The organism is Pseudomonas sp. LBUM1661 (assembly GCF_059695925.1).
The window spans coordinates 4,590,718-4,648,388 of sequence record NZ_CP166794.1 but is presented as its reverse complement, the minus strand read 5'-3'; the positions used below and the strand labels follow the sequence as shown (position 1 = coordinate 4,648,388).

Genomic DNA, 57,671 nt, shown 5'->3' with positions numbered 1-57,671 from the left:
AGCATTTCGGAAATCTTCGCCGAGCTCGGAATGTACTCCAGCACGTTACGCCCGACCGTATTTGGCCACGCCTTGAAGCCTGGCTCGACGTCGGTTTCGCTGCCGCCCTGAATCCGGTTGAACATCAGGAAGCCGTGCAGGCCGAAGGTCGACGAGGCCATCGACTGGAACACCAGTTTGTCCTTGAAGCGCGGGTCGGCCATGTCCATCCACGAGGTCGGCGCGCTCCAGCCTTTTTCCTTGAACAGCCGCGTGTTGTACGCCAGGCCGGTGACGCCGAGGCTGACTGCCACGGCTTGTTCCTTGATGCGTCCCTTGGCCGGAATCTGCGCCAGCGGTGCGCTGTCTTCGAGTTTGTCGCACAGGCCCATGGCGATGGCGCGGTACATGATGCCGTCGTCGAGGAACATCACGTGCATCTGCGGGTTGCCTTTGCTGGCCTGGACCTTGGCCAGAATATCGGCCGAGGTGCCGGGCACGATCACCACTTTGACGTTGTTGGCCTTTTCGAACACCGGCAGCACCTTGTCGGCGTAAAGCCGTTCCATGGTGCCGCCGTTCATGCCCAGGTAAAGCGTCGGTTCAGCGTGGGCCTGGCTGACGGTGAACAGGGCGCTCAGGCAGGAGAAACCCAGCAGTGCAGTGCGTTTGACGTTATTCATTGGCGCGACCTTCCTCTATCAAGCAACGGAGATGGAGTGAAACCGGGTGATGGAAAACGCATCCAGCGGCGTGGTTGAGGTGCCGCTGCAGATTATTTCGGTGAGCGCCTGGCCCACCGCCGGGCCGATCTGGAAACCGGCGCCGGCAAAGCCGAACGCATGCAACAGACCGGGTTGCGTGCTGCTGTGGCCGATCACCGGTTGGCGATCGGGCAGGTAGCCTTCGGTGCCGCTCCAGGTGCGAATGGCCTGGGCGCCTTCAAGGAACGGGTAGAGTTCGACGGCCTGACGCAGGATCTCGATCACTGCGTGCTGACCGGGACGGGCGCGAGCGTCGTCGAGGGCGAAACCCTGGCCGCCGCCCAACACGCAATTGCCGCGCGCGACCTGACGGGCATAGATACCGCCGCCCTCGACGCCGGTGCTGGCGTTCATCACCAACGGCAACGGTTCGGTGACCAGCATCGCTGGGTGCCCGGCGTGCATCGGCACCGCTTCGCCGAATTGCGCAGCGAGGTTTCCGGCCCAGGCGCCGGCACAATTCAGCAGCCAGGGCGCTTGCAGTTCGAGACCACTCTGAGTGCTGACACGAAAGCGCTGGCCGTCGTGTTCCACCGCACTCACCGCGCACTGTTCATGCAGTTGCGCGCCATGCCGACGTGCGGCCTGGGCAAACGCCGGGGATACCAGGCGCGGGTTGGCGTGACCGTCGTCCGGGCAGAACGAGGCGCCGACCGCCACCTCACCGACCCACGGAAAACGGGCGCGCAGTTCGTTGCGGTCGAGCACCTGCAGATCGAGGCCGAAGCCCTGACTGCTGGCGGCATAGTCCTGCAAGGCGTGCAGATCGTTGAGGCTACGGGCCAATTTCAAGTGACCGCTGCGTTGATATTCGCCGTTGATGCCGATCAGTTGCGGCAGTCGACTCCAGATGTCATGCGCCCGTTGTGACAAGGGCAATTGCGACAGCGGTCGGCCCTGACGACGCACGCCGCCGTAGTTCACGCCGCTGGAATGCGAGCCGCAAAAGTCCCGCTCCAGCAACGCAACACGGCGCCCGGCTTTGCTCAGGAACAGGGCGGCGGAGGCGCCGACGATGCCGCCGCCAATGATCACTGCATCGACTTCGATCATGCGTCCACCTCCAGACCAAACGGCAGGGGTTTGATCGGCGCCTGAGCCCGCAGTCGACCGATGTCGGACACGGCGCGCTGGCTTTCGCAGGCAATGATTTCCGCTGCGGCGGCGCCGCACATCCGGCCCTGGCAGCGGCCCATTCCAACGCGGCAGTGGGCTTTGACCCGGTTGATTTCCCAATGGCCTTCACGCACCACCTGACGGATGTCGCCGGCCGCCACTTCCTCGCAGCGGCAGATCATTAGGTCGTCCGCGACGTGAGTGGCCCAGTCTTCGGGAAAGGCGAAGGCCCGTTCCAGGCCCTGACGAAAATCGCCAATGCGCTTCAGGGAGTGTTCCAAGTGCGCGGGGCGATCTGACGGAATCAGGTAGCCGATGTCTTCGAGCAACGCCAGGGCCGCCCGTTCGCCGGCCATTTCGGCGGCGTCGGCGCCCATGATGCCGGCGCCATCGCCGGCCAGATAAACCTCGGCCACACTGCTGCGACCGGCGCTGTCACGTTGCGGCAGCCAGGCGCGGTTGAGCGGGTTCCAGGTGAATGCGCAGCCGAGCAAGTCGGCGAGCTGGGTTTCGCTGCGCAAGCCATGGGCGAAAGCGACAGCGTCGCAGTCGATGTGTTGTGAGCCTGTTGCGTTGCGCCAGTTCAGTGATTGCACGCGTTGTTGGCCGTTGATTTGGGTCAGGCGGGCGCCTTGATGCACCGGGATGCCATGGGCGGTCAGCCAGGCGCGGTAGTAGATGCCTTTGGCCAGTGTGGCCGGTTGTGACAGCAGGCCGGGGAGGGCGCGGGCCTGAGCGCTGAACGGTGAACTGTCGAGCACCGCAACCACCTTCGCGCCGGCCTTGGCGTACTGATACGCCACCAAATACAGCAACGGTCCGCTGCCGGCGAACACCACCCGCTCACCGATGGCGCAACCCTGGAACTTCAGGGCGATCTGCGCCGCGCCGAGGCTGTAGACCCCCGGCAGCGTCCAGCCGGGTACTGGGAGAATCCGGTCGGTGGCGCCTGTCGCAACAATCAGCCGGGAGAACGCCAAGCGTGCGGCGCGGCCGTCATGCAAGGTATCGAGCGCGCCGTCTTCGGCGCTCCACACCAGGGTCTCGGGGCGGTAATCGAGGTGCTCGCGCAACTCGTCGATTGTTTGATGCAACGCGTTGGCCTTGTTGGCTTCGAAGCCGTACAGCTTGCCCGGTGAACGCTTGAAATTGGCCGGCTGACGCCGATAAATCTGCCCGCCACCGCGCGCCGCTTCATCCAGCAAAACAGGCCGCACACCATGGGCAACCAGGGTTTGCGCGGCACGGATCCCGGCGGGACCGGCGCCGACGATGACAACGGCGTTCATACCCACCTCGGCTGTGTGTACTGGCGGGCCCCATCGCGAGCAGGCTCGCTCCCACATTGGATTGAGGTTGCCCACAGTTTTTGGGCCCGGCGCTGAACCCCTGTGGGAGCGGGCTTGCTCGCGAAGACGGTGGTCCATTCAACAGAGATGTTGGCCGGCAGACCGCTTTCGCGAGCAAGCCCGCTCCCATATTGAATCCTGGGTGGGCAGGTGTGTTGAGTGTTCATAGGCAACGCCCCGGTTCGCGATTGATCTGCTGCCCGGGTTCGAGCAATGTCGAACAGGCCCGCACGCGGCGGCCATCGCCCAGGCGTACCCAGCAATCCTGACACGCCCCCATCAGGCAAAACCCGGCGCGGGGTTCGGCGCTGAAGTCGCTGCCGCGCAGGTGTTCGCTGCAGGTCAGCACCGCCGTCAACACGGTGTCGCCGAGCAGGCCGCTGGCCGGTTGGCCGTCGAGGGTAAAGTCCAGGGCCGGGCGGTCGCCTTCGGCCAGTCGTTTCAGCAGAGCCATGGCGCCCTCATTGTTTACCCACCAGAACCCGATCCAGGCCATACACCCGATCAAGCAAAATCATCGTCAACGCCGTCAGGCCGATCACCAGGGCCGACACCGCCGCCATCATCGGATCGATGGATTCGGTGGCGTACACGTACATCCGCACGGGCAGTGTCTGCGTGGCCGGCGAGGTGACGAAGATCGACAGCGTGACCTCGTCAAAGCTGTTGATAAACGCCAGCAACCAACCCCCAGCGACCCCCGGCAGAATCATCGGCAAGGTGATCTGGCGGAACAGCGTAAAACGCCCGGCGCCTAACGATTGCGCCGCATGCTCGGCGCTGCGATCGAGGCCGATCGCCGACGCCAGCACCAGCCGCAACACGTACGGCGTGATCACCAGCACATGGGCAAAGATCAGCCAGCCGAAGCTGCCGTTCACACCCATCAGCGCAAACAAACGCAGCAACGCCACTCCCAGCACCAAGTGCGGAATGATGATCGGCGACAGAAACAGGCCATTGAAAAAATCCCGGCCAGGGAATTCGAAACGCGTAATGGCCAACGCCGCCGGCACCGCAATCAGCGTCGCCAACGTAGCGGCGCAGAACGCCAGGATCAGGCTGTTGTAGAACGCATCGACAAAGTCGGCACGCTCGAACACCGCGCGAAACCAGCGCAGGGAAAACTCCGTGGTCGGCAGGCTCAGGGTGTTTTCCGGAGTGAAGGCCACCAGGCACACCACCACCAGCGGCGCCAGCATGAACAGCACCACCAGGGCATGGAACAGCAGGGCGAAAGGACCGTTCTTGGACATGACGAGTTATCCCAATGACTTCTTGTAGCGGCCTTCGATCATCCGGTTCCACGACAGCATGATCAGCAGGTTGAGCAACAGCAGGGCCACGGCAATCGCGGCGCCCATCGGCCAGTTGAGCTCCGACAGGTACTGGTCGTAGATCAGCGTGGCGACCATTTTCAGTCGGCGTCCGCCGAGCAAGCCGGGGATCGCGAAGGAGCTGGCGGCGAGGCCGAACACGATCAAGGTGCCGGAGAGCACGCCGGGCATGATCTGCGGCAGTATCACTTGGCGCATCACCGTGAAGTGGCTGGCGCCCAGCGACAACGCAGCCTGTTCGGCGGCGGGGTCGAGTTTCTGCAACGAGGTCCAGACCGGAATGATCATGAACGGCAGCATCACGTGAACCAGCGCAATCACCACCGCGAACGGCGTGTAGAGCAGCTTCATTGGCGAGCCGCCCAACGCTTGCAAGGTCTGGTTGACCAGGCCGTCGGCGCCGAGCAACAGGCTCCAGCCGAAGGCGCGTACCACCACCGAAATCAGCAGCGGCGTGAGGATCAGAATCAGGAAAATCGAGCGCCACGGCGCGCCCATGCGGCTGAGGATGTAGGCCTCGGGCACACCGATCACCACGCAGAGCAGGGTGGTCAGGGCGCTGATCCACATCGTGCGCAGAAAGATCTCGTAGAAGTACGGATCTCCCAACAGGCTGCTGTAGTGATCAAGGGTGTAGGCGTCGCCGTTGATTCCCGAGCTGTAGTCGAAGACGTTGAATGACAGCAGCAGCGTCAGGCCCAGCGGAATCACCAGCAAGCCGAGGTACAAGGCCAGCGCCGGTGCCGACAGCCAATAACCCTGGCGACCCTGGCGAATGGAAACGAGCGTACTCATGCCGGCACCTCGTCGACACTCAGCACCCGCAACAGCGCCGCGTCCCAATCCAGGCCAACGGCCGTGCCTTCGCTCATCGGCGCCGAGCCGTCGTTGCGGCGCACCACGCTGAGTTCGCCCAAGGTCGTCGAGACGCCATACAACCATTGGCTGCCGAGAAAGAAGCGGCTGACGATGTGGCCTTGCAGACGGCCCTGGCCTTTTTCCCGCAGATCGATTTTTTCCGGGCGCAGGCTGAGGGTCAGTTCACCACCGCTGCGGACCTGGACTACCCCCGCGTTGTCACGCTCGCCGGGCAACAGATTGGCCTTGCCGACGAACCCGGAAATGAATTCGGTGCGCGGGTGTTCGTAAAGGGTATAGGGCGCGTCGATCTGCGTGATGCGCCCGGCCTGCATCACCACCACGCGGTCACTGATGGACAGCGCTTCGGACTGGTCGTGGGTGACCATCAGCGTGGTGATCCCGACTTCGCGCTGGATGCGGCGGATTTCGAACTGCATCTCTTCGCGCAGGTTGGCGTCGAGGTTCGACAGCGGTTCATCGAGCAGCAGCACCGGTGGTTCGATCACGAGCGCCCGGGCCAGCGCAACACGTTGGCGCTGGCCGCCGGACAATTCCCGTGGATAACGCTCGGCATGCTGGTCGAGCCGCACCAGTTTCAGCACCCGGTCGACCCGTTGCTGCAACTCGCCGTTGGGCACTTTGCGCATGCGCAGGCCGAAGGCGACGTTGTCCTTGACGGTCATGTGCGGGAACAGCGCGTAACTCTGGAACACCACCCCCAAACCGCGACTGGCGGGTTTGGCGTGGGTGATGTCGCGGCCGTCCAGCACGATGCGTCCGCTGCTGACTTCGACGAAGCCGGCGATCATTTGCAGGGTGGTGGTTTTACCGCATCCGGAGGGGCCGAGCAGCGAGACGAACTCGCCTTTTTCGACCGAGAGGTTGGTGGCGACGACGGCGTCGATCTCGCCATAACGTTTGCCAAGTCCTTCAAGTTGCACAAAAGCCATAACTGCGCTCCACCTGAGATTGTTATGCGCGGCCTGGGGGCGCGCTTTTTTGTATGGGCAGATACGAAAAGATGTTGCGGGGTGCGTTGGCGCTCGACGTGGGTCGGCTGCCGCTGTTGTTCGAATCGCCCCTGATGGACGCAGAGTAGGACGAAGACTAGGATGGGCTCAATGGCCTATTTCACTGAAGCGATGACTATTTTCAGTTTCATTCAGTGAGCAAATTAATCGTCGAGAAAACCCATGTCAGATTCCATTGAGCGGAATGAAAACAAAAATGAAGTCGGTGTCGGCGCGGTCTCAAGACTGTTTGCCGTGCTGCGCAGCCTGGGTGACACCGTCGAGGGCGGGGAGCGCGTGACGCAACTGGCCCAGCGCATCGGGTTGTCGCAACCGACCACCCACCGCCTGCTGCGCAGCCTGATGGACGAGGGGATGGTCGAGCAGGACGCGCGCAGCAAACGCTATCGCCTGAGCCTGGAGTTTTTTGCCCTGGCTGCCCGCGCCGGCAACAGCGGCAACTTGCGCGAACTGGTGCGGCCGGCGTTGCTGCGGTTGTCGGCGTCGTTGGGGGATTCATTGTTTTTGCTGGCGCGCAGTGGTTTCGATGCGATCTGCCTGGACCGCAGTGAAGGGCCGTTTCCGATTCGCACGTTTACCGGGGATATCGGTGGGCGCGTGGCGCTGGGCGTGGGGCAGGGCAGCCTGGCGATTCTGGCGTTTCTGCCGGAGGAGGAGCGCGACACGGTGATTCACTACAACTTGCCGCGGTTGAAGGATTTCCACCTGTACGACGAGGTGTTCCTGCGCTCGGAAGTCGAGAACGTGCGCAAGCTTGGCTATGCCGGACGCAACACCGGCGTGCTGCAGGGCATGGCCGGTGTGGCCGTGCCGATTCTGGACCGTGAAGGGCGTGCCGTGGCGGCGTTGAGTGTGGCGACCGTGAGTGATCGGCTGGGGCCGGATCGCTTGCCGACGGTGGTGGAAATGCTCAAGCGCGAAGCGGCGCTGATCGGACCGCGGATCAATCCGTTTGATCCGCTGTTGCGCAGGCCTTCGCAGGTGTTTGGGCAGGGTTGAACACGACTTGGAAACCTGCACAAATCCCTGTGGGAGCGGGCTTGCCCGCGATGACGGCGGCAAATCCAACATTGAGGGTGGCTGACAGTTTGCTATCGCGGGCAAGCCCGCTCCCACAGGATTGCGCTGTGATCAAAACCGCACGGTTTGCTTGAGCATCTGCGCCGCTGGCGTATCGCTCGGGCTGACCATCGCGTAGTTGTAGCCGCTCCCCGACCAGTACTCGGCTTGCAACTCGCCATCGCTGCGACTGCCCCTCGGCAACAGGAAGTTTTTCGGCCCCGGCGGGCGCACGTAGAAGCTGACCTTGTGCCCGCTTCGATCTTCGTAAACCACCATCGCCGCCGGCCCTTGCTCGGTGCTGAGCAGGCGCCCGCGGACCGGTTTGAAGCCCGCGCCAGAAAGGTCCGGCAAGCGATTGGCCTGAGTGAAATAGCGGTCCAGCCAGCCCTGCATATCGCCGTCGTCGCTGACCTTGTAATCGGCCGGCAACATCCCTTGCTGGGCAAACAGACGGTACGCCTGCATCGCGTCGGCCATCGGCAGCGCGGCACTGAGGAGGGTCATCTCCCGCGCTTGCCAGCCACTGACCCCGCCGACACTGATCGCGATCAGCAGCATGGCGGCGCTGGCCAAGTGACGGCGCGATTGGCGTTTCAGGCGGTGGCGAATCAGCGCCGGGTCGAGGTCCGGATTGGCCGGTTGCTGCAACGCACCACCGAGTGCCGCGCGCAGTTGCTGGGCGTCTTGCTGCCAGGCGCGAACCTGCGCGGCCACTTGCGCATTGCTTGCCAGAAAAGTTTCCACCAGACGTCGGTCGGCATCGCTGAGTTGATGGTCGACGTAGGCGTGCAGGTCACGCTCACTCGGGGGCATGCTGATCATTTGAGTCTCCGCAGGGAAGGGCGGGTGATTTCGCCGTCGCTGAGTTGGCGCAAGGCCTGACGGGCGCGGGACAAGCGGGACATCACGGTGCCGGTGGGGACGTCGAGAATCTCGGCGACCTCCTTGTAGCTCAAGCCTTCCACCGACACCCAGAGCAACAGGGCGCGCTGTTCGGTAGGGAGCTGATCGAAGGCCTGCAAGGTCGATTGAGCAATCACGGTGCGCTCCGCCGACGGCTGCGCATCGTCACGTCCGGTAAAGAATTCGAGCATCCGCGCATAACGTCGAGAACGCCGGTGGGCATCGAGAAACTGTCGATAAAGAATCGAAAACAACCAGGCGCGCAAATCGCCCTCGGGGCGTTTGTCACCCCAACTCGACAGCGCCCGCTCGAGGCTGGCCTGCACCAAATCGTCGGCGCTGCTGGGATTGCGCGTCAGCGATACGGCAAACCGGCGCAATCTGGGAATGATTTCTCTCAGCTGTTCGTCGATATCGTTCATGAACTTTTTTCTAGTCACTACGCTGGGACTAGGAAGACGCCCGGCACTTGAGGTTATTCCACGCCTGAAAAAATAAACACCGCACGAGGGAATAAACCCTCGTGGGGTTCGTCTGCTTGATTCTTCTCACTTGTGGCCGATGGCCCTGGAGTCATTCATGGTAGATCGTTCATCACCGCCCACCCGGCCGCCGCTGAGTACCGCAAGCTTGATAGTGCGTTTGGCCGGCATTGCCGTGGTCGTCGCCGTTGTGGCCGGGGCTTTTGCCTACGTCAACGGCACCTTTGACCCACAGCGTCTGACGCCGAAAAAGCTGATCAATGTGCTGGAAACCAACAACGGTGTGCACCCGGGGTTCCGGCGTAACCACTCCAAAGGCGTGTGCGTGATCGGGCATTTCGAGAGCAGCGGCGAGGCGCGCAGCTATTCCACTGCACAGGTATTCAACGATGCGCGGACGCCGGTGGTAGGACGTTTCGCTCTGCCGGCCGGCAATCCTTACGCGCCGGACAACAGCGTGCCGATCCGCAGCCTGGCGCTGCGTTTCACCCAGGCTAACGGCCAACAGTGGCGCACCGGGATGAACAGCATGCCGGTGTTCCCGGTGGGCACGCCCGAAGCGTTCTATCAATTGCAGCAAGCCCAATCGCCAGACCCGGCCACCGGCAAACCGAATCCGGCCGCCGTGCCCGCGTTCTTTGGTTCGCATCCGGAAGCCGCGCCGTTTCTGGCCTGGATCAAAACAGCCAAACCGTCGGCCAGTTACGTGACGGAAACCTACAACAGCGTCAATGCGTTTTACCTGGTGAACGCGTCCGGGCAGCGGCAGGCGGTGCGCTGGAGCATGGTGCCGGTGGCGCAGGATGCGGCCGGCGCAACGGCGCCTGAAGGCGGCGACTTCCTGGAGAAAGACCTGGTGCAGCGCATGTCCGCCGGACCGCTGCGTTGGCAGTTGAACATCACCCTGGCCAACCCCGGCGATCCGGTCAACGATGCGAGCAAGGCCTGGCCCGACGGACGCAAGGTCCTGAATGCCGGCACCCTGGTGCTCGAAAGCACCCAGCCGCAACTCAATGGCGAGTGCCGTGACATCAACTACGACCCACTGGTCTTGCCGGCCGGGATCGAAGGTTCCGACGACCCGTTGCTCGCGGCTCGTTCAGCCGGTTATGCCAAATCCTACTTGCGCCGCACCAGCGAAGTCAGTCAGTTGCCCGCCGCTAAACAGGAGGCTAAACAATGAGCACTCAACCGACTCATTTCGCACCACTGGCGCGGCTGCTGCACTGGCTGATGGCGCTGATGATCATTGCCATGCTGTTTATCGGCGCGGGCATGGCTGCCTCGGTGTCTGAACGCCATGAGTGGCTGATCCATCTGCACAAGCCCTTGGGCATCGCCATTCTGTTGCTGGTGATCGTGCGCCTGGGCGTGCGGTTTTCCACTCAACAACCACCGCTACCGGCGGACTTGCCGGGCTGGCAAGCGCTGGCGGCCAAGGCGTCGCATGTCTTGCTGTATGCGCTGATGTTGATTTTGCCGCTGCTGGGCTGGGCGATGATTTCGGCGGCCGGCGATCCGGTAATGCTCAGCAGCTCGCTGCAATTGCCCTCGATCGTACCGGCGAATGCGCAGGTGTTTGCATTTTTGCGCAAGGCCCATGGGTATTTGGCGTACCTGCTGTTTCTGACGGTGCTGCTGCATCTGGCGGCGGCGTTGTTTCATGGTTGGGTGCGGCGTGATGAGGTGCTGGATAGCATGTTGCGGGGGAAGGATCGCAACTGATCCCTCGCGAAAACGTGTAGCAGCTGTCGAGCCTGCGAGGCTGCGTCCGGCTGCGAAGCAGTCGTAAATCCTGCACCCAGGTTTTTCCTGACACACCGCGGTGTATGGTTTTACGACTGCTGCGCAGTCGAACGCAGGCTTCGCCAGCTGCTACATGGTCAGTGTGATGCTGCTTCCAACGGTTGGACTTTGGTGGCCAGCGTGCGCCACCAATAGAGCAATGCCACCGCGTTGATGCTCGCTCCCAGCAGGCATACGCCGATCCACCCGGCCCAGGCATACATCGCCGTTGAACCGATCGAGCCCAGGGCGCTGCCAAGCGAATAGAACAGCATGTAGCCGGCGGTGAGTCGACTTTGGGCTTCGGGGCGCACGCCATAGATCATGCTTTGGCTGGTGACGTGCACGGCCTGCAACCCCAGATCCAGCGTGATCACCCCCAGCAGCAAGGCCCACAGTGAGGACTGGGTGAGCGCGATAGGCAACCAGGAAACCAGCATCAACAACAGTGACAAACCGCTGGTCCATTGACCCCAGCCGCGATCGGCCAGATGCCCGGCGCGCGCGGCCGCCAATGCTCCGGCGGCGCCTGCCAGTCCGAATAATCCGATCTGTGTGTGGGACAACGACAACGGCGGTGCACTCAGCGGCAACACCATGGGCGTCCACAACACCATGGCGCTGGCGAAGGTCAGCAGCGCCAGGATGGCTCGCTGCCGCAATACCGATTCTTCCTTGAACAAGGTGAACACCGAGCCGATCAATGCGCTGTAACTGCTGCGGGTTTTGGCGACTTCATGCTTGGGCAGCACACGGAACAACAGCAGCGCCATCACCAGCGTCAAACCCGCCGACAAAAGATAAATCGAGCGCCAACCGGCCAGGTCAGCCATGCCGCCGGACACCGTCCGGGCCAGCAAAATGCCGACGACGATGCCACTGGTGATCACACCGACCACGCGCCCTCGTTGCGCCGGGATTGCCAACGTCGCGGCGTAGGCCACCAGCACCTGAGTCACCACCGCCAGCAACCCGGTCAACGTCATCCCGATCAGCAGCCAAGTGCTGTTCGAGGCGAACGCGATCATCAACAAGGCCAACGCTGACAGCAGGGTTTGCGTGACGATCAGACGTCGACGGTTCAGCAGATCGCCGAGCGGCACCAGCAGCAATAATCCGACGCCATAACCGACCTGAGTGAGCGTGACGACAATGCCGATGGTTGCCGGGTCCATGGCGAATGCGTCGGCCATCGCATCGAGCAAGGGCTGTGCGTAATACACGTTGCCGACGGCCAGTCCACAGGCGACAGCAAACAGCAGCACCACGCCAGTGCTGAGAATTGGATGATTGGGCTTCATTTCGAGCTCCTAATGTGGTTTCTAAATAAAACCAGTTGTACGGTAAGGAGTCCGGTTTTATATTGCAACCACATTTGTTTTCGAGGGCGTATTCATGGCCAAACGTACAAGCATGCAAGACGCCGAATGCCCGGTTGCCCGTTCACTGGATGCCATTGGCGATTGGTGGTCATTGCTGATCGTGCGCGATGCGTTTGACGGCATTCGCCGTTTTGGCGAGTTCCAACGCAGCTTGGGCATGGCGAAAAACATTCTCTCGGCGCGCCTGCGCACGCTGGTGGCCCACGGTATTTTCGATCTGGTGCCGGCCTCGGATGGCAGCGCTTATCAGGAATACGTGCTGACCGAAAAGGGCAAAGGTCTGTTCCCGTTGATCATCGGATTGCGGCAGTGGGGCGAGGCATTTTTCTACGAAGCAGGGGAGGCGCATTCACGGGTGGTTGACCGTGCTCACGGTCAGCCAGTGCGACCGTTGGAATTACGCGCCGAGGATGGGCGTTTGTTGGGCCCGGAGGACTGTGTGCGGGTTGTGGCTGAGTGAAACGTCAAAGGCCCCTTGTAGATGTAAAGGGCTCGCATACCTGTCAACTCTGACAGTTACGCATCCCGGAAAAACCACGTTCAATGCTCACAGACTGCAGTGGCTTCGGAGGAGGCCAGTCGAACAGCACTGATCGTGTCATTTCGGGAGACGAACCATGTTCGAGATTGCAGGTGTGCGAGCTGTATCCGCGCTGTTGACTGTGTCGTTGGCTGTGTTGCTGGGTGCATGTGTGCATCCAACGCCGCCTGATTCTGCTGGGCCGAAAAGTTGGGTTGTAGAGAATGTCGCGAGCAAGACAACGCAGGAGTTGTACGCAGACGTAATTGCGCCGGGAGTGTTTGAGCGGTCGAGTTCAAAGGTGATTGATGGTTATACCGTTGAAAGCGGTAACTTGCGGATGCCGGATAAGTCCGTGGGGTCATTGGTAACGGTCAGGTCGACGGATGGCAGCTTGCTCGCGGCCGTTGAAGAGCCCGGTAAAAATGGTTGGCTGGTAGTCAGCCGCACAGGGGAGAGCCGCTTTACACCTAATCCTGCTGAGGATTACTCTTTGCCGGATACACGTGTCGAAAAAACTAAACCTGTAGAGTCGAAATCATCGATAACAACAGCCCCGTATGTTATTGACATGCTGGTTGGCTTTTCTCGTTCCGCAGTCGTAGTGGGCGGTGGTGATGCGACCGCTAATGCGTTGGCATTGGTGGAAGGTATAAATCTGGCACTGCGCAATTCTCAAGTTAGTAATGTTTCGATAAAGCTGGTAGGGGTGCAAGTTATTGAGCAGAATTATCCAATCATCGGGGATACTTTAGATAAAGTGCCGGAATTATTTTCTACCGGCATTCGGGAGTTTGGACCTGATTTGGTCATTGGTGTTTTTGGAGGTCATCCCGACGACAATGCCGGAGGTTATGGCTGGATGCCGGGCAGGTTTGCTATTGGCCATAACTCTGTGGAAGTAATCCGTCACGAAGTGGGACATAACGCAGGAGGACTGCATTGTTCAGAGTGGGGTGGAGGCTTGGTTCCGTATGGTTATGGCTATGAGAACGGGAAAACCTTTACTGCACAGTGCTGGAATACAAGTCCTTATTACTCAACTCCCGCAGTTCGCGATGCTTACGGCTTACCTATAGGCGATGTAGCCACCGCCGATATGGCCCGAGTCTGGCGTGAAAATGCTGAACGGCTGTCTTCCTATTATTCAGTGGCAACGCCTACGAACTTCAAAAAAAATGGATCGACATTAACAAAAGTTACATTCGGCTGGAGTCCTTCGAGTGATGCTGTTCGGTATGACATGTACCGTACGGTACTCTCTGGTACGGAGGTAGTGAAAATAGCGGAGACCACGAACTTGACCCATACCGTGTCAGGTACCAGTGGTAGAACAATCTATTATGTTAAAGCAGTTAATGCGATAGGGAAGGAGTCTAACTTGAGTAATGGTGCTTCTCGATAATTTATTAGGTGGCATGACTTCATGAGAAGTCATGTCCCCCTTACAATTAGCGCAGCACTCCAGCCATCTTGGCAACAGTCGTCAACACATCCTTCCCCAACTGCTTCGACCGCTTCCCCGACCACCCAGTCAACGCATTCGGCGCATCATTATTGTCCTTGAACGGCATCTCCAGGGTCAGCGACAAGCAGTCGAATTTCTGCCCAACGCTGTTGCAAGCCAGCGTCATGTTGGCTTTGCCCGGCTCATCGCGGGTGTAGCCGTGCTTGGTCTGGAAATCCTTGGTCAGGTGTTTCAGGTGATCGCGAAAGTGGGTTTCGAGCTTCTCGATCCGCGGCGTATAGCCCGGGTTGCCTTCGCAACCGGCGGTGAAGACGTAGGGGATTTCTTCATCGCCGTGGATGTCGAGGAACAGGTCAACGCCGTACTTTTCCATTTGCTGCTGTACGAAAAACACTTCCGGGCTGACTTCCGGGCTGGCGCTCTGCCACGCGCGGTTCAGGTCCTGGCCCATGGCGTTGGTGCGCAGGTGACCGTGGAAGGCGCCGTCCGGGTTCATGTTCGGCACCAGGTACAGGTCGGCACTGGCCAGCAGCTTGTTCATGACTGGATCATCGTGATTTTCCAGGCGTTCGATCACGCCTTCCATGAACCACTCGGCCATGTGTTCGCCGGGGTGTTGCTGGGCAATCATCCAGACCTTGCGCTGGCCTTCCGCGCCAGTGCCTTTGCGCAGCAGCTGAACGTCACGCCCTTCAACGCTCTTGCCGGTGGCCAGCAGTTCGGTGCCGGCCTTGGTCAGCGCCTGTTCGATCAGCCAGTCGTGACGGCCACGGCTGTAGGGTTCGAAGTAGGCGAACCAGGCGTGGGTCGCCGTGGCTTCGAGGCTGAAACGCAGGCAGTCGCCTTCGAAGATGGTCGGCACCCGGAACCAGTTGACGTGGTCGTAGGACGCTACCGCCTGATAACCATCCCACGCCTTGTTGTACGAAGATTTGCTGGCATTGTTCAGACGAAACCAGTGCTCCTGACCGACATGCAGACCGCTAGCCTTGAAGTGGAACCACTGAAAGTGCGGGCTGCGCGTGTCTGGCTTGATGGCCAGCAGGGCTTGTAAAGGATTGCTGATGTCCAGCACTTCAATGTTGCCACTGTCGAAGTTGGCACTGATGTCGAAAGAGGATTTAGCCACGGTCATAGTCGATTCCTGATTATGATTTTATGGCTGCTACTTTACACGCTGGGAAGGGAAAAACCGGGGGAAATTGCGGGGTGAAAGGGGGGCGTCTTCCTTGACGCCGGCGCAGCTTAGAGGCTGTGCGATTGATTCTCAAGTGCTATTTTCCATTAGTTTGGCCCAATGATGCCGGGCATCTCTTGCCAACGGACATTCTTTTGATATCATCCGCGCCATTCGAATTTGCAGCACCTAAAGACTTCATTAGCCTGAAGGTAAAGCCAGAATAACTGGCAAAAAAAAGACCCGGCAAAAAGCCGGGTCAAAAACCGTGATTAGCCTGATGAGGAGAGAGTCCAGGAGACCGACCTAAGGTCCCTTGGACAATCGACTGATCTCGCGACCAGCTGCATGCAATAATAATCATTCTCGTTTACAAATCAAATGATTTTATCTGCGCGATTGGGAAATTCTTTCCCGTCCTCCTCGTAAATACCTCCGTTTCACCCGTTCTGATGGCCCTCCAGGGATCGATCCACCATCGCCTTGGCCATGTCGATCATGTGCACGGTCGAAAACGCCAGATCCCGAGGTGCGCCTTGCAGGTTGTTGGCTGACTCGAACGCTGTCGCGGCGGCACAACGCAGCAGATCCGACGCATGGACCAACGCTCTTCGCAGCTGATGTTGCGGTTCACATCAAAGAAACGCTCCTCGACCACCTCTTCTGAAACAGCTGGTTTCAAGTAATAGTCCAGCGCGCGCTGCGCGGCGGCAGAGCCTTGAGGGGAAGTGAGGCTGGTGTCGATTTGCAGGTCAGGCAGGTCATTGCTGGGGATATTCATGGCGAGGGCAAGCTCCGTGTTAGATTCAGATCCGTGAACCAATGCTAGTACGAAGTGTATTTGTGACGAGAATTTAAATACTACAAGTTGTGTTTTGATGGCCGGAGGCGCCCACGTATCGTGCCGCACATGGATAAATGGATTGAATTGGTCAAGGCCAAGATGAGTGAACTCAAAGTCACTCAAGAGATACTCGCTGACCGCCTCGGGATGTCCCAGGGCGGCGTCGGCCACTGGCTGAATAAACGTCGCGAGCCCGGCATCGACAACATGAATCGCGTGTTGAAAGCGCTCGGAATGGACTTTCTCGAAGTCGCGCTGGTGATCCGCGAGCCACTCGTCCCGGACGCTGACGAGATGCCGCTGGCGCACAAGTACAACCCGTACTTCCGCTACCCGGTCAGTGACTGGCGGGAACCGGCCCAGGCGCGCGAAGGTGAGCTGACGGTGTACCACAAGGAACGCTATGAGCTGACCGATTACCACGCCCAGGGCCCGGCCTTCTGGCTGAGTGTGGTGGGTGATGCGATGACCGCGCCCAGCGGCATCAGTATCGCCGAGGGCATGATGATCCTGGTGGACCCGGCCATTGTGCCGGAACCCGGAAAACTGGTGATCGCGCAGTGGCCGGACAGCGCCGAGGCGACCTTTCGCAAGCTGATCGAAGAGGGCGGGCAGCGTTACCTGGTCCCGCTCAATCCGACGTATCCGAAAGCCCTGTTCACCGAAGAGTGCCGAATCATCGGCGTGGTGGTTCAGGCGACAGCCAAGTTCTAATCAGATCGGTCCTCGCAAGGCGTAGGACCGATCTTCATTTCAGGCTTCTTCCAACTCGACCAGCGCGCTGCCTTCGCTGACCATCTCGCCTTCCTGGCAATACAACGCCTTGATCACGCCAGCGTGTGGCGCACGAATGCTGTGTTCCATTTTCATCGCTTCCAGCACCACCAACTGTGCACCGGCTTCGACCGTTTGCCCGGCCTCAACCAACACCCGCACGATGCTGCCGTTCATGGGCGCGGTAAGCCCGCCTTGATGGCTATGACTGGCTTCGACTGCACTGATCGGGTCATAAGACTCGATGCGGCGCAATTCGCCTTCCCATTGCAGGTACACGAAATCACCACGGCGGATTGCCCGATGCTGGCGGCGTACGCCGTCGTGCTCGGTCAGCAATTGTTCGCCCTTGAGCTGTGCCGTGTGCGCATCGGACGCGCCCAGGGTCAGCGCCCGGTCTTGCCCTTCGCAGCTCAAGTGCAGAGTGATTTCTGTCGGCAGGCCCGCGCGGAAACCGTTGCTGTTGGCCCAGGGCGAACTCAGGTCATCGGCGCGGGTTGAACGCGGCTGGCTCTGGGCAAACGCCTGTGCCGCCGCTTGCCAGAACTCATCGCTGAGGTCGGTTGGCGCTGGCAGCAGTTGCTCCTGATAACGCGGGATGAAGCCAGTATCCAGTTCGGCGGCGGCAAACGCCGGGTGGCCGATGATTCGGCGCAGGAAGTTGATGTTGGTCTTGAGCCCGCCAATCGCAAACTCGTCGAGCATGCTCAGCAGCCGCAAACGCGCCTGTTCACGGTCCTCGCCCCAGGCAATCAGCTTGCCGAGCATCGGATCGTAGAATGGCGAGATCTCATCGCCTTCCTCGACGCCACTGTCGACACGCCGCCCCGGACCTTCGGCGGATTCACGGTACAACTCCAGGCGCCCGGTGGCTGGCAGGAAATCATGGCTTGGGTCTTCGGCATACAACCGCACTTCAATCGCATGACCCACCAGCGGAACCTCGGCCTGGGTCATCGGCAGCGCTTCGCCACGGGCGACGCGAATCTGCCAGGCGACCAGGTCGAGGCCGGTGATGGCTTCGGTGACCGGGTGTTCGACTTGCAGGCGCGTGTTCATTTCCATGAAGAAGAACTCGCCGCGCGAGTCCAGCAAAAATTCCACGGTGCCGGCGCCGACGTAACCGATGGCTTGTGCCGAGCGCACGGCGGCTTCGCCCATGGCGCGACGCAGTTCCGGGCTCAGGCCGGGAGCCGGTGCTTCTTCGACGACTTTCTGGTGCCGACGCTGAATCGAGCAGTCGCGTTCGTTGAGGTACAGGCAGTTGCCGAGTTGATCGGCGAACACCTGGATTTCCACGTGGCGCGGCTTGAGCAGGTATTTCTCGACCAGCATTCGCGAATCGCCGAACGAGGATTGTGCTTCACGCTGGGCCGAGGCCAGCGCTTCGGCCAGTTGGCTGACGTCTTCGACCACTTTCATGCCTTTGCCGCCACCACCCGCCGTGGCTTTGAGCAGCACCGGATAACCGATGCGTTCGCAGGCATCGCGGAAGGTGTCGAGGTCTTGCGCTTCACCGTGATAGCCGGGCACCAGTGGCACGCCGGCGGTTTCCATCAAGGCTTTGGCGGCGGATTTGCTGCCCATGGCGTCGATGGCCGAGGCGGGCGGGCCGAGGAAAATCAGGCCCGCTTCTTCGATGGCGCGGGCGAACCCGGCGTTCTCGGAAAGAAAACCATACCCCGGATGAATCGCCTGGGCGCCGCTGGCCTTGGCGGCGGCGATCAGTTTGTCGATTTGCAGGTAGCTGTCGGCGGCTTTGCTGCCACCGAGGTCGACGCGGATATCCGCTTCGCGGCTGTGCCGGGCGTCACGGTCGGTGGCGCTGTGCACGGCCACGGTGGTCAGGCCCAGGGCCTTGGCGGTGCGCATCACGCGGCAAGCGATTTCGCCACGGTTGGCCACCAGCAGAGAGGTAATGACAGGTGCGCTCATCAACGCGGCTCCTTGGTGGTGGTTGCGGCTTGCCAGCTCGGCGGACGTTTTTGCAGAAAGGCCCGCAGACCTTCCTGGCCTTCTGGGCTGACGCGAATTCGGGCGATCGCGTTTTCGGTGTAGCGCCGCAGGGCCGGGGTCAGCGCACCGTTGCCGACTTCGCGCAGCAAGTCCTTGCTGACGCGCATGGCCGCCGGGCTGTTGAGCAGCAGGTTGTCGATCCACTGTTCGACGTTCTGTTCCAGTTCAGTGGCCGGATAACTCTCCGACAACAGGCCGATTTCCCGTGCCCGTTGCCCGCCGAAACGTTCGGCGGTCAGCGCATAACGACGTGCCGCACGCTCGCCGATGGCTTGCACCACGAACGGGCTGATCACCGCCGGGGCCAGGCCAATGCGCACTTCCGACAGGCAGAACTGCGCGTCATCGGCACCGATGGCCATGTCGCAGCAACTGATCAGGCCCAACGCGCCGCCGAATGCCGCACCTTGCACAACGGCCAGGGTCGGGACTTTCAGCTTGGCGAGGTTGTACATCAACTCCGCCAGTTCCCGCGCGTCGTCGAGGTTGGTGTGGTAATCGAGTTCGGCCGATTGCTGCATCCAGGCCAGATCGGCGCCGGCGCTGAAGTGCTTGCCGCGGCCACGCACTAACAGGAAACGCAGGCTGGCATCGCTCGACACCTTGTCCAGGGCGAGGATCAGTTCGCGGATCATTTCGGCGTTGAACGCGTTGTTCTTTTCTTCACGGCTGAGCCACAGGGTCGCAAAACCCCGTGGGTCTGTCAGCAGTTCGAGGGTGTTGAAGTCGCTCATATGTATCCGTCTCCACAACTCTTGTGGGAGCGGGCTTGCTCGCGAAGAACGATAACGCGGTGCATCAGATAAACCGCGGTGAACCCTTCGCGAGCAAGCCCGCTCCCACAGAAAATCACATCCGGAACACGCCGAAGCGGCTCGGTTCGATTGGCGCGTTCAGCGACGCCGACAAGGCCAGGGCCAATACATCGCGGGTCTGCGCCGGGTCGATGACACCGTCGTCCCACAAGCGAGCGCTGGAATAATACGGATGACCCTGTTCTTCGTACTGGTCGAGGATCGGTTGCTTGATCTCGGCTTCCTGCTCGGCGCTGAAACCCTGGCCACTGCGTTCGGCCTGTTCCCGCTTGACCTGCACCAGCACGCCGGCGGCTTGTTCGGCACCCATTACGCCGATCCGCGCGTTCGGCCACATCCACAGGAAGCGTGGATCGTAGGCCCGCCCACACATGCCGTAGTTACCGGCGCCGAAACTGCCGCCGATGATCACAGTGAATTTCGGCACCTTGGCGCAGGCCACGGCGGTCACCAGTTTCGCGCCGTGCTTGGCGATGCCACCGGCCTCGTATTTCTGGCCGACCATGAAGCCGGTGATGTTTTGCAGGAACAGCAACGGGATGCCACGCTGACAGGCCAGCTCGATGAAGTGCGCACCTTTCTGCGCGGCTTCGGCGAAGAGGATGCCGTTGTTGGCGAGGATCGCGATCGGGTAGCCGTGCAAGTAGGCAAAGCCACACACCAGCGTCGTCCCGAACAGCGCCTTGAACTCGTCGAACACCGAACCGTCAACCAATCGTGAAATCACTTCGCGCACGTCGAACGGCTGCTTGGCGTCTGCCGAGACAACGCCGTACAACTCGTCGCTGCTATAAAGCGGCGCGATCGGCGTGCGCTGCTGCACTTCGCCGAGCTTGCGCCAGTTGAGGTTGGCGATGCTGCGTCGGGCAATGGCCAAGGCGTGTTCGTCGCTCTCGGCATAATGGTCGGCGACCCCGGAAATCTTGCAGTGCACATCGGCACCGCCCAGGTCTTCGGCGCTGACCACTTCACCGGTGGCGGCTTTCACCAGCGGCGGGCCGGCGAGGAAAATCGTCGCTTGCTCGCGCACCATGATCGCTTCGTCGGCCATGGCCGGCACATAAGCACCGCCGGCCGTGCACGAACCCATGACCACCGCGATCTGCGGAATGCCCAGGGCGCTCATGTTGGCCTGGTTGAAGAAGATTCGGCCGAAGTGTTCGCGGTCCGGGAACACTTCATCCTGACGCGGCAGGTTGGCGCCGCCCGAGTCCACCAGATAGATGCACGGCAGGCGGTTTTGCTGGGCGATGGTCTGGGCGCGCAGGTGTTTTTTCACGGTCAGCGGGTAGTACGAGCCACCTTTCACGGTGGCATCGTTGGCGACGATCATGCATTCGACGCCTTCCACGCGGCCGATCCCGGCAATCACGCCCGCGGCCGGAACGTCTTCGCCGTACACCTCGTAGGCCGCCAGTTGGCTGATCTCAAGAAACGGTGAGCCCGGATCGAGCAGACGATTGATTCGCTCACGGGGCAGCAATTTGCCCCGGGAAGTGTGGCGTTCTTGAGCCTTCGGGCCGCCACCTTGCTGCACTTGGGCGAGCAGGGTGTGCAGGGCGTCGACCTGTTTGAGCATCGCCGCGCTGTTGGCGGCGAACTCCGCCGAACGGGGGTTGAGCTGGGTATGCAGGATAGCCATAGGCTTACTCCGTAAGCAGCTTTAAGCGGCAAGCTTCAAGCTGCAAGAAAACTGTTTTTACTTGTCGCTTGAAGCTTGCGGCTTGCAGCTGACGAAATTCATTTTGTCTCGTTGAACAGTTCGCGACCGATCAGCATGCGACGGATCTCGCTGGTACCGGCGCCGATTTCGTACAGCTTGGCGTCACGCAGCAGACGACCGGCCGGGAATTCGTTGATGTAGCCGTTGCCACCGAGAATCTGGATCGCGTCGAGGGCCATTTGCGTGGCACGTTCGGCGCTGTAGAGGATCACCCCGGCGGCGTCTTTGCGTGTGGTTTCGCCGCGTTCGCAGGCCTGGGCCACTGCATACAGGTAGGCGCGGCTGGCGTTGAGTTGGGTGTACATGTCGGCGACTTTGCCCTGGATCAGCTGGAATTCGCCGATGCTTTGGCCGAACTGCTTGCGGTCGTGAATGTAGGGAACGATCAGGTCCATGCACGACTGCATGATCCCGGTCGGGCCGCCGGACAGCACGACGCGTTCGTAATCGAGGCCGCTCATCAGCACTTTCACGCCGCCATTGAGCACGCCTAGGATGTTTTCTTCCGGCACTTCCACGTCGTCGAAAAACAACTCGCAAGTATTCGAGCCGCGCATGCCGAGCTTGTCGAATTTGTTGCTGCGGCTGAAGCCTTTGGAATCACGTTCAACGATGAACGCGGTAATGCCGTGAGGGCCTTTTTCCAGGTCGGTCTTGGCGTAGATTACGTAGGTGTTGGCGTCCGGGCCGTTGGTGATCCAGGTCTTGCTGCCATTAAGGACGTAGTGATCGCCGCGTTTGTCGGCGCGCAGCTTCATCGACACCACATCGGAACCGGCATTCGGTTCGCTCATGGCCAGGGCGCCGATGTGCTCGCCGCTGATCAGCTTCGGCAGGTATTTGGTTTTCTGTTCGTGATTGCCGTTGCGGTTGATCTGGTTGACGCAGAGGTTGGAGTGCGCGCCGTAGGACAGGGCGACCGACGCCGAGCCACGGCTGATTTCTTCCATGATTACCACGTGCGCCAGGTAACCCAGGCCAGCGCCGCCGTATTCTTCCGGCACGGTCACGCCGAGCAGGCCCATGTCGCCGAATTTGCGCCACAGGTCGGCGGGGAACAGGTTGTCGATGTCGATCTGAGCGGCGCGTGGGGCGATCTCTTTGGCGACGAAGGACTGAACCTGATCGCGCAGCATGTCGATGGTTTCACCGAGGGCGAAGTTCAGGGATGGGTAGCTCATGGGGCACCTTTTGGCTTTTTTGTAGGGCGGGGAGGGCAGTGATTTGTCTCTCACCTTTACGTTAACGTAAGCCTGTGACGAATGGCTGTCAATCACCCTTTACGTTAACGTCAACTTGAGCGAGAGTAGAGCCAGTTCATAAGGTGAGCCAACCCTGTGGGAGCGGGCTTGCTCGCGAAAGCGGTTTGTCATTCAGCATTGATGTCGACTGATCCGGCGCTTTCGCGAGCAAGCCCGCTCCCACAAGGGGTCGCCGTAATACCCACTAATAAAGACAATAGGGGTCGTCATGGATCAACCCAGTGCAAGCTCGCAGCGCAGCTATACCCGTGGTTCCCAGGAAAAATCGCTGCTGGCGATGACCATCGGTCAGGCATTCGATAACACCGTCGCGCAGTACCCGAACGGGGAGGCGCTGGTCGTGCGTCATCAACAGTTGCGCTATACGTGGCAGCAACTGTCCGCAGCCGTGGACTTGTACGCCCGGGCGCTGCTGGCGCTGGGTTTGCAGGCCGGTGATCGTCTGGGAATCTGGGCACCGAACTGTGCCCAATGGTGCATCAGCCAGTTCGCCAGCGCGAAAATCGGCGTGATTCTGGTCAACATCAACCCGGCCTATCGCAGCTCCGAACTTGAATACGTATTGAAGCAATCCGGCTGCCAATGGCTGGTCTGCGCCGGTGCCTTCAAGACGTCCGACTACCACGCCATGCTGCAAGGCCTGGTGCCCGAACTGGCAGAGCAATCCATCGGCAAGTTGCAGTGCGAGCGCCTGCCGGAGCTGCGCGGGGTTATCAGCCTGGATGCGCAACCACCTTCGGGTTTCCTGCCGTGGTCGCAACTGGCCGATCTGGCTAATGGCATCTCGGTTGAACGCTTGCACGAACGCCAGGACAGCCTGCATTTCGACCAGGCGGTGAACATCCAGTACACCTCGGGCACCACCGGTTTCCCCAAGGGCGCGACCCTCAGCCACTACAACATTCTCAACAACGGTTACATGGTCGGCGAAAGCCTTGGCCTGACCGCCGAAGATCGGTTGGTGATTCCGGTGCCGCTGTATCACTGCTTCGGCATGGTCATGGGCAACCTCGGTTGCATCACCCACGGCAGTACCATGATTTACCCCAATGATGCGTTCGATCCGCTGCTGACCCTGAGCACCGTCGCCGAAGAAAAAGCCACCGCGCTCTACGGCGTACCGACCATGTTCATCGCCCTGCTCGATCAGCCCAAGCGCGCCGAATTCGACCTGTCGAGCCTGCGCACCGGGATCATGGCCGGAGCGACCTGTCCGATCGAGGTCATGCGCCGGGTCATCAGTGAAATGCACATGAGCGAAGTGCAGATTGCCTACGGCATGACGGAAACAAGTCCGGTGTCGTTGCAGACCGGTCCGTCAGACGAGCTGGAATTGCGCGTCACCACCGTCGGCCGCACTCAGCCGCAACTGGAAAGCAAAATCATCGACGAAGCGGGCAATCTCGTGCCGCGCGGCACCATCGGTGAGCTGTGCACCCGTGGCTACAGCGTGATGCTCGGCTACTGGAACAATCCGCAAGGGACGGCGGAAGCCATCGACCAGGCGGGCTGGATGCACACCGGTGACCTGGCTAGCATGAATGACGAGGGCTACGTGTGCATTGCCGGACGGAACAAGGACATGATCATCCGCGGCGGTGAGAATATTTACCCGCGCGAGCTGGAAGAGTTCTTCTTTACCCACCCGGCGGTGGCGGACGTGCAGGTGATCGGCATTCCGTGTTCGCGTTATGGCGAAGAGATTGTCGCCTGGATCAAATTCCACCCGGGCCACAGCGCTACCGAGCAGGAACTGCAAGCCTGGTGCAAGGAGCGCATCGCGCACTTCAAGACACCGCGTCACTTCAAATTCGTCGAGGAATTCCCGATGACCGTGACCGGCAAGATCCAGAAGTTCCGGATGCGCGAGATCAGTATCGAGGAATTGCGCGCACTGCAAGGCTGACGAATAACCCTGTGGGAGCGGGCTTGCCCGCGATGATGGCAGCACAGCCGATACAGTTGTCGGCTGACCCACAGCCATCGCGGGCAAGCCCGATCCCACAGGGACAGTGCAAATCTCAAATGCCAGACAGCACAAAGGGGAGCCGAAGCTCCCCTTTAATTTTGTCGTTGCGCGTGCTCTTTTTTTATTATTGAGGGGCGGTCTGTTTTTGTTTTTAGCAACCGTGACCCTTTACCGCTGTTTTTATCGATCCCCATCCGGGATCAAGAGCAAACGTATTTTTTTGAGCGCTGATCTACTTTTTCGCTAAGCGATCCAACCAGTTCGGGAGCTACCTGAAGGTAGTTTTATTGTTCTCTGCCCGGTTGCGGGTTACTTCGAAAAGCACCCTGAAAAGCACATCCTCTCCAAAAAAATCTGTTAGCTGCGTCTCTGCCGTGTTGTTTTTGTTATGTCAGAGTCGTTACGTCTTATTTTTATTAGGTTTGCCGCTTTTTTTGTTCTTGTTATGCATTAGAGATAGCAGAAGCCGTGCCAACTTTTAAAAATCCTTTAAAATCAACGTCTTGAGTTTTATTGGGGTTTTTCGGTCGGCCAAACGCCGACAATTTGTTTCCGTGTTACTCGCTTTCGCCCACGTTCTTGTGGGGGCGGTAACACCCGGACACATCCGCGCGCTCACTGTGCGCTGCGAGCCTTGGCCACGCGCGAACCGGTAGGGCGTCCCAGCACGTTGCAAATCTGTTGGCCGGCCAAAATCAACGCGTCCAGGTCGGTTCCGGTGTGGATGCCCAGGCCATTGAGCAGGTAAACCACGTCTTCGGTGGCGACGTTACCGCTGGCGCCCTTGGCGTAGGGGCAGCCGCCGAGGCCGGCGATGGAACTGTCGAACACCGCGATGCCTTCGAGCAGGCTGGCGTAGATGTTGGCCATGGCCTGGCCGTAGGTGTCGTGGAAATGCCCGGCCAGTTTCTCCCGAGGCACCTCGGCGGAGACCACGTCGAACATCTTGCGGGTTGCGCCGGCGGTACCGGTACCGATGGTGTCGCCGAGGGACACTTCGTAGCAGCCCATGGCGTAGAGCTCGCGGGCGACCCGGGCGACTTGTTCCGGTGCGACGTTACCTTCGTAGGGGCAGCCGAGCACACACGAAACGTAGCCGCGCACGCTGACGCCATGCTGTTTGGCGGCATCCATGATCGGCACGAAACGCTCCAGGCTTTCGCTGATCGAGCAATTGATGTTGCGCTGGGAAAACGCTTCGGACGCCGCCGCAAACACCGCGACTTCCTTGACTCCGGCAGCGATCGCGTCTTCAAACCCGCGCAAGTTGGGGGCGAGTGCGCCATAGGTCACGCCCGGCTTGCGCTGGATCTGCGCGAAGACTTCGGCGGAACCGGCCATCTGCGGCACCCACTTGGGCGAAACGAAACTGCCGACTTCTATATAGCCCAGGCCGGCGGCGGTCAGTGCGTCGACCAGTTGCACCTTGTCCGCAACGCTGATGGGTTGGGCTTCGTTCTGCAGACCGTCGCGGGGACCGACTTCGACCAGGCGTACGTGAGTGGGTAGGGACATGGGAATCGACCTGTTGAAGTTGTATGAATGTCACAGAACCCCTGTAGGAGCCGAGCTTGCTCGCGAAAGCGGTAGTCTTTCAACATCGATGTCGGCTGACCCGACGCTTTCGCGAGCAAGCTCAGCTCCTACACGAGCTGCTGGCTTTTGATCGTCTGCTCCAACGCCTGGACGCAGCGCTCCTGCGCGGTGTCCAGCTCCAGCTTCATCTGCTCGATGTCGAGCATCTGTTGCTCCAGCTGTTCGCGACGTTCGGCGATTTTGGTCAGCATGGTTTGCAGCTGTTTCTGGTTGCCGCCGGTCGGGTCGTAGAGTTCGATCAGCTCGCGGCATTCGGCCAGCGAAAAGCCGATGCGCTTGCCCCGCAAAATCAGCTTCAGGCTGACCTTGTCGCGGGGTGTATAGATACGTTCCTGGCCACGGCGCTCGGGGCTGAGCAAGCCTTGCTCTTCATAAAAGCGGATGGCCCGGGTGGTGATGTCGAGTTCGCGGGCGAGGTCGGAAATGCTATAGGTCTGGCTGCTCATGGAAGCGCTCGAATAAGGTCATGGCGCTAAGCTAATGGCAGGTTGACGTTTACGTCAAGGGGCAGGGGTTTGTGGTGCCGCTGACGGCCCCTTCGCGGGCAAGCCTCGCTCCTACAGGTTTGTGTCGTTCACATCTTGTGTAGGAGCGAGGCTTGCCCGCGAAGAACGATAACTCGGTAACAAGCCCTACACCTTATCGAGCTTCTTCTCATGCGCCGTCACCTGCTGGCACAACTCGATCATCTGCTCGCGCATCCAGCGGTTGGCCGGGTCCTGGTCGGTGCTTTCGTGCCAGTAAAGGTGGGTTTCCACCGGCGGCACATCATTGACCGGCAGATTAAACGCGTGCAGCTCATGGCGACGGGCAAAGCGCTCCGGCACGGTCATGACCATGTCGGTCTGCTGCAACACTTGCGAGGCCATCAGGTAATGCTGGGAACGCAAGGCAATCTTGCGCTGAATCCCCATCTTGCCCAGCGCCAGATCGACATGCCCCAAACCACTGCGGCGGCTGGAAATGTGAATGTGCGTCAGCGACAAATAATCATCGAGGGTGAATTTTTCCTTGCCCGCCAGCGGATGGCCCTTGCGCATGGCACACACGTAACGGTCTTCCATCAACTTGACGTGGCGCACCTGCGGGTCGGTGTTGAGCGGCGCATCCACGGCGAAGTCGAGTCGCCCGGCCGCCAGTTCCTTGGTGGTCTCGCGGCGCTTCGACAGGAAGCTCTCAATAATCACCGTCGGCGCCAGGCGACGCAGGCGCTGGAACAACGGCGGCAGGATCACCGCTTCGGTGAGGTCGGTCATGCTGATGCGGTAGGTCTTGACCGCCTGCAACGGGTTGAAAATACGGCTTTCCTGCACCGACACCCGCAGCAGGGAGAGGGCGTTGCGCACCGGCCCGATAATATTCTGCGCCATCGGCGTGGGGACCATGCCCTGTGCCGTGCGCACGAACAACGGATCGTTGAAGGTCTCACGCAAACGGGCCAGAGCGTTCGAAACCGCCGGTTGAGTAATGCCGACAATCTGCCCGGCGCGAGTCAGGTTGGCTTCGGTGTAGATCGCGTCGAAGACGATGAAAAGGTTGAGGTCGACCTTGCTCAGATTCATTGCGCTGCACTCTTATTGTTGGGGCGTTTTGATAGGGCCGGGGGCCTTGGCAATCACCCGATCATATATCGGTGATGAATGTTAATACACGCCGAGAATAGGCTAGGTAAATTTTCGTAGCTGTTCTAGCATCGATTCCATGACCTGAACAACCCCTCTCAACCCCCGTTAAAAGGTAGAGCTGCCCATGGATTTCGCTTATTCGCCCAAGGTGCAAGAACTGCGTGAGCGCGTGACCGCGTTCATGGACACCTACGTCTATCCCGCCGAAGCCGTGTTCGAGCGCCAGGTCGCCGAGGGCGATCGCTGGCAGCCGACGGCCATCATGGAGGAGCTCAAACTCAAGGCCAAGGCGGAAGGCCTGTGGAATTTGTTTCTGCCTGAGTCGGAACTCGGCGCCGGCCTGACCAACCTCGAATACGCACCCCTGGCGGAAATCATGGGGCGTTCGCTGCTCGGCCCTGAGCCGTTCAACTGCTCCGCGCCAGACACCGGCAACATGGAAGTGTTGGTGCGTTACGCCAACGAAGAACAGAAACAACGCTGGCTCGAACCCTTGTTGCGCGGCGAGATCCGCTCGGCGTTCGCCATGACCGAACCGGACGTCGCGTCCTCCGACGCCACCAACATGGCCGCCCGCGCCGTACGCGATGGCGACGAGTGGGTGATCAATGGCAAAAAATGGTGGACCTCAGGCGCCTGCGATCCGCGCTGCAAAATCCTGATCTTCATGGGCCTGAGCAATCCCGACGCGCCGCGCCATGCCCAGCACTCGATGATTCTGGTGCCGGTGGATGCCCCGGGCGTGAAGATCGTGCGTCCGCTGCCGGTGTTCGGTTACGACGACGCGCCGCACGGTCACGCCGAAGTGCTGTTTGAAAATGTCCGGGTGCCGTACGAAAACGTCCTGTTGGGCGAAGGACGCGGCTTCGAAATCGCTCAAGGTCGCCTAGGCCCTGGCCGGATTCACCACTGCATGCGTTCGATCGGCATGGCGGAACGTGCGCTGGAGCTGATGTGCAAACGTGCGGTGAACCGTACGGCGTTCGGCAAACCGCTGGCTCGCCTGGGTGGCAACATCGACAAAATTGCCGACTCGCGGATGGAGATCGACATGGCGCGCCTGCTGACATTGAAAGCGGCCTACATGATGGACACCGTCGGTAACAAGATTGCCAAGAGCGAAATTGCGCAGATCAAGGTGGTCGCACCGAACGTCGCTTTGCGGGTGATCGACCGGGCGATCCAGATTCATGGCGGGGCCGGGGTGTCCAACGATTTCCCGCTGGCCTACATGTATGCCATGCAACGCACCCTGCGCCTGGCCGACGGCCCGGACGAAGTGCACCGCGCGGCGATCGGCAAGTTCGAGATCGGCAAGTACGTGCCTAAAGAGATGATGCGTAGCGGGCAGTAACAGACACCGCGTCATCGTTCATCGCGGGCAAGCCCGGCTCCCACAGGTTCAGTGTGATCCTTGTGGGAGCGGGCTTGCCCGCGATGGCGTCAGCCGATTCAACACAGCAACATCCGACTCAATACACCCAAACCTCAACCCGTCGATTCTTGATCCGCCCCTCATCCGCGCTATTGGCCGCCACCGGCATCTCGGCGCCAAAGCCGCGAATCTCGCGAAACACCACGCCGCTTTTCACCAGTTCCCGCCGCACCGCCATGGCCCGCAACTTCGACAACAGATCGGCGCGCGCCGGGTCGCTCTTGGCATCGCCAAACCCCACCAGCGTTACCTCCCGGTTGGCTTTGTCGTGCTGCTTTATATAGTCGAGCACCCGCGACAGGTCCTGTCGGGCCTTGTTGTCCAGGCTGGCGCTGCCTTCCTCGAAACGGAAATTCACCGACAGCCGCTGGGCATGACGGCTGAGCGCCTGATAACCCTCGGGCATCAGTGCGTTCGGCGTGACGGCCATGGCCTGGACGGTCTGGGCGATAAAGCCATTGGCGGCGACGATGGCCTGGCCTTTGTTGCTCTGGGCAAATGCCACCAATGCTTCGGCCCACGGGTTTTTCCCATTGGGCGGCCAGTAAAAGAACAGCCGCCGCGACAACGGATAGTCTTCCGTGGCGATCAGGTTATACAGCGGCAACATCGCTTGGGACTGGCCGTCAGCAATCGCCACGGCTTTGGCCTGACGCACGTAAGGCAAGCCTATGAAACCGATGCCTTGCGGGTCCTGGCTGACGGCGTCGGATAATTGCTCGCTGGATTCGAAGCGCTTCGCCGCACTGTGAAGCGTTTTCCCACGACGGCTGAGGACCAATTCCTTGAAGGTGTCGTAGGTGCCGGATTGATCATCCCGCGCGTAGAGATGAATCGTCCCACCGCTGCCGCCGAGTTCTTCCCAGGTTTTGGCTTCGCCGCTGAAAATTCGCGCCAGTTGTTCGGTGTTGAGTTGGTTCAGCGGGTTTTGCGGATGAAGGATGATTGCCAGCCCATCGATGGCAATGACTTGCTCGGCGGCGGGGCTTTTCAGATCGCCCAGGGCTTTGAGGTCCGCCAGTTCGCTGTCCTTGATCGGGCGCGACGAGGCAGCGAGGTCGGCGGTGGCGGCTTTCAGCGCTGTGAATCCGGTGCTGGAACCGTGGGCTGCGACGTCCACCACCACACGCCGGCCTTGAGCGGTTTCGCCGATGACACGCAATTCGTTAACGGTGTCCGAGGCTTCGCTGTGCACCTTGAGCAGACCCTGTTCGCGCATCAAGCCCTCGACCAGCGCCGGGCCTAATGCCGCGCCAATGGTGTTGGAGCCCTGGATGCGCAGCACGGAGCCGTTTTCGGACGTCGGCAAATCGCCGGCTGACGCCATCAACGGCTGCCAGACGCAGAGCAGCAACAGGAACAACACGCGCAGGGTCATGCCGGCACCTTAATATAGCCAAATGAAGTGCCGGGAGATTAAGTCAGTAAGGTTTCCGGAAGATGACAGTTACTCAATGTGGGATCGCCGCACCGCCGCTCCCACATTCGATCTATGCAGATCTGTAGGGATCAGCTCAATTCAAGCCAGATCGGCGCATGATCCGAGGGTTTTTCCATCCCGCGCAGGTCGTAATCCACGCCGGCATCCTTGACCCGTGGCAGCAAGCCGTGGGACGCCATGATCAAGTCAATCCGCAGGCCACGCTTGGGTTCGTCTTCAAACCCGCGGCTGCGGTAGTCGAACCAGCTGAAGCGGTCGGCCACGTCCGGGTTCAGGTGGCGGAAGCTGTCCACCAAGCCCCAGTTCTTCAAGCGCGCCATCCACTCGCGCTCTTCCGGCAGGAAGCTGCACTTGCCGGTTTTCAGCCAGCGTTTCATGTTGTCCGGGCCGATACCGATGTCGCAGTCTTCCGGGGAAATGTTCACGTCACCCATCACCACCACCGGCTGATCGTTGCTGAACTGGCTTTCCAGCAATTGCTGCAGATCACTGTAAAAGCGTTGCTTGGCCGGGAACTTGGTCGGGTGATCGCGGCTTTCGCCCTGGGGGAAATAGCCATTCATGATGGTTACCGGCACGCCATTGGCGTCGGCGAACGTACCCCAGATGAAGCGCCGTTGAGCGTCTTCTTCATCGGTGGCAAAACCTTTGTGCAGCGCCAGCGGTTCTTTACGCGAGAGCAGGGCGACGCCGTAATGGCCTTTTTGCCCATGGAAATACACGTGATAGCCCAGCGCCTGGACTTCGGCCAGCGGGAACTGGTCGTCGTGGACCTTGGTTTCCTGCAGGCCGATCACGTCTGGCTGGTGTTTCTCGATCAGCGCCGCCAGCTGATGCGGGCGAGCGCGCAGCCCGTTGATGTTGAAGGAGACGATCTTCATGGTCGGCAGTCCTGGCAAAAGGGCGATGCTAGCTGACATGTAGGAATGGGGCCAGTGTGGGGTGAGGGTGATTCACTGTGTTCTATCAGATCTATATGGGCAGTGCGGGCCTCTTCGCGAGCAAGCCCGCTCCCACACTGGATCTCTGTCAGGCCCCTGAAATCGCCAGTCTGGTCTATACCTTTGTGGGAGCGGGCTTGCCCGCGATGACGGCTCAAGCCGCAACACTGATTCGGATCAGCAAGGAACTGTGCCAGCGCTATAGGCTCGTAACCAGAAGAGCGCCGTCATTTGAACAGCGCCCCGGGGAGAAATACCGTTATGCCCGAAACCTCGACCGCCATCGCCGATATCCACATGCTCGACAGCGGCTACTCCCGCGAAGCCCGCTCCCTGTTGTACCAGGCCTACCGGCACGAGCCGACCTTCGGCTACCTGTTCGAAGCTGAACGCCCCGGTTATGAACAGCGGGTGCGCGCCACGGTGCGCGAACTGGTCAAGCAGCATTTTCTGCAGGACTTGCCCGCCATCGGCCTGTTGGTCAACGACCGGTTGATCGGCATTGCGCTGATCGCACCGCCGCAGCGTCGCCTGGGCATCACTGAAAGCTGGGCCTGGCGTTTGCGGATGGTGCTCAGCACCGGCTTTCGCTGCACCCGCCGCTACCTCGAGTATCACGATGCCGTGATGGCGTGCGTGCCGTCCGACTCGGTGCACTTGCTGCCATTGCTGGGGATTCACCCGCAATTCCAGGGCAAGCACTTCGGCGAACAACTGCTGCAAGCGGTGCATAACTGGTGCGCGGTCGATGAGCACTCTCAGGGTGTGGTGCTCGATACCGGGAATCCTCGTTATCTGGAGTTCTATAAGCGTCAGGGCTATGAGGAAATCGGCGAGGTCGCCGTAGGACCGATCCGCGAACACGTGTTTTTCCACGCCAATCCCCAGGTGGTGCAAACCGCCAAGGCATAGAGGGTCGAACTTTCCGCGCACGCCAGGCTCTATCACGCTCCCACGCTCGTGATAGCATCCGCGCCTATGAAGTTTCCAGGAAGAATTACCAGTGGCGTGCTGATGCTGATTACCAGCTGCACGGCGCTGGCGCAAAGTGAATTGGATGTGCGGATCAAACCGTCCAACGATGAACTGAAGGCCAATATAGAGGGCTATATCGGCAGCCTCGGCGATCGAGACGAAGAAGCCTTGCTGCGCTTCAGTCGTGGCGCCGAGGAACAGGCGCGCAAGGCCGCCCAGGCCTTGGGTTATTACCAACCGCAGATCGACACCGACGTGAAGGGCGGCAAGACGCCGCGCCTGATCCTCAGCATCGAGCCTGGCGAACCGATCCATTTGCGCAACGTCACCGTGCGCGTCGACGGGCCGGCCGCGTCGCTCAAAGCCTTTCGTGTGCCCAAAAGCAATGCGCTGAAAACCGGCGCCGTGCTCAACCACGGCCATTACGAAGACGCCAAACGACTGATCCAGAACCAGGCCTCGCGCTACGGTTTTTTCAGCGGCTATTTTTCCAGTCAGAAACTGTTGGTCGACCCGCGAGCCGGCGTCGCCGACATCGAACTCATTTATAACAGCGGCCCGCGTTATTCACTGGGCAAGGTCAGTTTCGAGGGCGACACGCCGTTCGACGAGGACTTGCTGACACGCATGGTGCCGTTCAAGCAAGGCGCGCCTTACGACTCCGAACTGATCGCCGAACTCAATCAGGCGATGCAATCGAGCGGCTATTTCGAAAGTGTGCGGGTCGATGCGGCGCCGACTGCGGCGAAGAACGATGTGATTCCGGTCGACGTCAAACTCGAAACCCGTAAACCACGGACCATGGGCCTCGGGCTCGGTTACTCCACCGACGTCGGCCCACGGGTCAAGGCCAACTGGACCCGGCACTGGGTCAATCCCCAAGGGCATAGCTACGGCTGGGAGACTGAAGTCTCGGCACCCCGGCAGAACGTCGGGGTGTTCTACGACATTCCCCTGGACCCGCCGCTGACCGACAAACTGCGCTTTGCCGGGGGTTATCAGAACGAAGAAATCGCCGACAAGGATTCCCTCAGTAAACTGCTGACCCTCGGTCCCGAGTGGCACAGCAAGTTGCCCAGCGGTTGGCAGCGGGTGGTGTCGCTCAAGTGGCAGCGCGAGGAATACCGGCTCGGCGACGACTCGGGGCTCAGCACGTTGCTGATGCCGGGCGTCAGCTATTCCTACTTGAAAAGCGATAACCGCATCGACCCGCACAACGGCTATCGCCTGGAGTTCGAAACCAAAGTGGCCAAGGAAGGGCTGGGTTCCGACAACAACCTGCTGTACGGCACGGCGCTGATAAAAGGCCTGACCACGGTCTTCGACAAACACCGTTTCCTCGGTCGGGTGCAGGTCGGCGGCAGTGCCACCAACGGCTACAAATCCGTGCCACCGTCGCTGCGCTTCTTCGCCGGTGGTGATCAGAGCGTGCGCGGTTACGACTACCAAAGCCTGTCCCCGGAAAACTCCGAGGGCGACCGCATCGGTGGTCGCTACATGGTTGCCGGCAGCGTCGAGTATCAATACTCGGTCGCCGAAAAATGGCGGGTCGCGACCTTCATCGACCAGGGCAACTCCTTTAATACCCTCGAACTGCCGAACCTCAAGACCGGCGTCGGTATCGGCGTGCGCTGGGTCTCACCAGTGGGGCCGATCCGCCTGGATCTGGCCCACGCGATGGACGACGATGGCGGCATCCGACTGCACTTTTCCATGGGGCCTGAGCTGTGAAGCGTGGTTTGAAAATAACGCTGCTGGCGATTCTGGCGCTGCTGATGCTGGTCGTCCTGAGTGTGGCCACGGTGCTCGGTACGGCGGCGGGCAGCCGCTGGGCGCTGGGGTTTGTGCCGGGTTTGACCCTGGACAACTTTCAGGGCCGACTGGGCGGACAGTGGAGCGCCGACCGTGTGCTGTGGCAGCAGGACACCAGCCGGGTTGAGCTGAACAAAGTCATTTTCGCCTGGTCGCCGTTGTGCCTGACGCGCATGGCGCTGTGCATCGAGCAATTGAAGGCCGATCAGGTCAGCCTGCAATTTCCGCCGGGCACCGATGAGGACAGCAGCGGTGCCATCGAGCTGCCGGACCTGGACTTGCCACTGGCCATCGAGCTGGGCGACGTCCAGGTCGGCAGCCTGCTGTTCAACGGCAGCGAAGCACTCAAGGGGTTGCAACTGGCGGCACACTGGACCGCCAATGGCTTGCAGATCGACTCGGTGAAATTGCAGCGCGACGAGCTGAGCCTGAACCTGTCCGGCTTGCTGCAACCGAACGGCAACTGGCCGCTGAAAGCTGAAGGCAAACTGACGTTGCCGGCGCCGGGCACCGAGCCTTGGGCGCTGGCCTTGAAAATCGACGGCGATTTGCTGAAAACCCTGAACCTGCACGCCGACAGCAGCGGTTACCTGAACGGACAACTGACCGGTGAGCTGCAACCGTTGGTGGAAAACCTGCCGGCCAAGGTGCGAATCACCGCCGACGGCTTCAAGGCCAGCGCCGATCTGCCGGACACCTTGCTACTCAATCAATTGGAACTCACAGGTGTTGGTGACCTGAAAAACGGTTACCAATTGCAGGGCACAGCGACATTGCCCGCAGAAGCCGGACCGGTCGCGCTGGTGCTGCAAGGCAAGGTCGACGCCAACGGCGCACAGATCGCCGCGCTCGACCTGACGGCCAACGACAAGCAAAGCCTCAAGCTCACCGGCAACCTCGACTGGAGCAACGGCCTGAGCGCCGATGCAAAAATCGACTGGCTGGATTTCCCGTGGCATCGCCTCTATCCGCTGATCGACGAACCAGAAGTGGCGTTGCGCAGTTTCAACGGTGAAGTCTCCTACACCGACGGCAAATACATCGGTAACTTCAAAGCCGCACTCGATGGCCCTGCCGGCGCGTTCAGCCTGACCAGCCCGTTCAGCGGCGACCTGTCGAAAATCTACCTGCAACAAATTCAACTGGTGGCAGGGCAGGGCAAGGCCGAAGGGCATCTGAACCTGCAATTCGCCGATGGCATCGCCTGGGACACCGCGCTGGAACTGTCGGCGATCAACCCGGCGTACTGGGTTGCGGAATTGCCGGGCATCCTGGCCGGGCCGCTACGCAGCAAAGGCGAGATCAAGAATGAAAAACTCAGCCTGAGTGCCGACCTGGATTTGAAGGGCAAACTGCGTGGGCAACCCGCCGTTCTCCAGGCCAAGGCTGACGGCGCCGGCGAGCAATGGAACCTCAACGCGTTGCAGATTCGCCTGGGCGACAACAGCATCACCGGCAAGGGCAGCCTGCAACAGAAACTCGCCGGCCAGATCGATATCAAGCTGTCGCGCCTGGCCCAGCTCTGGCCGCAACTGCGCGGTCAGCTCAATGGTCGCGTCGATGTCGCCGGCACGCTCAAGGCGCCGCAAGGCAAGCTCGGGCTGCAAGGCACGCAACTGGCGTTTGCCGACAATCGTCTGCAAAGCCTGAACCTCGACGCCACCCTCGACAGCGCGCAACGGGCCAAGATCGACCTCAAGGGCAGTGGGATTCAGGCCGGTGACACGTCACTGGGCACGCTGACCGCCAGTGGCCAGGGCGATATCAAAAACCAGAAGCTTGCCCTCGACCTGCAAGGACCGAAGCTGAAACTCGCCCTCGGCCTCGATGGCAGTCTGGACCAAGGCAACTGGCGCGGACGCCTGGCCAGTGGCGATATCCAGGCCGGCGGCCAGGACTGGAAGCTGCAAGGTCCGGCGAAACTGGAGCGGCTGGCGGACGGCAAGATCAACTTCGGCGCCCATTGCTGGACGTCCGGCCCGGCCAGCCTGTGCGGTGAAGACCAGCGCCTGATGCCGGAGCCGAAGCTGCGTTACCACCTCAAACAATTCCCGATCGACAGCCTGGCGCAATGGCTGCCGAAGGATTTCGCCTGGAAGGGCCGGCTCAATGCCGACCTGCAACTGGACCTGCCGGCCAGCGGCCCGAACGGGCAGGTCAGCATCGATGCCAGCGGTGGCACCTTGCGCGTGAAGGAAAAGGATCAGTGGCTGGACTTCCCGTACCAGACCCTGATCCTCACCAGCAAACTCACGCCCAAGCGTATCGACACCGACCTCAACTTCGTCGGCGGCAAGCTTGGCGAACTGAGGGTGCAGGCGCAGATCAATCCATTGCCGGCGAACAAACCGCTGACCGGTTCGTTCCGCTTGAATGGCCTGGACCTGTCCGTGGCGCGGCCGTTTGTGCCGATGGTCGAGAAGCTCACCGGACGCTTGAATGGCAGCGGCACGATCGCCGGTACGCTGATGGCGCCGCAAATCAACGGCAATCTGCTGCTCAGCGACGGCGAGGTGTCCGGGCCTGAACTGCCGATGGCGCTTCAAGCCATGCAACTGCGTGCGGTGATTGCTGGCGAAACCGTTCAAGTGGACGGCGGCTGGAAAAGCGGCAAGACCGGGCAGGGCAGCCTCAATGGCAACATCGCCTGGGGTCAGGCGCTGGTGGTGGACCTGGCGCTCAAGGGTTCGCAATTGCCGGTCACCGTCGAGCCATACGCCAAGCTGGAAGTGGCGCCGGACCTGAAGATTTCGTTGAAGGACGACAAACTGGCGATCGTCGGCAAAGTGCTGGTGCCCAAAGGCGAGATCACCGTGCGCGAGCTGCCGCCGTCGACGGTCAAGCTCTCGGATGACACGGTGATCGTCGGTCAGCAAACCGAAGAGGGCAAGCCGCCGATGGCCATGGCGATGGACATCGATGTGGTCGTGGGGCAGGACAAGTTGAGCTTTGCCGGGTTTGGCCTCACCGCCAATCTACAAGGCCATGTGCACATCGGCGACAACCTCGACACCCGTGGCGAGCTCTGGCTCAACGACGGGCGTTATCGCGCCTACGGCCAGCGGCTGACCGTGCGCCGGGCGCGTTTGCTGTTTGCTGGCCCCATTGATCAGCCGTACCTGGACATCGAAGCGATTCGCCAGACCGACGACATCATCGCCGGCATTCGCCTGAGCGGCAGTGCCGAGCAGCCGACCACACAAATCTTCTCCGAACCGGCCATGAGCCAGGAACAGGCGTTGTCCTATCTGGTGCTGGGGCGTCCGTTGGCCAACAGCGGTGAAGACAACAACATGCTCGCCCAGGCGGCGCTCGGGTTGGGCTTGATGGGCAGTTCGGGGGTGACCAGCGGCTTGGCGAAAAACCTCGGGATCCAGGATTTCCAACTCGACACCGAGGGTAGCGGCAACGCCACCAGCGTGGTCGCCAGCGGCAATATCTCGGAGAAACTCAGCCTGCGTTATGGCGTGGGCGTATTCGAGCCGGCCAACACGATTGCCTTGCGCTACAAGCTGAGCAAGAAGGTCTACCTCGAAGCCGCGGGCGGCGTGGCCAGTTCGCTCGACATCTTCTACAAGCGGGATTTCTAGGTCCCGTCCTCTCCGAAACCGAGTCGCTCCCTTCGCGAGCAAGCCCGCTCCCACATTTAATTTGTGCACGTCGCAGATCAAATGTGGGAGCGGGCTTGCTCGCGAAGGCGGCAGTGCAGCCACCAAAAAATCCATAGCCATTTATCCGCAAAATACCAAGCACCCTAACTATTACGTTGACATTCGCTGCCTAGGCAGTAACATCTCGTCATACATTCACTGCCTAGGCAGCTAATTGGTGGCTCGATGAAACACTTCACCCCAGACGGATTCCACAATTGCCATCTCGGCCTCTTGCTCGGGCGCGCCGCGCTGCTCAAGGACCGGATCATCGACACCCATATGGAACCCCACGGCATCACCGCCGCGCAGTTCAAGGTGCTGATCATCATGGCCCAGTTCGGCGTCGATACCCCGGCCGAGCTGTGCCGGCACCTGTCCCTGGACAGCGGTTCGATGACGCGCATGCTCGATCGCCTGGAACAGAAAGGTTTCCTCGCCCGCCAACGTTCCGAGGCGGATCGCCGTCAGGTGCGGCTGGTGCTGACTGAAGAAGGGCAGAAGCTCGCTGATCGCCTGCCGCACATCGGCGCTGACGCCATGAATGAACTGGCAGGCGCTATCAGCCCGGAAGAGCTGGCAACCCTGGAACAGATCCTGAAGAAAATCTTGGTGGCAGCCGGTGACTCGATCACCTTGCTGCGGGTAGGTGACAAATGAGCAGCAAAACCCTGCGTACCGGCCTGAGTGCGGTGCTGTTGGCCATGAGCCTGGCCGGTTGCGCCAGTTACAGCGGCTTGAACACCGAAGGCGTCAGCTTGGAAGCGAAAAACCTCAAGGCCGGGCAATCCCTCAGCGGCGTGACCCTGTCGCCAGCGGCCTGGCCGAAAAGCGATTGGTGGAAAAGCCTTGGCGACCCGCAACTCGACGGTCTGATCCGCGAAGCCCTGCACGACAGCCCCGACATGCAAATTGCCGACGCCCGCGCCCATCAGGCCAGCGCCGCCGCGTATGCCGCCGATGCCGCTCGGATGCCGACCCTCGATGCCAGCGCCGGTGTCAGCCGTTCGCGCCTGGCCAAAGATCAAGACCCGAGAGGCGAGGGCGATGCGTACTCCACCGTGCGTAACATCGGCGCCAGTTTCAATTACAACTTCGACCTCTGGGGCGGTCAGCGTGACGCCTGGGAAGCCGCGTTGGGCCAGGCCCGCGCCGCCGAAGTCGATCAGCAGGCCGCGCAGTTGACCTTGTCCGCCGACGTCGCCCGCGCCTACAGCGATCTGGGGCAGGCGCACATCGTCTACGACCTGGCCAGTGAAGACCTCAAGCGCACCAGGCAAATGCTCGATCTGGGCCAGCGTCGCCTGAGCTCGGGCATCGACAGCCAGTACCAGTTCCAGCAAACCGAAAGCCTCGAAGCCACCTCCGAAGCCAGCCTGATCGACGCCGAAAAGCGCCTGCAAAGCGCGAAAATCGCTTTGGCCGTGTTGCTCGGCAAAGGCCCGGATCGCGGTAACGAAATTGCCCGACCGAAAATCCTCCAGGCCAGCGCCGTCGCGTTGCCGTCGGTGCTGCCGGCGGAGTTGCTCGGTCGTCGTCCAGACCTGGTGGCCGCGCGCTGGCGGGTCGAGGCGGCGAGCAAGAACATCGACGCCGGCAAAACCCATTTCTATCCCAACCTCAACCTGAGCGCCGCCGCGGGTGCCGAGTCGTTGCTGGGCGATGCGATGTTCGGTTCGGCGAGTCGTTTCTTCAATGTTGCGCCGACGATCTCGGTGCCGATTTTCGACGGCGGCCGCCTGCGTGCCGACCTCGATTCCCGCGATGCCGATTACGACCTCGCGGTGGCGCAGTACAACAAAAGCCTGGTGAAAGCCTTGGGCGATGTCAGCGACACCATTAACCAGTTGCGCGATATCGGCCGGCAGATCGGCGCGCAGCAACACGCCACCGACATTGCCCAGGATTCTTACAACACCGTGGTCCAGCGCTACGGTTCCGGCATCGGCAACTACCTGGACGTGCTCAGCATCGAGCAGCAATTGCTCCAGGCCCAGCGTCAGCTGGCCAACCTGAATGCCGAGCAGATCGACCTGTCGATCCAACTGATGCAGGCGCTGGGCGGCGGCTTCCAGGGCGAAACCCTGGCCGCCGCCAAGACAACCCCAGCCACGCTGACCCACTAATTCAAGGTAACTGTCATGGCCACTGCCGAAACAACCTCTCCCTCAATTAGTAATGCGGCTGACAACACACCCGACACCAGCAATCCGCGCAAACGCAAAGTGATGCTGGTGGTCCTCGCCATCGTGGTGATCCTCGCCGGTATCGGCGTCTGGGGTTATCACGAATTCTACGGTCGCTGGAACGAAAGCACCGACGACGCCTATGTGAACGGCAACGTGGTGGAAATCACCCCGCTGGTCACCGGCACCGTCGTCAGCATCGGTGCCGACGATGGCGACCTGGTTCACGAAGGCCAGGTGCTGATCAACTTCGACCCGAACGACGCCGAAATCGGTCTGCAAAATGCCCAGGCCCAACTGGCGCGCACCGTGCGCCAGGTGCGCGGGTTGTACAGCAACGTCGACGGCATGAAAGCCCAGGTCAACGCCCAGCAGGCTGAAGTGCAAAAGGCTCAGGACAACTTCAATCGGCGGAAGAATCTGGCTGCCGGCGGGGCGATTTCCCAGGAAGAACTGTCCCACGCTCGCGACGACCTGACCTCGGCGCAAAACGCCCTGGCCAATGCCAAACAACAACTCAAGACCACCAGCGCGCTGGTCGATGACACCGTGGTGTCGTCGCATCCGGACGTGATGGCCGCCGCCGCGCAACTGCGTCAGGCGTACCTGAACAACTCGCGCAGCACCTTGATCGCGCCGGTCACCGGTTACGTCGCCAAGCGTTCGGTGCAACTGGGCCAACGGGTCCAGCCGGGTACCGCGCTGATGGCCGTGATTCCTCTGGATCAGCTGTGGATCGACGCCAATTTCAAGGAAACCCAGCTGCGCGACATGCGCATCGGCCAACCGGTGGACATCGAGGCCGACCTGTACGGCAGCAGCGTGAAGTACAGCGGCACCATCGACAGCCTCGGCGCCGGTACCGGCAGCGCGTTTGCCCTGTTGCCGGCGCAAAACGCCACCGGTAACTGGATCAAGATCGTCCAGCGCGTGCCGGTGCGGATTCACATCAACCCCGAAGAACTGGCCAAGCACCCGCTGCGGGTCGGCCTGTCGACGCAGGTCGATGTGAACCTGCGCGACCAGAGCGGCCCGGTGTTGGCGCAACAGCCGCCGCAAAAGGCTTCGTTCAGCACCAACGTCTACGACCGTCAGTTGGCCGAAGCCGACGCGATGATCACTCAGTTGATTCACGACAACAGCGCCGTGGTCAGCAAGACCGCGCAACGCTGATCAGTCATCACACCGACCCTGTGGAAGCTCGCTCCCACAAGGTCAGCTGCGTCGGTAACCGGCGCGGCACCCATCAGGTTTCAAAGGATTCGCGATGAGCAATAACGCGTCTTTCACGCCGCCCAGCCTGCTGCTCAGCACCATTGGCCTGTCGCTGGCGACCTTCATGCAAGTGCTCGACACCACCATTGCCAACGTGGCGCTGCCGACGATTTCCGGCAACCTGGGTGTGAGTTCGGAGCAGGGCACGTGGGTGATCACTTCGTTCGCCGTGAGTAACGCCATCGCGCTGCCGCTGACCGGTTGGCTCAGCCGGCGTTTCGGTGAGGTGAAGCTGTTTTTGTGGGCGACCATCCTGTTCGTGATTGCCTCGTTTCTCTGCGGTATCTCGACCTCGATGCCCGAGCTGATCGGCTTCCGAGTGCTGCAAGGCCTGGTGGCCGGTCCGCTGTACCCCATGACCCAAACGCTGCTGATCGCGGTTTATCCACCGGCCAGGCGCGGCATGGCGCTGGCGTTGCTGGCGATGGTCACGGTGGTGGCGCCGATTGCCGGGCCGATTCTCGGTGGCTGGATCACCGACAGTTACAGTTGGCCGTGGATCTTCTTTATCAACGTGCCGATCGGGATATTCGCGGTGATGGTGGTGCGTTCGCAGCTCAAGGCGCGCCCGGTGGTGACCAGTTACCAGCCGATGGATTACGTCGGACTGATCACGCTGATCATTGGCGTCGGCGCGTTGCAGGTGATCCTCGACAAAGGCAATGACCTGGATTGGTTCGAGTCGAACTTCATCATCATTGGCGCCGCTATTTCGGTGATTGCGCTGGCGGTGTTCGTGATCTGGGAAATGACCGACAAACACCCGGTGGTCAACCTGCGGTTGTTCGCCTACCGAAACTTCCGGATCGGCACCATCGTGTTGGTGTTGGGTTACGCCGGGTTCTTCGGCATCAACCTGATCCTGCCGCAATGGCTGCAAACCCAGATGGGCTACACAGCGACGTGGGCCGGGTTGGCGGTGGCACCGATCGGGATTCTGCCGGTATTGATGTCGCCGTTTGTCGGCAAATACGCGCACAAATTCGACCTGCGGCTGCTGGCCGGCCTGGCGTTCCTGGCGATTGGCTTGAGTTGCTTCATGCGTGCCGGGTTTACCAACGAAGTGGACTTCCAGCACATCGCCCTGGTGCAGCTGTTTATGGGGATTGGTGTGGCGCTGTTCTTCATGCCGACCTTGAGCATTCTGATGTCGGACTTGCCACCGAGCCAGATCGCCGACGGCGCGGGCCTGGCCACGTTCCTGCGGACCTTGGGCGGCAGTTTTGCGGCGTCGCTGACCACCTGGATCTGGATTCGCCGGGCGGACCAGCATCATGCGTATTTGAGTGAAAGCATCACCACCTATGAGCCGGCGACCCGGGATGCGCTGAACAGCCTGGGCGGGGCGGGCAATCCGGCGTATGCGCAGCTGGATCATGTACTGACCAGCCAGGCGTACATGCTCTCCACCGTGGATTACTTCACGTTGCTGGGGTGGGCGTTCATGGGGCTTATCGTGATCGTCTGGCTGGCGAAACCGCCGTTCGCGGCGAAGGCTGGGCCTGCAGCCAGCGGTCATTGATCCAACCACAGTCCCTGTGGGAGCGGGCTTGCCCGCGATGACGGTGGATCAGTCAACACCGTTGTTGAATGTGAGTCCGCTATCGCGGGCAAGCCCGCTCCCACAGGGTTCTGTGTTTGGCAGGTCAGTCAGTGGGTGCTGCCAACTGTGGCGGCGGGGCGAAGTCAAACGGCGCCAACGCAAACCCTTGCTCATCCACCTGCAACGCCCAGCCCTGGCGATCCCAATCCCCCAACACAATGCGCTTGGCCGCCTGTTCGCCAATCTGCAACTTGTGGATAGCGGGGCGATGGGTGTGGCCATGGATCAAGGTTTTCACGCCATAGGCCTGCATGATCCGTGGCACTTCGTCCGGGGTGACATCGACGATGTCATTGGCCTTCATCCGCGTCTGGGTACGGCTTTCGCTGCGCAGTTTGCGCGCCAGTTTCTGCCGGGCGCCCAAGGGCAAATGCCGCAGGATGAACAGGGTGATGGGGTTTCGCAGGTAACGACGCAGCTTCATATAGCCAATGTCGCGGGTACACAGGCTGTCGCCGTGCATCAAAAGCACCGGCTCGCCGTTGAACTGCACGACACTCGGGTCCTTCAGCAAGGTACAACCGGCCTGTTTGCAAAAGGCCTTGCCGAGCATGAAGTCGCGATTGCCGTGCATCAGAAAAATCGCCGTGCCGCTGTCGCTGAGTTCGCGCAGGGCCTGGCAGATGGAGCGCTGGAACGGCGTCATGGCATCGTCGCCAATCCACGCCTCAAAAAAATCGCCGAGGATGTACAACGCACTCGCCGAACGGGCGCGTCCGGCGAGCAAATCCAGAAACGCCCGGGTAATGTCCGGGCGCTCCTCTTCCAGATGTAAGTCTGAAATCAGCAGTATCACTCAATGATCTCGGCTTTCTCGATGATCACGTCTTCTGCTGGCACGTCCTGGTGGCCGGACTTCATGGTGGTGGAAACACCTTTGATCTTGTCGACTACTTCTTCGCCTGCAACCACTTTGGCGAATACCGCGTAGCCCCAGCCCTGAGTGGTCTTGGCGCTGTGGTTGAGGAAGCTGTTGTCAGCTACGTTGATGAAGAACTGGGCGGACGCCGAATGCGGCTCCATGGTGCGCGCCATGGCCACGCTGTACTTCACGTTCGGTAGGCCGTTGTCGGCTTCGTTCTGGATGCTTGGGCGCTTGTCTTTCTTTTCTTTCATGCCTGGCTCGAAACCGCCGCCCTGGATCATGAAGTTACCGATGACGCGGTGGAAAACCGTGTTTTCGTAGTGACCGGCTTTAACGTATTCGATGAAGTTGGCCACGGTGAGCGGGGCTTTTTCAGCGTTCAGTTCCAGGGCGATGTCGCCATGGTTGGTGGTCAGTTTGACTTGGGTCATGATCGGTACTCTATTCTAGGAATTCGTGGGTTTCGGGGCATTACAACCCCCAACCGGTCTGGCCAGCAACAGCCAAGGTGCGCAGTTTAGCGCGACAGACGGGAATTTCGAGGCTGTTTTTCATGAGCATCCGATTAAATGCAGCCGTTTTCGGGCCTGCTCTGTCAGCGACTTGACGGCATCGGCTATGATAGGCCCCTTTGTTTTGTCAGGCCCGTCTCCGGCCGCGCACTTGTACGTCCAAGGATCCTATGAGCAAGCCCACTGTCGAACCTACCTCGAATTCCAAGACCGGCCCTGCCGTGCCGGTCAATTTCCTGCGCCCGATCATCCAGGCGGACCTGGACTCGGGTAAGCACACGCAGATCGTCACCCGTTTCCCGCCTGAGCCCAACGGCTACCTGCACATCGGTCACGCCAAGTCGATTTGCGTGAACTTCGGCCTGGCCCAGGAATTCGGCGGCGTCACGCACCTGCGTTTCGACGACACCAACCCGGCCAAGGAAGACCAGGAATACATCGACGCGATCGAAAGCGACATCAAATGGCTGGGCTTCGAATGGTCCGGCGAAGTGCGCTACGCCTCGCAGTATTTCGACCAGTTGCACGACTGGGCCGTGGAGCTGATCAAGGCCGGCAAGGCCTACGTCGACGACCTGAGCCCGGAGCAGGCCAAGGAATACCGCGGCACCCTGACCGAGCCGGGCAAGAACAGCCCGTTCCGTGACCGTTCCGTGGAAGAAAACCTCGACTGGTTCGCCCGCATGAAGGCTGGCGAATTCCAGGACGGCGCACGCGTGCTGCGGGCCAAGATCGACATGGCCTCGCCGAACATGAACCTGCGCGACCCGATCATGTATCGCATCCGTCACGCGCATCACCACCAGACCGGTGACAAGTGGTGCATCTACCCGAACTACGACTTCACCCACGGTCAGTCGGACGCCATCGAAGGCATCACCCACTCGATCTGCACCCTGGAATTCGAAAGCCACCGTCCGCTGTACGACTGGTTCCTCGATGCCTTGCCAGTGCCGGCGCACCCGCGTCAGTACGAATTCAGCCGCCTGAACCTGAACTACACCATCACCAGCAAGCGCAAGCTCAAGCAACTGGTCGATGAAAAGCACGTGTTCGGCTGGGACGACCCGCGCATGTCCACGTTGTCGGGCTTCCGTCGCCGTGGCTACACCCCGGCGTCGATCCGTAACTTCTGCGAGATGGTCGGCACCAACCGCTCCGACGGCGTGGTCGACTACGGCATGCTCGAGTTCAGCATCCGTCAGGACCTGGACCAGAACGCTCCGCGCGCCATGTGCGTGCTGCGTCCGTTGAAGGTGGTGATCACCAACTACCCGCAAGACCAGGTCGAAAACCTCGAACTGCCGCGTCATCCGCAGAAAGAAGAACTCGGCGTGCGCAAGCTGCCGTTCGCCCGTGAAATCTACATCGACCGCGATGACTTCATGGAAGAGCCACCAAAAGGCTACAAGCGCCTGGAACCGAATGGCGAAGTGCGTCTGCGCGGCAGCTACGTGATTCGTGCCGACGAAGCAATCAAGGACGCCGATGGCAACATCATCGAACTGCGTTGCTCCTACGATCCGGAAACCCTGGGCAAGAACCCTGAAGGCCGCAAGGTCAAAGGTGTGGTGCATTGGGTGCCGGCGGCTGCCAGTATCGAGTGCGAAGTGCGTCTGTACGATCGCCTGTTCCGTTCGGCCAACCCTGAGAAGGCTGAAGACAGCGCCAGTTTCCTGGACAACATCAACCCTGACTCGCTGCAAGTTCTCACAGGTTGTCGTGCCGAGCCTTCGCTGGGCGACGCACAGCCGGAAGACCGTTTCCAGTTCGAGCGCGAAGGTTACTTCTGCGCTGATATCAAGGACTCGAAACCGGGCGCTCCGGTGTTCAACCGTACCGTGACCTTGCGTGATTCGTGGGGCCAGTGATTCAAGGAACAACATAAAGTGCTAACGATCTACAACACGCTCACCAAGAGCAAAGAAGTGTTCAAGCCGCTGGATGGCAACAAGGTGCGCATGTATGTCTGCGGGATGACCGTGTACGACTACTGCCACCTCGGCCACGGCCGCAGCATGGTCGCGTTCGACCTGGTGACCCGCTGGTTGCGGTTCAGCGGCTACGACCTGACCTACGTGCGCAACATCACCGACATCGACGACAAGATCATCAATCGCGCCCGTGAAAACGGCGAGTCGTTCGAAGCGCTGACCGAGCGCATGATCGCGGCGATGCACGAAGATGAAGCGCGCCTGAACATCAAGAAGCCGGACATGGAGCCACGCGCCACCGGCCACATCGCCGGCATGCACGCGATGATCCAGACCCTGATCGACAAGGGCTACGCCTACGCACCGGGCAATGGCGACGTGTACTACCGCGTCGCCAAGTTCATGGGCTACGGCAAACTGTCGCGCAAGAAGATCGAAGACCTGCGCATCGGCGCGCGGATCGAAGTCGACGAGTCGAAACAGGACCCGCTGGACTTCGTGCTGTGGAAAGCCGCCAAGCCGGGCGAGCCGAGCTGGGAGTCGCCGTGGGGCGACGGGCGTCCGGGCTGGCACATCGAGTGCTCGGTGATGTCGACCTGCTGCCTCGGTGAAACCTTCGACATTCATGGCGGCGGCAGCGACCTCGAGTTTCCGCACCATGAAAACGAAATCGCCCAGAGTGAAGCGGCCACCGGCAAGACCTACGCCAACGCGTGGATGCATTGCGGCATGATTCGCATCAATGGCGAGAAGATGTCCAAGTCCTTGAACAACTTCTTCACCATTCGCGACGTGCTGGAAAAGTACCACCCGGAAGTCGTGCGTTACCTGCTGGTGTCGAGCCACTACCGCAGCGCGATCAACTATTCGGAAGACAACCTCAAGGACGCCAAAGGCGCACTCGAGCGTTTCTACCATGCGTTGAAAGGCCTGCCGAACGTGGCGCCGGCTGGCGGCGAAGCGTTCGTCGAGCGTTTCACCCAGGTGATGAACGACGACTTCGGCACGCCGGAAGCCTGCGCGGTGCTGTTCGAGATGGTGCGCGAGATCAACCGTCTGCGCGAGAGCGATCTCGATGCGGCGGCCGGTTTGGCGGCGCGCTTGAAGGAACTGGCCAGTGTGCTGGGTGTGTTGCAGCTTGAGGCGGATGACTTCCTGCAAGCCGGCGCTGAAGGGCGGGTTGATGCGGCTGAGGTGGATGCGCTGATTGCGGCGCGTCTGGCGGCTCGTGCAGGTAAAGACTGGGCCGAATCCGACCGCATCCGCGACCAGCTCACCGCCATGGGCGTGGTACTGGAAGACGGCAAGGGCGGCACGACCTGGCGTTTGGCTGACTGATCGCTGGATCCGTTGTAAAACAAAACCCGCCTTGTGCGGGTTTTTGTTTTTTGGGGCAGGCGTGAGTGTGGCGGTGTCCCGACTGACGCCATCGCGGGCAAGCCCGCTCCCACAGTGGTCTGGGGTGTATTCCGATTTTGAGTACGGCATAAATCCCTGTGGGAGCGGGCTTGCCCGCGATGGTCTTAAGCCGGGCACGTCGCTACGGTTCACTCGTTACTCAGCCTGGCGCAACCGCTTGTAAAGGGTATTGCGACTAACTCCCAACCGCCGGGCCAGGTGCGAGATATTCCCCCCAGCCGCCTGCAACAACCGATTCAAATCCTCGGCATCATTCAAATCCACCGCCAGCGCTTCCGGGGTCTCAACCGGCTCCATCTCCAGATCGACAAAAAAATCATCCGGCAAATGCTCGGGCCGCACGGGTTGTTCCTCGGCCATGGCCAGCGCCACTTGCATCACGCTGCTGACCTGGCGCAAATTCCCCGGCCACGGATGACGGCTGAACAACGCCATCACCTCATGGCTCAATCCGGCCCACTGCGACGGCTCGCGGTGCTGTTCCCACAGCCGCTTGAACAGCGCCTGCTTGTCTGAGCGTTCCCGTAGCGGCGGCAATTCCAGGGTCAGGCCGCCGATGCGGTAGTACAAATCCTCGCGGAAGCGCCCCAGTTGCACCTGTTCACGCAACGAACGGTTAGTCGCCGAGATGATGCGGATGTCCACCGGGAACAGCTCGCTGCTGCCCACCGGTTGCACGCAACGTTCCTGCAACACGCGCAGCAGTCGGGCCTGGGTCGGCAGCGGCATATCACCGATTTCATCGAGGAACAGCGTACCTTTGTCGGCCTTGCGGATCAGCCCGATGCTGCCTTTCTGATTGGCGCCGGTGAACGCGCCTTTCTCGTAGCCAAACAGCTCGGACTCCACCAGTTCCGCGGGGATCGCTGCACAGTTGACGGCAATGAACGGTTGTTTGCTGCGGGAACTGGCCTGGTGCAACGCTTTGACGAAGACTTCCTTGCCGACGCCGGTTTCGCCGTGGATCAGCAGCGGAATGTCTTTCTCCAGCAAGCGCTCGGCCTGACGCACGGCTTTTTCCACGCGACTGTCACCGAAATGCAGGGTGTTGAGGCTGATCGCCGCCGGTGCCGCCGGTTCGGCGCTCTTGGGTTCAGAAAACACCCGCGCTTGAATCGGCACCTGCTTCGGCCGCTTCAACAGGCATTGAAAACGATTGCGCCCGGAGGCTTGCAGGGCGAAGGGCAGGCCGTCGGGCTGATTCAGCAGTTCCAGCAAGGACACCTTGAACAGGCTCTCGACGCTGACTCGCGACAGGCTGATGCCCAGTAAATTATCGGCCCGGCGGTTGGCCGACAGCACCTGGCCGGTTTCATCGAAGATCAGCAGGCCGGCCCACTGGCTGTCGAGGTTGTTCAGCCCGGTGTTGAAGGTCAGTTGGAAATGCTGGCCATGGAACAGGTTGAGGATCAGCCGGTTCTCCACGGTCTGACTCATCATCTTGACCATGCCGAGGGTGTGAGACGGCGGCAGGTAGCTGTCGCTGGACACATCCAGCACCGCGATCACCTTGCGTTCGGCATCGAAAATCGGCGCGGCGGAACCGGTCATGAAGCGGTTGGCCTTGAGAAAGTGTTCATCGTGCTCGATGTGCACCGCCTGCTCGCAGGCCAGCGCAGTGCCGATCGCATTGGTGCCGCTGCAACGCTCCATCCAGCTGGCACCGGCGCTGAAACCGCGGGTCAGGCTCGGCTCGATAAAACGTTGGGTGCCCCAGGACGTCAGCACCTGGCCCTGGTTGTCGGCCAGCATGATCAGGCAATTGGAATTGCTCAGGATGTTTTCGTAATACGGCAGGACTTCCTGGTGGGTAGTCTGCACCAGTGAATGCTGGCTCTCCAGCAACTGCGCGATGCCCTCGGCCGGCAACTGGTCGAACGCGGGAGTGCTTTGATGATCAAGGCCAAACGCGCGGCAACGGGACCAGGAGTCCTGGATGATGGCGTCGTGGGAGAGCGGCGAGGCAGGTGCGGCCATGGCAGGCAATCTCTGAGCAAAGCTTTTATTGTTTTTGTGGGTTTTGCATCACATTCAAACGCTACATAACGGTAGGAGCCAGGCTTGCCGGCGAAGGCGATTTCAACGACGCCTTCGCCGGCAAGCCTGGCTCCTACAGGGGCGATGTGTGGCTGAAAAGTGTTTATAGAGTGTTGTTCACTATTGTTCATTGTCAATCTTTGAACTGTTCAATTGTTCATTCGAGGTTGTTCATTTCTGTTCAGCAACGAAAGCGGTTTTCCCTGTATTTGCAGGATTTTCCTGCCGGATCAAAGGCTTGCCATTTCTGGCATGAAAGTCGCTCTACTGGTCAGGTCGCTTGACTCCAAATAATAAAAAGGCCGAGCCATGTCATTAACCCTGGAGCACGTCAGCCGCACCGTCGAGGGCCAGACCTGGATCGACGATGCGTGCCTGAGTTTCGAACCCGGATCCTTCAACGTTTTGCTCGGGCGCACGCTGTCCGGCAAAACCAGTCTCATGCGCCTGATGGCCGGCCTGGATAAACCCGACAGCGGCCGCATCCTGATGAACGGCGTCGATGTCACGCAGCGCCCGGTGCGCCTGCGCAACGTGTCGATGGTTTATCAGCAGTTCATCAATTACCCGACCATGACCGTGTTCGAGAACATCGCCTCGCCCTTGCGCCAGGGCGGCGTTTCCAACGAACAGATCCAGAGCAAGGTGCTGGAAACCGCGAAGATGCTGCGCATCGAGAAATTCCTTCAGCGCCATCCCCTCGAACTCTCCGGCGGTCAGCAACAGCGCACGGCCATGGCCCGGGCGTTGGTCAAGGACGCCGAGCTGATCCTGTTCGATGAGCCGCTGGTGAACCTCGATTACAAGCTGCGTGAAGAGTTGCGCCAGGAAATGCGCGAGCTGTTCAAGGCGCGGCACACCATTGCGATTTACGCCACCACCGAACCCAACGAAGCCCTTGCCCTGGGTGGCACCACCACCATTCTTCACGAAGGCCGGGTGATCCAGAGCGGCCGATCCACCGAGGTTTATCACCAGCCACAAACGGTGCTGGCGGCCGAGTTGTTCTCCGAACCGCCGATCAACCTGATGCCCGGACGCATTGCCGGCAACGAAGTGAGTTTCGCCAATTTCGTGCATTTCCCGTTGAACGTGGATCTTCGGCCGGTGGGCGAGGGCGAGTTCCGCTTCGGGGTGCGGCCGAGCCACATCTCGCTGGTGCCCAGCAACGACGACGATCTGGAACTGGCAGTGACCGTCGAGGTGGCCGAGATCAGCGGTTCGGAAACCTTCCTGCATGTGCGCAACGAGCATTTCCTGTTGGTGCTGCACCTGCCGGGCGTCCACGAATACGACGTCGATGCGCCGATTCGCATCTATATCCCGACCCATAAATTGTTTGTGTTCGATAAACAGGGGCGGCTGGTCCAGGCGCCCGGTCGCCGTATCGCGAGGGTTGCCTGATGGCCGAAATTCGTTTGCAACACCTCGCCCACAGTTACACCCGCACGCCGAGCGGCCCTGAGGATTACGCAATTCGCGAGATGGATCACGTCTGGGAGCAGGGCGGTGCCTACGCCTTGCTCGGGCCGTCGGGCTGTGGCAAGTCGACCTTGCTCAACATTATTTCCGGGCTGCTCAGCCCGTCCCAGGGTCAGGTGTTGTTCGACAGCAAAGTGGTCAACGACCTGACTCCGGAAAAGCGCAACATCGCCCAGGTTTTCCAGTTTCCGGTGGTCTACGACACCATGACGGTGTTCGACAACCTGGCCTTCCCGTTGCGTAATCAGGGCATGGCCGAGGCGAAAATTCACAGCAAGGTGCAGGAAATTGCCGAGGTCCTCGACCTCCAGGCGTTGCTGAGCAAGAAGGCCCGCAACCTCACCGCCGACGAAAAGCAGAAAGTCTCCATGGGCCGTGGGCTGGTGCGCGATGACGTCTCGGCGATCCTCTTCGACGAGCCGCTGACGGTGATCGACCCACACCTGAAGTGGAAGCTGCGGCGCAAGCTCAAGCAGATCCACGAGCAGTTCAACATCACCATGGTCTACGTCACCCATGATCAGCTGGAGGCCTCGACCTTCGCCGACAAGATTGCAGTGATGTACGGCGGGCAGATCGTGCAGTTCGGCACGCCGCGAGAGTTGTTCGAGCGGCCGAGCCACACTTTTGTCGGCTATTTCATCGGCAGTCCGGGGATGAACCTGATCGAGGTTCAGCCGCAAGCGGGCGGTGTCGGTTTCGCCTCGACCCATTTGCCGCTGTCCGAGGCGATGCAGAAACGTATCGAAGAGTCCGAGTGGAAAACCCTCAAGGTCGGTATCCGTCCGGAGTTCGTGCATGTGTGGGACGAACCCTTTGATGACGCGATGCAGGCACGGGTGGTCCACGTCGAAGACCTCGGCACCTACAAAATCATGACCCTGAACCTCGATGGCGCACCGCTGAAAGTGCGCCTGGCCGAAGACAAGCCAGTGCCCGAGGGCACTGCGTACATCAGCTTCCCGGGCCAGTGGTTGATGGTCTATGCCGACGACTACCTGCTGGAGGTATAGCCATGAACAAGGTGCAGAACAACAAGGCGTGGTGGTTGGTGTTGCCGGTGTTTTTGCTGGTGGCGTTCAGTGCGGTGATCCCGATGATGACGGTGGTCAACTACTCGGTGCAGGACATCTTCGACCAGTCCAGCCGCTACTTCGTCGGCGCCGACTGGTACAAACAGGTGCTGCTCGATCCACGGCTGCATGACTCGCTGCTGCGGCAATTCATCTACTCCGGCTGCGTGTTGCTGATCGAAATTCCGTTGGGCATCGCCATCGCCCTGACCATGCCGACCAAGGGCCGCTGGTCCTCGCTGGTGCTGATCATTCTGGCGATTCCGCTGCTGATCCCGTGGAACGTGGTGGGCACGATCTGGCAGATCTTCGGGCGGGCCGACATCGGTCTGCTCGGTTCGACCCTCAACGCCATGGGCATCAGCTACAACTATGCGGCGAACACCATGGACGCCTGGGTCACGGTGCTGGTGATGGATGTCTGGCACTGGACTTCATTGGTGGCGTTGTTGTGCTTCTCCGGTCTGCGCGCAATTCCGGACGTGTACTACCAGGCGGCGCGGATTGATCGGGCCTCGGCCTGGGCCGTTTTCCGACACATCCAGTTGCCCAAGCTCAAGAGCGTGCTGTTGATCGCGGTGATGCTGCGGTTCATGGACAGTTTCATGATCTACACCGAACCGTTCGTCCTCACCGGCGGCGGGCCGGGCAATGCCACGACCTTCTTGAGCCAGACCCTGACGCAAATGGCGATCGGGCAGTTTGACCTGGGTCCGGCGGCGGCTTTTTCGCTGGTGTACTTCCTGATCATCCTGTTGGTGTCCTGGCTGTTCTACACCGCCATGACTCACTCTGACGCCAACCGCTGAGGTCTGCCATGAGTAAAAGAAAGCTCATTCCGCTGCTGATCTACATCCTGTTCCTGCTGGTGCCGATCTATTGGCTGCTGAACATGTCCTTCAAGAGCAACACTGAAATCCTCAGTGGCCTGACCCTGTTTCCGCAGGATTTCACCTTCGCCAACTACAAGGTGATCTTCACCGATCCGGCCTGGTACACCGGTTACCTCAACTCGCTGTATTACGTGAGTTTGAACACGGTGATCTCGCTGAGCGTGGCGTTGCCGGCGGCGTATGCGTTCTCGCGCTACCGTTTTCTCGGCGACAAGCACCTGTTCTTCTGGCTGCTGACCAATCGCATGGCACCGCCGGCGGTGTTCCTGTTGCCGTTCTTCCAGTTGTATTCCTCGATCGGGTTGTTCGATACCCACATCGCCGTGGCGTTGGCGCATTGCCTGTTCAACGTGCCGCTGGCGGTGTGGATCCTCGAGGGCTTCATGTCCGGCGTGCCCAAGGAGATCGACGAAACCGCCTACATCGACGGCTACAGTTTTCCCAAGTTCTTCGTGAAGATTTTCGTCCCGTTGATTGGCTCCGGCATCGGTGTCACGGCGTTTTTCTGCTTCATGTTTTCCTGGGTCGAACTGCTGCTGGCGCGCACGCTGACCTCGGTGAACGCCAAGCCGATCGCGGCGGTGATGACCCGTACGGTCTCGGCGTCGGGCATTGACTGGGGCGTGCTGGCGGCGGCGGGGGTGTTGACCATCCTGCCGGGCATGCTGGTGATCTGGTTTGTTCGCAACCACGTGGCCAAGGGCTTTGCCCTGGGCCGGGTCTGAGGAGCTGATAATGGAATGGATGAGTTGGACCGGCCCGACGGCGGCGTTCTTCAGTGTCATTGCCTTGATCCTGGTGGGCATGACGACTTGGGAATTGCGTTCGCCGAGCATTCTTCGACGTGGTTTGTTGCCGATTGCCACCACCCGTGGCGATCGGCTGTTTATCGGTCTTCTCGGCAGCGCCTACCTGCATTTGCTGGTAATCGGCGTCACCGACTGGAGCATCTGGGTAGCGTCCGCGTTGTCCCTGGTGTGGCTGTTGGCTGTGATGCGTTGGGGCTAGTCGAATCGCTCGGCGATGTTGCTCCGAAACCCTAAAAGGAGGTCTTATGTTCGACAAAAATAATAAGCTGCGACATAGCATTTCATTGGCAGCCATGCTGGCACTCAGCGGTTTGAGCGCGTCTGCGTGGGCCGATGCCTACGAAGACGCGGCGAAAAAGTGGATCGGCAGTGAGTTCAAACCGTCCACCCTGACGGCCGATCAGCAGCTCGAGGAATTGAAGTGGTTCATCAAGGCCGCCGAGCCGTTTCGCGGAATGAGCATCAAGGTGGTCTCGGAAACCATCGCGACCCACGAATATGAATCCAAAGTGCTGGCCAAGGCCTTCACCGAGATCACCGGCATCAAACTGACCCACGACCTGCTGCAGGAAGGCGACGTGGTGGAAAAACTGCAGACCCAGATGCAGTCGGACAAGAACATCTATGACGGCTGGGTCAACGACTCGGACCTGATCGGTACGCACTTTCGTTACGGCAAGACCGAATCGATCACCGACCTGATGGCCAACGAAGGCAAGGCCTACACGTCGCCGACCCTCGATATCAAAGATTTCATCGGCATTTCCTTCACCACCGCACCGGACGGCAAGATCTATCAACTGCCCGACCAACAGTTCGCCAACCTTTACTGGTTCCGCGCCGACTGGTTCGAACGAGCGGACCTGAAAGCCAAGTTCAAGGAAAAGTACGGTTATGAGCTGGGCGTCCCCGTGAACTGGTCGGCCTATGAAGACATCGCCAAGTTCTTCAGCGAAGACGTCAAGGAAATCGACGGCAAGCGCGTCTACGGTCACATGGACTATGGCAAGAAAGATCCGTCCCTCGGCTGGCGCTTTACCGATGCCTGGTTCTCCATGGCTGGCGCGGGCGACAAGGGTATTCCCAACGGCTTGCCGGTGGACGAGTGGGGCATCCGTGTCGAGGATTGCCATCCGGTCGGTTCCAGCGTGACCCGTGGTGGCGACACCAACGGCCCGGCGGCGGTCTATGCAACCACCAAGTACGTGGACTGGATGAAAAAATACGCGCCACCGGAAGCGGCGGGCATGACGTTCTCCGAATCCGGGCCGGTGCCGTCCCAGGGCAACATCGCCCAGCAGATTTTCTGGTACACCGCATTTACCGCTGACATGACCAAACCGGGCCTGCCGGTGATGAATGCCGACGGCACGCCGAAATGGCGCATGGCGCCGTCGCCGCGTGGCCCGTATTGGGAGGAGGGCATGAAGCTTGGGTATCAGGACGTGGGTTCGTGGACGTTCATGAAATCCACACCTGAGAAACAGAAACTGGCGGCCTGGCTCTATGCGCAGTTTGTGACGTCGAAAACCGTATCGCTGAAGAAAACCATCGTCGGCCTGACGCCGATTCGCGAGTCGGACATCAACTCGCAAGCGATGACTGACCTTGCACCGAAGCTCGGTGGTTTGGTGGAGTTCTACCGCAGCCCGGCCCGCGTGCAATGGACCCCGACCGGGACCAACGTGCCGGACTATCCGCGTTTGGCGCAACTGTGGTGGAGCCACATCGCCGAAGCCGCCAGCGGCGAGAAAACCCCGCAACAGGCGTTGGATGGCCTGGCCAAGGATCAGGACGCGATCATGACCCGTCTGGAACGTTCGAAGGCGCAAGCCACCTGCGCACCGAAAATGAACCCCGAGCGCGACGCGCAGTACTGGTTGGACCAACCGGGTGCACCGAAGCCGAAATTGGCGAACGAGAAGCCTAAGGGTGAAACCGTGAGCTATGCCGAACTGCTGAAATCGTGGGAGGCGGCGCGTAAGTAAAAGTCTGTAATGTGAAACGCGAACGGCACCGTAAGGTGCCGTTTTCTTTGGCGCCTGATCCATTGCAATCGCGAGCAAGCTCGCTCCCACAGGTTTCAGTGGTGTTTGCAAACCCGATCACTGTGGGAGCCGGGCTTGCCCGCGAGGGGGCCGACCCGGACATTGGAGGTCTGGAGCCTGACACCTCAGTGCGCCACCCCCTCAACCGCAGGAAATCCCAACCTGAACACCGTCATCGCCCCCGGCAAGCTCTTCACCTCGGCCACCCCCTGATGCAGGCTCATGATCGACCGCACAATCGCCAACCCCAGCCCGGTGCTGCCCTGTGAACGCGAGCGGCTGCTGTCGACCCGGTAGAACCGATCAAACAGGTGCGGCAGATGCTGTGCCTCAATCCCCGCGCCAGGGTTGCTGACCAGCAACGAAACCTGGGTCGCGCCCCGCTCAATCAGCAGTGTCACGGTTTTCCCGACCGGGCAGTGGCGCAGCGCGTTGGACAGCAAATTCGATATCGCCCGTTGAATCATCAACCGGTCACCCATCACCCGCGCACTGCCGACCACGTTCAGATGGATCTGCTTGTCCTGCGCCGACAGGGAAAACATCTCGGCGACTTTCCAGGCTTCTTCTTCCAGGGCAACCGACTCGAACGGCGCGAGCGCCGACGGGTGACTGACCTGTGCCAGAAACAGCATGTCCGAGACAATCCGCGCCACGCGCTCCAGCTCTTCAGTGCAGCAAACCAGCACATCCTTGTACTCATCCACGCTGCGTTCGCGGGACAACGTCACCTGTGCCTTGCCCACCAAATTGTTGATCGGCGTACGCAGCTCATGCGCCAAATCATCAGAGAACTGCGACAGCTGCTGCACACCGGCGTCGAGGCGGTGCAGCATGAAGTTGATGCCCTGCGCCAGTTCGCTCAGCTCCTGGGGCATGTTCACCACCGAAAGCCGATGATCCAGATCCTGGGTCGAGACCATCGCCGCCACTTTGCGAAATTCGCGCATCGGCGCCAGACCGCGCTGGACCGCGCCCCAGGCACTCAGTCCGATAAAGATCAGCAACAACGGCAAGGCAATCAGGGTCGAGCGCAGGTAGGCGCTGAGCAAGGCCTCATCGTGGGCGTTGTCCATCGACAACAGCACCGGGACGCGGGTGCCGTCCTTGAGGCTGATCAGCCTGGACGTCGTGAGGAATTTCGCCCCCTTGGCGTCAGTGCTGGTGGTGTAGGCCAACTCGTCGCTGACTGCCCGCACCGCCTTCAATTCAAGTCGCGGATCGGCCATGCCGGTGCCGGATTTGAACAGTGGTGTGCGCAGGTTGCTGTGGTCGTAAATCGTTAGCGTGAGGTTGTCATGCCCCATGACCTGATCAAGCAGGATGTGCGGTTTCGTGCTGATTTCGCCGGTGTCGGTGTACAGCGACAGGCTGTGTTCAACCTGCTCCATCTTCTTTCCCAGACTGTCCCTGGATAACGCGTTCAGCTCATGGGTCAGGG

Annotated in this window: 47 protein-coding genes and 1 pseudogene (2 of these 48 only partly in view); 23 read left to right on the top strand and 25 right to left on the bottom strand. The window is 60.5% G+C overall.

What is annotated here, in order from left to right; genetic code table 11:
* The 7 genes from ACA057_RS21320 to ACA057_RS21290 form a co-directional block, all read right to left on the bottom strand.
* Nucleotides 1–662: the 5' portion of an ABC transporter substrate-binding protein gene (locus ACA057_RS21320; protein WP_497342077.1), read on the bottom strand. It extends 385 nt beyond the left edge of the window; 662 of the gene's 1,047 nt are visible here — the first part of the coding sequence; its start codon is at nt 660–662; the stop codon falls past the left edge of the window.
* Nucleotides 663–680: 18 nt separating this feature from the next.
* A complete protein-coding gene (locus tag ACA057_RS21315) occupies nt 681–1,796 on the bottom strand; it encodes an NAD(P)/FAD-dependent oxidoreductase (RefSeq protein ID WP_497342075.1) in 1,116 nt (371 codons plus the stop codon).
* Complete coding sequence (locus ACA057_RS21310) at nt 1,793–3,148, bottom strand: FAD/NAD(P)-dependent oxidoreductase (protein ID WP_497342073.1); 1,356 nt, start codon at nt 3,146–3,148, stop codon at nt 1,793–1,795. Before ACA057_RS21310 ends, ACA057_RS21315 begins: the two co-directional genes overlap by 4 nt.
* A 223-nt stretch (nt 3,149–3,371) precedes the next feature.
* Nucleotides 3,372–3,662, bottom strand: coding sequence for a (2Fe-2S)-binding protein (locus tag ACA057_RS21305; protein WP_497342071.1), 291 nt, complete (start codon nt 3,660–3,662; stop codon nt 3,372–3,374).
* Between the two features lie 7 nt (nt 3,663–3,669).
* Entirely contained in the window at nt 3,670–4,464 is a 795-nt protein-coding gene (locus ACA057_RS21300; protein WP_497342069.1) for an ABC transporter permease, read from the bottom strand.
* 6 nt (nt 4,465–4,470) lie between these two features.
* Entirely contained in the window at nt 4,471–5,340 is an 870-nt protein-coding gene (locus tag ACA057_RS21295) for an ABC transporter permease (RefSeq protein ID WP_497342067.1), read from the bottom strand.
* A complete protein-coding gene (locus tag ACA057_RS21290; protein WP_497342066.1) occupies nt 5,337–6,356 on the bottom strand; it encodes an ABC transporter ATP-binding protein in 1,020 nt (339 codons plus the stop codon). The genes ACA057_RS21295 and ACA057_RS21290 overlap by 4 nt, the downstream gene beginning before the upstream one ends.
* A 243-nt stretch (nt 6,357–6,599) precedes the next feature.
* Between ACA057_RS21290 and ACA057_RS21285 the strand changes: the two genes are divergently transcribed.
* Nucleotides 6,600–7,436, top strand: coding sequence for an IclR family transcriptional regulator (locus ACA057_RS21285; RefSeq protein ID WP_059406558.1), 837 nt, complete (start codon nt 6,600–6,602; stop codon nt 7,434–7,436).
* Between the two features lie 132 nt (nt 7,437–7,568).
* Here the strand turns inward: ACA057_RS21285 and ACA057_RS21280 are convergent, their stop codons facing one another.
* Together ACA057_RS21280 and ACA057_RS21275 are read right to left on the bottom strand one after the other, a co-directional pair.
* On the bottom strand, nt 7,569–8,321 hold the full coding sequence (locus ACA057_RS21280; protein ID WP_497342064.1) for an anti-sigma factor family protein: 753 nt from the start codon (nt 8,319–8,321) through the stop codon (nt 7,569–7,571).
* On the bottom strand, nt 8,318–8,824 hold the full coding sequence (locus ACA057_RS21275) for an RNA polymerase sigma factor (protein ID WP_401364642.1): 507 nt from the start codon (nt 8,822–8,824) through the stop codon (nt 8,318–8,320). Before ACA057_RS21275 ends, ACA057_RS21280 begins: the two co-directional genes overlap by 4 nt.
* Nucleotides 8,825–8,981: 157 nt before the next feature.
* Here ACA057_RS21275 and ACA057_RS21270 point away from each other — a divergent pair, with 157 nt between their 5' ends.
* On the top strand, nt 8,982–10,067 hold the full coding sequence (locus ACA057_RS21270; protein ID WP_497342062.1) for a catalase family peroxidase: 1,086 nt from the start codon (nt 8,982–8,984) through the stop codon (nt 10,065–10,067).
* Nucleotides 10,064–10,609 carry a cytochrome b gene (locus tag ACA057_RS21265; protein ID WP_497342060.1) on the top strand — a complete coding sequence of 182 codons (546 nt, stop codon included), beginning with the start codon at nt 10,064–10,066 and terminating at the stop codon, nt 10,607–10,609. Before ACA057_RS21270 ends, ACA057_RS21265 begins: the two co-directional genes overlap by 4 nt.
* A gap of 158 nt (nt 10,610–10,767) precedes the next feature.
* On the opposite strand, the gene ACA057_RS21260 is transcribed toward ACA057_RS21265, so the two are convergent.
* Nucleotides 10,768–11,970, bottom strand: coding sequence for an MFS transporter (locus ACA057_RS21260; protein ID WP_497342058.1), 1,203 nt, complete (start codon nt 11,968–11,970; stop codon nt 10,768–10,770).
* A 94-nt stretch (nt 11,971–12,064) separates the two neighbouring features.
* Between ACA057_RS21260 and ACA057_RS21255 the strand changes: the two genes are divergently transcribed.
* The gene (locus ACA057_RS21255; RefSeq protein ID WP_497342056.1) at nt 12,065–12,511 is read left to right on the top strand and encodes a winged helix-turn-helix transcriptional regulator; all 447 of its coding nucleotides are present in this window, start codon (nt 12,065–12,067) and stop codon (nt 12,509–12,511) included.
* Nucleotides 12,512–12,668: 157 nt separating this feature from the next.
* Nucleotides 12,669–13,976: a hypothetical protein gene (locus ACA057_RS21250; RefSeq protein WP_497342054.1), complete on the top strand. Its 1,308-nt coding sequence runs from the start codon at nt 12,669–12,671 to the stop codon at nt 13,974–13,976.
* Between the two features lie 46 nt (nt 13,977–14,022).
* On the opposite strand, the gene ACA057_RS21245 is transcribed toward ACA057_RS21250, so the two are convergent.
* Nucleotides 14,023–15,174, bottom strand: a complete 1,152-nt coding sequence (locus ACA057_RS21245) for a M14 family metallopeptidase (RefSeq protein ID WP_497342052.1) — start codon at nt 15,172–15,174, stop codon at nt 14,023–14,025.
* A 482-nt stretch (nt 15,175–15,656) separates the two neighbouring features.
* Nucleotides 15,657–15,997, bottom strand: a pseudogene (locus tag ACA057_RS21240) (DUF6124 family protein).
* A 129-nt stretch (nt 15,998–16,126) separates the two neighbouring features.
* Between ACA057_RS21240 and ACA057_RS21235 the strand changes: the two are divergent.
* On the top strand, nt 16,127–16,774 hold the full coding sequence (locus tag ACA057_RS21235) for a LexA family protein (RefSeq protein ID WP_497342050.1): 648 nt from the start codon (nt 16,127–16,129) through the stop codon (nt 16,772–16,774).
* Nucleotides 16,775–16,813: 39 nt separating this feature from the next.
* Here ACA057_RS21235 and ACA057_RS21230 read toward each other — a convergent pair whose 3' ends face one another.
* From ACA057_RS21230 to ACA057_RS21215, 4 genes are all read right to left on the bottom strand, one after another.
* A complete protein-coding gene (locus ACA057_RS21230; RefSeq protein ID WP_497342048.1) occupies nt 16,814–18,769 on the bottom strand; it encodes an acetyl/propionyl/methylcrotonyl-CoA carboxylase subunit alpha in 1,956 nt (651 codons plus the stop codon).
* The gene (locus ACA057_RS21225; RefSeq protein WP_497342046.1) at nt 18,769–19,584 is read right to left on the bottom strand and encodes a gamma-carboxygeranoyl-CoA hydratase; all 816 of its coding nucleotides are present in this window, start codon (nt 19,582–19,584) and stop codon (nt 18,769–18,771) included. Before ACA057_RS21225 ends, ACA057_RS21230 begins: the two co-directional genes overlap by 1 nt.
* A gap of 115 nt (nt 19,585–19,699) precedes the next feature.
* On the bottom strand, nt 19,700–21,307 hold the full coding sequence (locus ACA057_RS21220) for a carboxyl transferase domain-containing protein (protein WP_497342044.1): 1,608 nt from the start codon (nt 21,305–21,307) through the stop codon (nt 19,700–19,702).
* A 98-nt stretch (nt 21,308–21,405) separates the two neighbouring features.
* Nucleotides 21,406–22,569 carry an isovaleryl-CoA dehydrogenase gene (locus tag ACA057_RS21215; protein ID WP_123410043.1) on the bottom strand — a complete coding sequence of 388 codons (1,164 nt, stop codon included), beginning with the start codon at nt 22,567–22,569 and terminating at the stop codon, nt 21,406–21,408.
* Nucleotides 22,570–22,858: 289 nt separating this feature from the next.
* Between ACA057_RS21215 and ACA057_RS21210 the strand changes: the two genes are divergently transcribed.
* On the top strand, nt 22,859–24,556 hold the full coding sequence (locus ACA057_RS21210) for an AMP-binding protein (protein ID WP_497342042.1): 1,698 nt from the start codon (nt 22,859–22,861) through the stop codon (nt 24,554–24,556).
* A 678-nt stretch (nt 24,557–25,234) separates the two neighbouring features.
* Here the strand turns inward: ACA057_RS21210 and ACA057_RS21205 are convergent.
* From ACA057_RS21205 to ACA057_RS21195, 3 genes are all read right to left on the bottom strand, one after another.
* Nucleotides 25,235–26,134 (bottom strand): hydroxymethylglutaryl-CoA lyase, encoded by a 900-nt coding sequence (locus tag ACA057_RS21205; RefSeq protein ID WP_497342040.1) that lies wholly within the window; start codon nt 26,132–26,134, stop codon nt 25,235–25,237.
* A gap of 128 nt (nt 26,135–26,262) precedes the next feature.
* The gene (locus ACA057_RS21200) at nt 26,263–26,661 is read right to left on the bottom strand and encodes a MerR family transcriptional regulator (protein ID WP_059406574.1); all 399 of its coding nucleotides are present in this window, start codon (nt 26,659–26,661) and stop codon (nt 26,263–26,265) included.
* 186 nt (nt 26,662–26,847) lie between these two features.
* Entirely contained in the window at nt 26,848–27,777 is a 930-nt protein-coding gene (locus ACA057_RS21195) for a LysR family transcriptional regulator (RefSeq protein ID WP_059406575.1), read from the bottom strand.
* Between the two features lie 187 nt (nt 27,778–27,964).
* On the opposite strand from ACA057_RS21195, the gene ACA057_RS21190 reads away from it, so the two are divergent.
* Nucleotides 27,965–29,194, top strand: coding sequence for an acyl-CoA dehydrogenase (locus ACA057_RS21190; RefSeq protein ID WP_401359322.1), 1,230 nt, complete (start codon nt 27,965–27,967; stop codon nt 29,192–29,194).
* A gap of 118 nt (nt 29,195–29,312) precedes the next feature.
* On the opposite strand, the gene ACA057_RS21185 is transcribed toward ACA057_RS21190, so the two are convergent.
* Nucleotides 29,313–30,653, bottom strand: a complete 1,341-nt coding sequence (locus ACA057_RS21185; RefSeq protein WP_497342037.1) for a substrate-binding domain-containing protein — start codon at nt 30,651–30,653, stop codon at nt 29,313–29,315.
* Nucleotides 30,654–30,784: 131 nt separating this feature from the next.
* On the bottom strand, nt 30,785–31,597 hold the full coding sequence (gene xthA / locus ACA057_RS21180; RefSeq protein WP_140667798.1) for an exodeoxyribonuclease III: 813 nt from the start codon (nt 31,595–31,597) through the stop codon (nt 30,785–30,787).
* Between the two features lie 321 nt (nt 31,598–31,918).
* Here xthA and ACA057_RS21175 point away from each other — a divergent pair, with 321 nt between their 5' ends.
* The 7 genes from ACA057_RS21175 to ACA057_RS21145 all read left to right on the top strand — a co-directional run bounded on the left by ACA057_RS21175 (nt 31,919) and on the right by ACA057_RS21145 (nt 43,077).
* Nucleotides 31,919–32,569 (top strand): GNAT family N-acetyltransferase, encoded by a 651-nt coding sequence (locus tag ACA057_RS21175; protein WP_497342035.1) that lies wholly within the window; start codon nt 31,919–31,921, stop codon nt 32,567–32,569.
* Between the two features lie 66 nt (nt 32,570–32,635).
* Entirely contained in the window at nt 32,636–34,363 is a 1,728-nt protein-coding gene (locus ACA057_RS21170; protein WP_497342033.1) for an autotransporter assembly complex protein TamA, read from the top strand.
* Nucleotides 34,360–38,034, top strand: coding sequence for a translocation/assembly module TamB domain-containing protein (locus tag ACA057_RS21165; protein ID WP_497342031.1), 3,675 nt, complete (start codon nt 34,360–34,362; stop codon nt 38,032–38,034). The genes ACA057_RS21170 and ACA057_RS21165 overlap by 4 nt, the downstream gene beginning before the upstream one ends.
* Before the next feature lie 246 nt (nt 38,035–38,280).
* Complete coding sequence (locus tag ACA057_RS21160; RefSeq protein WP_497342029.1) at nt 38,281–38,754, top strand: MarR family winged helix-turn-helix transcriptional regulator; 474 nt, start codon at nt 38,281–38,283, stop codon at nt 38,752–38,754.
* Complete coding sequence (locus ACA057_RS21155) at nt 38,751–40,220, top strand: efflux transporter outer membrane subunit (protein WP_497342027.1); 1,470 nt, start codon at nt 38,751–38,753, stop codon at nt 40,218–40,220. The genes ACA057_RS21160 and ACA057_RS21155 overlap by 4 nt, the downstream gene beginning before the upstream one ends.
* 15 nt (nt 40,221–40,235) lie before the next feature.
* Nucleotides 40,236–41,453 (top strand): HlyD family secretion protein, encoded by a 1,218-nt coding sequence (locus tag ACA057_RS21150; protein ID WP_497342025.1) that lies wholly within the window; start codon nt 40,236–40,238, stop codon nt 41,451–41,453.
* A 94-nt stretch (nt 41,454–41,547) separates the two neighbouring features.
* A complete protein-coding gene (locus ACA057_RS21145) occupies nt 41,548–43,077 on the top strand; it encodes a DHA2 family efflux MFS transporter permease subunit (protein WP_497342023.1) in 1,530 nt (509 codons plus the stop codon).
* A 124-nt stretch (nt 43,078–43,201) separates the two neighbouring features.
* Here ACA057_RS21145 and lpxH read toward each other — a convergent pair whose 3' ends face one another.
* The gene (lpxH, locus tag ACA057_RS21140; protein WP_497342021.1) at nt 43,202–43,954 is read right to left on the bottom strand and encodes a UDP-2,3-diacylglucosamine diphosphatase; all 753 of its coding nucleotides are present in this window, start codon (nt 43,952–43,954) and stop codon (nt 43,202–43,204) included.
* Entirely contained in the window at nt 43,951–44,454 is a 504-nt protein-coding gene (locus ACA057_RS21135) for a peptidylprolyl isomerase (protein WP_497342019.1), read from the bottom strand. The genes lpxH and ACA057_RS21135 overlap by 4 nt, the downstream gene beginning before the upstream one ends.
* A 251-nt stretch (nt 44,455–44,705) precedes the next feature.
* Here ACA057_RS21135 and ACA057_RS21130 point away from each other — a divergent pair, with 251 nt between their 5' ends.
* Nucleotides 44,706–46,406, top strand: coding sequence for a glutamine--tRNA ligase/YqeY domain fusion protein (locus ACA057_RS21130; RefSeq protein ID WP_497342017.1), 1,701 nt, complete (start codon nt 44,706–44,708; stop codon nt 46,404–46,406).
* Nucleotides 46,407–46,424: 18 nt separating this feature from the next.
* Nucleotides 46,425–47,807, top strand: coding sequence for a cysteine--tRNA ligase (cysS, locus tag ACA057_RS21125; protein ID WP_497342015.1), 1,383 nt, complete (start codon nt 46,425–46,427; stop codon nt 47,805–47,807).
* 216 nt (nt 47,808–48,023) lie between these two features.
* Here cysS and ACA057_RS21120 read toward each other — a convergent pair whose 3' ends face one another.
* Nucleotides 48,024–49,865, bottom strand: a complete 1,842-nt coding sequence (locus tag ACA057_RS21120) for a sigma-54-dependent Fis family transcriptional regulator (RefSeq protein ID WP_497342013.1) — start codon at nt 49,863–49,865, stop codon at nt 48,024–48,026.
* A gap of 369 nt (nt 49,866–50,234) precedes the next feature.
* Here ACA057_RS21120 and ACA057_RS21115 point away from each other — a divergent pair, with 369 nt between their 5' ends.
* Genes ACA057_RS21115 through ACA057_RS21090 form a run of 6 tightly spaced genes read left to right on the top strand, consistent with a single transcriptional unit; the run spans nt 50,235 to nt 56,170 of the window.
* The gene (locus ACA057_RS21115; protein WP_059406589.1) at nt 50,235–51,329 is read left to right on the top strand and encodes an ABC transporter ATP-binding protein; all 1,095 of its coding nucleotides are present in this window, start codon (nt 50,235–50,237) and stop codon (nt 51,327–51,329) included.
* Entirely contained in the window at nt 51,329–52,420 is a 1,092-nt protein-coding gene (locus ACA057_RS21110) for an ABC transporter ATP-binding protein (RefSeq protein ID WP_497342011.1), read from the top strand. Before ACA057_RS21115 ends, ACA057_RS21110 begins: the two co-directional genes overlap by 1 nt.
* Before the next feature lie 2 nt (nt 52,421–52,422).
* Nucleotides 52,423–53,289, top strand: coding sequence for a carbohydrate ABC transporter permease (locus tag ACA057_RS21105; protein WP_401359355.1), 867 nt, complete (start codon nt 52,423–52,425; stop codon nt 53,287–53,289).
* 8 nt (nt 53,290–53,297) lie between these two features.
* On the top strand, nt 53,298–54,098 hold the full coding sequence (locus ACA057_RS21100) for a carbohydrate ABC transporter permease (protein ID WP_017339615.1): 801 nt from the start codon (nt 53,298–53,300) through the stop codon (nt 54,096–54,098).
* A 10-nt stretch (nt 54,099–54,108) separates the two neighbouring features.
* The gene (locus ACA057_RS21095; RefSeq protein ID WP_059406591.1) at nt 54,109–54,381 is read left to right on the top strand and encodes a DUF2160 domain-containing protein; all 273 of its coding nucleotides are present in this window, start codon (nt 54,109–54,111) and stop codon (nt 54,379–54,381) included.
* Between the two features lie 46 nt (nt 54,382–54,427).
* Nucleotides 54,428–56,170, top strand: coding sequence for an ABC transporter substrate-binding protein (locus ACA057_RS21090; RefSeq protein ID WP_497342008.1), 1,743 nt, complete (start codon nt 54,428–54,430; stop codon nt 56,168–56,170).
* A 185-nt stretch (nt 56,171–56,355) separates the two neighbouring features.
* Here ACA057_RS21090 and ACA057_RS21085 read toward each other — a convergent pair whose 3' ends face one another.
* Nucleotides 56,356–57,671: the 3' portion of a heavy metal sensor histidine kinase gene (locus tag ACA057_RS21085; protein WP_497342006.1), read on the bottom strand. The gene runs 94 nt beyond the window's last position; only the last 1,316 of its 1,410 coding nucleotides appear in the window; its start codon lies off the right edge, out of view; it ends in the stop codon at nt 56,356–56,358.

Excerpts from the sequence above, each read along its gene's own strand:
- ACA057_RS21315 (WP_497342075.1), bottom strand. The coding sequence starts at position 1,796 with ATGATCGAAGTCGATGCAGTGATCATTGGCGGCGGCATCGTCGGCGCC.
- ACA057_RS21310 (WP_497342073.1), bottom strand. The coding sequence starts at position 3,148 with ATGAACGCCGTTGTCATCGTCGGCGCCGGTCCCGCCGGGATCCGTGCC.
- ACA057_RS21305 (WP_497342071.1), bottom strand. The coding sequence starts at position 3,662 with ATGGCTCTGCTGAAACGACTGGCCGAAGGCGACCGCCCGGCCCTGGAC.
- ACA057_RS21300 (WP_497342069.1), bottom strand. The coding sequence starts at position 4,464 with ATGTCCAAGAACGGTCCTTTCGCCCTGCTGTTCCATGCCCTGGTGGTG.
- ACA057_RS21295 (WP_497342067.1), bottom strand. The coding sequence starts at position 5,340 with ATGAGTACGCTCGTTTCCATTCGCCAGGGTCGCCAGGGTTATTGGCTG.
- ACA057_RS21290 (WP_497342066.1), bottom strand. The coding sequence starts at position 6,356 with ATGGCTTTTGTGCAACTTGAAGGACTTGGCAAACGTTATGGCGAGATC.
- ACA057_RS21285 (WP_059406558.1), top strand. The coding sequence starts at position 6,600 with ATGTCAGATTCCATTGAGCGGAATGAAAACAAAAATGAAGTCGGTGTC.
- ACA057_RS21280 (WP_497342064.1), bottom strand. The coding sequence starts at position 8,321 with ATGATCAGCATGCCCCCGAGTGAGCGTGACCTGCACGCCTACGTCGAC.
- ACA057_RS21275 (WP_401364642.1), bottom strand. The coding sequence starts at position 8,824 with ATGAACGATATCGACGAACAGCTGAGAGAAATCATTCCCAGATTGCGC.
- ACA057_RS21270 (WP_497342062.1), top strand. The coding sequence starts at position 8,982 with ATGGTAGATCGTTCATCACCGCCCACCCGGCCGCCGCTGAGTACCGCA.
- ACA057_RS21265 (WP_497342060.1), top strand. The coding sequence starts at position 10,064 with ATGAGCACTCAACCGACTCATTTCGCACCACTGGCGCGGCTGCTGCAC.
- ACA057_RS21260 (WP_497342058.1), bottom strand. The coding sequence starts at position 11,970 with ATGAAGCCCAATCATCCAATTCTCAGCACTGGCGTGGTGCTGCTGTTT.
- ACA057_RS21255 (WP_497342056.1), top strand. The coding sequence starts at position 12,065 with ATGGCCAAACGTACAAGCATGCAAGACGCCGAATGCCCGGTTGCCCGT.
- ACA057_RS21250 (WP_497342054.1), top strand. The coding sequence starts at position 12,669 with ATGTTCGAGATTGCAGGTGTGCGAGCTGTATCCGCGCTGTTGACTGTG.
- ACA057_RS21245 (WP_497342052.1), bottom strand. The coding sequence starts at position 15,174 with ATGACCGTGGCTAAATCCTCTTTCGACATCAGTGCCAACTTCGACAGT.
- ACA057_RS21235 (WP_497342050.1), top strand. The coding sequence starts at position 16,127 with ATGGATAAATGGATTGAATTGGTCAAGGCCAAGATGAGTGAACTCAAA.
- ACA057_RS21230 (WP_497342048.1), bottom strand. The coding sequence starts at position 18,769 with ATGAGCGCACCTGTCATTACCTCTCTGCTGGTGGCCAACCGTGGCGAA.
- ACA057_RS21225 (WP_497342046.1), bottom strand. The coding sequence starts at position 19,584 with ATGAGCGACTTCAACACCCTCGAACTGCTGACAGACCCACGGGGTTTT.
- ACA057_RS21220 (WP_497342044.1), bottom strand. The coding sequence starts at position 21,307 with ATGGCTATCCTGCATACCCAGCTCAACCCCCGTTCGGCGGAGTTCGCC.
- ACA057_RS21215 (WP_123410043.1), bottom strand. The coding sequence starts at position 22,569 with ATGAGCTACCCATCCCTGAACTTCGCCCTCGGTGAAACCATCGACATG.
- ACA057_RS21210 (WP_497342042.1), top strand. The coding sequence starts at position 22,859 with ATGGATCAACCCAGTGCAAGCTCGCAGCGCAGCTATACCCGTGGTTCC.
- ACA057_RS21205 (WP_497342040.1), bottom strand. The coding sequence starts at position 26,134 with ATGTCCCTACCCACTCACGTACGCCTGGTCGAAGTCGGTCCCCGCGAC.
- ACA057_RS21200 (WP_059406574.1), bottom strand. The coding sequence starts at position 26,661 with ATGAGCAGCCAGACCTATAGCATTTCCGACCTCGCCCGCGAACTCGAC.
- ACA057_RS21195 (WP_059406575.1), bottom strand. The coding sequence starts at position 27,777 with ATGAATCTGAGCAAGGTCGACCTCAACCTTTTCATCGTCTTCGACGCG.
- ACA057_RS21190 (WP_401359322.1), top strand. The coding sequence starts at position 27,965 with ATGGATTTCGCTTATTCGCCCAAGGTGCAAGAACTGCGTGAGCGCGTG.
- ACA057_RS21185 (WP_497342037.1), bottom strand. The coding sequence starts at position 30,653 with ATGACCCTGCGCGTGTTGTTCCTGTTGCTGCTCTGCGTCTGGCAGCCG.
- xthA (WP_140667798.1), bottom strand. The coding sequence starts at position 31,597 with ATGAAGATCGTCTCCTTCAACATCAACGGGCTGCGCGCTCGCCCGCAT.
- ACA057_RS21175 (WP_497342035.1), top strand. The coding sequence starts at position 31,919 with ATGCCCGAAACCTCGACCGCCATCGCCGATATCCACATGCTCGACAGC.
- ACA057_RS21170 (WP_497342033.1), top strand. The coding sequence starts at position 32,636 with ATGAAGTTTCCAGGAAGAATTACCAGTGGCGTGCTGATGCTGATTACC.
- ACA057_RS21160 (WP_497342029.1), top strand. The coding sequence starts at position 38,281 with ATGAAACACTTCACCCCAGACGGATTCCACAATTGCCATCTCGGCCTC.
- ACA057_RS21155 (WP_497342027.1), top strand. The coding sequence starts at position 38,751 with ATGAGCAGCAAAACCCTGCGTACCGGCCTGAGTGCGGTGCTGTTGGCC.
- ACA057_RS21150 (WP_497342025.1), top strand. The coding sequence starts at position 40,236 with ATGGCCACTGCCGAAACAACCTCTCCCTCAATTAGTAATGCGGCTGAC.
- ACA057_RS21145 (WP_497342023.1), top strand. The coding sequence starts at position 41,548 with ATGAGCAATAACGCGTCTTTCACGCCGCCCAGCCTGCTGCTCAGCACC.
- ACA057_RS21135 (WP_497342019.1), bottom strand. The coding sequence starts at position 44,454 with ATGACCCAAGTCAAACTGACCACCAACCATGGCGACATCGCCCTGGAA.
- ACA057_RS21130 (WP_497342017.1), top strand. The coding sequence starts at position 44,706 with ATGAGCAAGCCCACTGTCGAACCTACCTCGAATTCCAAGACCGGCCCT.
- ACA057_RS21120 (WP_497342013.1), bottom strand. The coding sequence starts at position 49,865 with ATGGCCGCACCTGCCTCGCCGCTCTCCCACGACGCCATCATCCAGGAC.
- ACA057_RS21115 (WP_059406589.1), top strand. The coding sequence starts at position 50,235 with ATGTCATTAACCCTGGAGCACGTCAGCCGCACCGTCGAGGGCCAGACC.
- ACA057_RS21110 (WP_497342011.1), top strand. The coding sequence starts at position 51,329 with ATGGCCGAAATTCGTTTGCAACACCTCGCCCACAGTTACACCCGCACG.
- ACA057_RS21105 (WP_401359355.1), top strand. The coding sequence starts at position 52,423 with ATGAACAAGGTGCAGAACAACAAGGCGTGGTGGTTGGTGTTGCCGGTG.
- ACA057_RS21100 (WP_017339615.1), top strand. The coding sequence starts at position 53,298 with ATGAGTAAAAGAAAGCTCATTCCGCTGCTGATCTACATCCTGTTCCTG.
- ACA057_RS21095 (WP_059406591.1), top strand. The coding sequence starts at position 54,109 with ATGGAATGGATGAGTTGGACCGGCCCGACGGCGGCGTTCTTCAGTGTC.
- ACA057_RS21090 (WP_497342008.1), top strand. The coding sequence starts at position 54,428 with ATGTTCGACAAAAATAATAAGCTGCGACATAGCATTTCATTGGCAGCC.